This is a genomic window from Saccharospirillaceae bacterium, assembly GCA_022448365.1.
In the GTDB taxonomy this organism is placed as follows: domain Bacteria; phylum Pseudomonadota; class Gammaproteobacteria; order Pseudomonadales; family Oceanobacteraceae; genus Bacterioplanoides.
The window spans coordinates 57,672-115,342 of the sequence record JAKVCS010000006.1 but is presented as its reverse complement, the minus strand read 5'-3'; the positions used below and the strand labels follow the sequence as shown (position 1 = coordinate 115,342).

Here is a 57,671-nt window from a genome sequence, read left to right as displayed (position 1 = left end):
GCTGCGCGGCGAACTCAACGTAGAATAGGCGACCTTCCTTATCAATTGGAAGCTTCTCCAATAGAAGCAATTGATGTTAACTGGCCGGAAGATTTTGAATTGGCCAACTTAATGGCAGCAGGTATTCGGGAAAAAGATCGTAAGTTGTTGAGCAACATAAAGACCCATATTACCAGTTCAATTTTATCAGATATATTGGATGATTTGGGCGTTAACGGTGTTCTTAAGGGCTTTAAAGGTAATATTGATGGTGTCTCTGCTATTGGTCGGGCAAAGACTCTTAAGATTCGTAAACTAAATGCCGATGAAGATTATAGGGGTATTTATAAGGCACTTAAATCTTATGAAAGTATTGTACCAAACGATATTATTCTGGTTGAAAATGAAGTTAGTGACTGTGCTTACTTCGGCGAGCTGAATGCTAACCTGGCGATTCGCTCTGGAGCGACTGCGGCTATCATCGGTGGTATGACGAGAGATACCAGAGAAGTCTTTGACCTGGGATTTCCCGTATTCTCAAAGGGGCAGACTTGCCAAGATGTCCGTAGGAGAGCGACACTGGAGAGTATTAATAAGACCATTGATATGGATGGCGTCAAAGTATCACCAAATGACCTTGTGTATGCGGATCAGGATGGCGTAGTTGTGGTACCCAGAAAGTATGAAAAGGAAGTAATAAAGCGGGTATTTGAAATAGCATCCAACGAAAAGTCAATTTTAGTTGATATAGCTAAAGGTGTAGATGTTGAGTCTTTAACGGAACAACATGGATTCTTTTAGAGTAATTCTCCATATGGACAGCTCAGATTGAGCTGTCCATATTAGCGGAGATTTCTAATATATCTGCTAGTGCGGAATCTGAGTTGAATACTTCCAGAATTAAACCATCTGGTTTGCACCACTTCTTATTCATTCTTTCGATTACGTTGATCATTGTCACTGGATGAACGCTCGGATCAACCGTCATATGTATCTTATCTTGCTTCTTCTTACCCTCCCGGCTGTTATAAATGTAATTTTGTAATACAGGAGGTTTACACCCTTTGGGGAAATCTTCATCTTGGTAGCTATCAAAAAAGTACTCTGGACCATTTAAATCAGCACCAAAAAAAATAACCTTTTTGTAATGCATGGCAATGGCAAAGTGAACTATTCTTGCTAATGACCCTCTTCTATAGAGACCTACTTCAGGTTTCTTTGTAAGTCCATTTTTATGAGCTATTATCAAGGAATTATCCAGCTCATCTTTACTTTCCCCTGGAAGGCTATAACTCCCTTGAAAAAAGCTATTGTGAATTAGATTATTATCAATCAGGAGCTGCAAATCGAAATAACGTTTTTCCTGATAATGCCAAATAATAGCTGATTTCTGAAGTTCTTCAGACCTTAATTTTAGATTCTCGAACTTTAGTTTATTAAGTTCTAGGTGTGACTTTTGATTTGAATCCGTTTCATAGAATAAGTATGTCGGTATATGTTTGTGAAGGATGGTGTTGTTTAACGAAGCGCTATCATTTTTCTTAATAAATCGCCATTCTTCTTCAGATATTCTATTTATGCTATTACCACTTGCTAGGACGCAGAGGGTATCTGAATTTTTATAGTTACAGATATTATTTACACTAACAGTATTTAAGCTATTGGAATTGCAGAAGCTCTTTAACTTAGCCAGGTTTTTTCTAACTTTTCTTTGTATTTTAAACTTAGTTAAAATTTCTTTCGATAGAATCACTTTTATACTCCGATAAGTCAAAGAAGATACTTTCTATCTCCTTCGGCCAGCTAATTGCTTTAATATTGGTTTCCGGCGATAGAGCTTTTACTGTTAATGCTGTGCTAGACACTCCTGAAATAAGTTGCTTCGGAGTATATAAAGATATCAAAAGCTCTAATGGAACCTCTTGGGGAATAACGATATATTCCGTTTCTGGAGGGATCAAGGTCCCAAGTATTTCGCTATTGTTACTTGGATGGTTTTTTATTGCGATTAAACCTGAGCTATCAGTAATTTCTTTTATCAACGACTGTTTGAATGCATCTGTTAGTGCTTTTTGATGCGGTATTGCGATCAATCTGTAACCTTCTTTTAAGCTCTGAAGCTTATAGTGCTTTAATTGATGTTTCGCAAAACTCTTTAAAGTCTTGATTTGTTCTGTATCCGATATGATTAATTCACAGCTTTTCTTTTGAAGTGTTGGTTTTCTCTTTTCAGGATAGAAGAGATAGCACTTGCTGGTCAGTGGAGATGAACCTAGTGTGTGTGGGAAAGGTTTCTTGTATCCTTTCGTTGCTTCTCTGAAAAAGTTCTTTAGCAGATAAAGTGCTTTGTTCGGAACTTCCTTCTCGTATTCAATATACGAGTAAAGCCCATCATCCATGTAAGATACTGTTGTTGCTTTGTTCAAGGAAGTACAGCTCAGTAAGGCATGGAACTCAGGTGTAAGGTCATTTCCTGTTATAATTTCATCGATCTTTTCATGTTTTAGATACTGATTGAAGTGGGCTGGATTTCTTCCATTGACAAGATGGATTACCGATGAAAACGGAGAAGTATCCCAAGACTCAAGGTGTTTTTTAAATAGCACACAGCGCTCTTCATTCTTACCAGTCAAGATAGTCAAGTTTCTATCATTACGCGATTTACTGGCAATAAGTATTGCAACAAGTAGATGCAAGGGTGATGTCACAAGGAATAGGCGTGTCATCTTTTCTTCAATCCTATTCCAGTTAAAATTCCAAGCAATACAATATGACGATCTGCAACTGATACTTTAAATAACAAGTCAACCGTAATACCATAGCTCATCATTGCGATAATCGCAGCAGTGGTCATTATCCCTGTTTTGCTGTGTTGTCTTAACGAGACAAATATCATTGTTAAAAAAAATGTAACTATTGCTACAAGGCCAACTATCCCTTTGGTAGCCAAAGTCTGCAAGTAAACACTGTGAGCCTGATTAACATAGCCGCTACTTGATTTAAAAGTACAGGATGATTCCTGATCTTGCATGCTTTCCTTGTATGTTAGGGGACCACTGCCAAAAACGGGATGCTTTGTCGTCATGCAGATTGCTTTTTCCCAATACAGTAGCCGCTGTCCAGTAGAAGAATTTTCATCATCGCTTTGTACGAAGCGAGAGAATGAAGCTGTTGTTCTGTCGATTTGTTTTTCTACATAGCCAATGTTGGAGGCTGCAAGCAATAATATAATAGATACTACAATCCCAAATACTCGTTGCCATCCACGTAATAAATACAATAATAATAAAAGCAGTGGCGGTAAGGCTAAAAAACTCCCTCGAGTGCCCGAAAGATAAGCAGCATATAGGGCAAGGGGAGCAGATACAACAATTCCAATAAGAACGAGTTTAGGTGGTTTCGAAAATATGGAGAACAGTAAACATGCAAAAATCAAAAATGCGCCATTACCGTATGTAACCGGATTTTCATCGCCATGAACCCTGAATATTCCGAGTTCATATCGTTGGTAGATCGAAGAAAAACCATAAGAAATACCCGCAAAAACCAATGCTAGAATTAATTGCTTACTCGTTATTCGTGCCTGAATAACCGCAATCATAACCAGGGGAAGGAATAAAAATCTCAGATCTGGTTCAAGATTTATTACTTCTACATCATAGCTTGCTAGCAACCATGATGATAGTGATGATAAGAATACGACGCATGAAGATAAGATGATTTTTAGTTGTGGCGTACTGAGTTCCACTTTACCTTTTCGGCAGATAATTGTGCTCAGCCCAATCAACCATAGTCCTATTGCTGCATCCGTAACGGGCGATTGATTCCAAGCGTGAATAGCGAGAAAACAACATATGAGGGAAAAAACTACAGTATTCAGTAGCTTTGCAGAGTTTATTGAAGAGTTTTCAAAGTACATCAACGCCCTTCCAATGGCTTATTGATTTGAGTAATACCCAGGCGATTTGTAACCTGAATATCACTGTCAGTTAAAATAAACTTCCGGAATTCCTGTTCCAGTCTTCCTTCATCCAGCAGCTTCACCCAGCGGCGGTAATGATCGCCCATACGTGCATTGGTGGATTCCAGCAAGCGTTTACGGTTCTGAATGTTCGCTGCAAATTGTTGGTAGCTGCGAATCGGATAGTGATAAACGTGAATATTGTTTTCGTCACGTTTATTGATCAGGCGCCATCCATGTTTGGCTCTGTGATTTCCGCCTTTCATTTTGATCAACCCATGCGGGTTTACAATGGTTTTAGGGCTGATTTTCACCAGTAGCATAGAGACGGCAGACTCATTAATCTGGGCGTTGGAGTCGTACATAATCGGGTTTTTAACAACCAGATTGCTATCCATATAATGATAGCCTGGCTCCAGAGCTTTCTCAGACAGGGCCATATTGTGGCGTTTTACAGTGATCACCGAGTCGTGAGTCGATAAATGCTGTTTTAAGGAACCACCATTGTCACTTACCCAGAATTCATCAGCATCATTGCTAATCACCAGGTCGGCGTTCATAGCTGAGCGTGCATACTCTGCCAGCTGAGTCATCCATGCTGCTTGTTGATAATTTTGCGCTGGCTGGTCAATAACGTGAAGCTCAAACTCAGATTTGAGTTTCTCCAGTATCTGACGAGTGCCATCATCGGAACCATTATCCATCACGGCAAAGCAGTCTACTCCCTGGCGAGCGTGAAAACGGATATTATCTTCGATAATGTCCATTTCGTTCTTAACCAGAATGGTCATGGCTAAGCGGAGTTCACCCTTACGAGTCAACCTGTGCCACCAATACTGCAGTGGTTTTAATAACATGAATTTGTCCTATCCGCTGTGTCAGGCCGTCTGGATTTCTAATCGGTGTAACAGGTCAATCCAGGCTCGAGCAGTGTCGTCGGCACAATAAGCGGTTACATCTAACTCTGGTCGCAGCCACTTAGCGGTAAGCAAAGCGGTCGATACATCTCCCGCTAACTGGCAGTCCTTTTTAACTAATGGCAACAGCACCTCCATTGGGATGCCGGCCGGTACCTGTATGGCTGCCTCCGGCAATCCCCAGGCTTTTTTATCCCCATCGTCCGATGTTAATGGCGTGCGGGGATGGTGTTTGAACGCGATTCTACCACCGCGCTCTGCTAACCAATAGGTTAATCTTTGGCGAATCGTGGGGTTGGTCACAGATTCATGCGGCAATAATAACAGAGCATCGAGTGCCAGAAGATCTTGCTCACCAATGGCTGCATTATTGATGGATATCCGCGCCAGTGATACAAACTCCGGTCGACTCAGATTTTGCGGTAAGACCCGGGATTGTTTGCTTTTCAACCCTGAAAACGCTGCATCAGGAAAGGCTAACACGGTTTGCTGAATCCAGTCTGAACCGCCAATAGTCGGTGGTTGTTTCCACCACAAGCCGTAGGCCAGCTTTTTCACCAGGTTGTCGAATAATCGGTCCTTCAGCCAGTGATTTTTGCCGCCCAGGTAGCTATAGGTTCCGTCATCCAGATACACGCCCACGCTGCTCTCGCTTTTGTGCATCGTGTACTGAAATTCAATCCGACGATCATTGCCGGTATAAACCTGATCGGGGCTAACACTCTGTAGCAGTTGGTCAATATTCGAGAAAGCCTGTTGACGGATGCGACGCTTCTGTTTGCCTTTGGCTTGGTTTGATAACAACCGGATACAAGTAAACGGAGATTCTTGCCATGCCATCAGAGCATCTACAAACGGACGTTGCTGTGACGGTTGATCGATCAAACCCAGAATGGCCTGATCCTGATCGGGAAGATCAAAAGCGACCATTGCAGCAGTGAGCATATTAAATGGCGTGGAGGCTAAGAACAGATGTGTTGCCATTACTTTGCCAGCTCCATTAAGCGTTTGCCGCATGCTTCGATATGATCGGGTTGCGCTTCTTGCCAACGTCCCGGCAATTGATAATGCCGGGACAGATAGTGAAACAATTGCTGGATATGCTGACGATTCGGCTGCCAAGCCGGCACTTCCAGCAGCGCTTGTTTTAATGCCTGTGGGCTATCTGCAATCAGGCTCAACGAGGGATAGCTGTAAAAGGCCTGACCCATTACGATCAGTTTTTTATCCAGCAGCAAAGATTCGATGCCAACGGTTGAATTAATAGTCGCTACAGCATCTGCATGTTGAATCAAAACCGGTGTTGCTGTTTGAGTATCAAAGTGCAATTTGCTGTGATCTTGATAGCTGGTGATCAGCTCGTCGTATTTCTGATCACAGGCGGGGTGGGGTTTAAATACGATGTTTGGCATTTTATTGCCCAGTTCCGCTGCTGCGATATCGAATTGCTTCACCAGATCAAACATGTCTTTGATCCAGTGCGAAAACAGCACAACCTGGCTATCAGTATTCACCTGAAACGGCACAAAGATGTAGTGTTCGGGTAAATCCGTTGGGTGTTCGGTAAATTGCTCTTTTAATGCCGTATTGAGTGGAGTCAGATCGATAGGTGCCAGCTGTTCAAACGCATCGAAATCTCGTGGAACGGAGTTACGGTAATTGATCCCCTGAGCATCCATGGTTGTCATGCCGGGCAATAGTCCATTTTCCATGTAGATAATCTGAATATCTAATGATTCGGCGGCACTGATGGCGATTAATTGGCGATATTTCAAACCATTCCAGATCACCAATGAGCTGGCGTTACTGCGCGCTAATGCCTGACGATAAATTGAAAACAGTATTCGAGACTCAATACGTTTTATGATGGAAAACAGGCGCCAATAGGCTGCAGAGCGCTCTCTGCCTTTGCGGCTGTTTTGCTTTTCACGAATATGATCAGCAACAATACTCGTGAGATCTTTGGCTGAAATAGGCGGCTTAAAGCCAACTAGGCTGAGGAACCCGCTCAGAGTTTTCCACAAATCTTTATGCCACAGAACCTCAGCATCAACAGAGTTGCTGTTCAGCTGCTGGCGGACTTTGTCAAAATACTCTTGGTGTAATTGCCGGGCGGCAAAAAATACAATTTTCATGGGTTCCCCTGTGTTGCCCGCATTTTAGCGAAAACACACAGGGGGATGAAGCGAGCAGGATCAAAGAAAGGGTCAGTCTTCTCAGACCAGGTTCTTCCAAACATCCAGACTGGCTTTCGCCTGGTTCATGGTATAGAAGTGCAGACCCGGTGCACCGCCATCAAGCAGCTGTTTGCACATGTTGGTGATGACTTCCTCGCCAAACTTCTTAATGCTGTCGCCGTCATCGCCGTAGGCTTCGAGCTGCTTGCGAATCCAGCGCGGAATCTCTGCGCCACATGAATCACTGAAGCGGGCCAGTTTGCTGTAATTGGTGATCGGCATGATACCGGGGATGATCGGGATATCGACACCCATCGCCCGAACGCGTTCAACAAAGTAGAAATAGCTGTCGGCATTGAAGAAATATTGGGTGATGGCACTGTCGGCACCCGCTTTCGCTTTGCGGACAAAGTTTTGCAAATCCGCTTCAAAGTTGTCTGCCTGAGGGTGCATCTCAGGGTAAGCAGCCACTTCGAGGGTGAAGTGATCCCCCGTTTCTTCGCGAACAAACTCCACCAGTTCATTTGCAAAACGCAGTTCACTGGCAGCCAGTCCGACACCGGACGGTAAATCCCCGCGCAGTGTTACAATCCGGTCAATACCAAGCTCTTTGTACTGGTGCAGAATTTCACGAATTTCTGTCTTGCTGCCACCAATACAGGCAAGGTGTGGTGCTGCGGCAATTCCACGCTCCTGAATGGCCGCAACAATGGCATAAGTACGATCACGGGTTGATCCCCCGGCACCATAAGTTACGGAGAAGAACTCCGGGCCAAAAGCAGCCAGTTCATCGCGAACCTTCAGCAGCTTTTCGGTCCCTTCTTCCGTTTTGGTTGGGAAGAATTCAAAACTCAGTGTCGTCATATTTTTCCTCAACTACTCTCTGCGAAGTAGGAAAAGTTCAAAGTCAGGCTCGGATACCCGATAAAGTGCCGGCGAGCGTTGTGGATTCCTTCCGGTGGGCTCAGGTGCAGCATCCACGCAGCACCTGTTTTTTAGCATTTTATCTGATATCGGCCTTGAGCGAATCAGCTCTTAGTACTTATAGGCTTCTGGCTTATACGGACCATCAACTTCTACTGCAATGTAATCAGCCTGTTCCTGCGTAAGCTTGGTGATCACGCCGCCGAATCCTTCAACCATATCTTTCGCTACTTCCTCGTCCAGCTTCTTCGGCAGAACTTTCACGTAGATGCCTTCCTTCTTCTCAGCTTCGCTTAAATCAGCGAACTTCGCTTCGTAGAGATAGATCTGAGCCAATACCTGGTTAGCGAAAGAGCCATCCATGATACGGCTTGGGTGGCCAGTTGCGTTCCCCAAATTGACCAAACGACCTTCAGATAGCAGGATCAGGTGGTCATTCGTGTCTTTATTACGGATGACTTTATGAACCTGCGGCTTAACTTCGTCCCATTCCCAGTTTTCGCGCATGAAAGCAGTATCGATTTCATTATCAAAGTGACCGATGTTACAAACAACGGCACCGCTCTTCAGCGCCTGCAGCATGTTCTTATCACACACATTGACGTTACCGGTGGTCGTTACGATCAGGTCGGTAGTGCCCAGCAGTGTCTTATCGATGCCATCCTGGTCGCCGGTGTTCACACCATTGATATACGGAGAAACCACTTCGAAGCCGTCCATGCACGCTTGCATCGCACAAATCGGGTCTACTTCGGTCACTTTCACGATCATGCCTTCCTGGCGCAGGGAGGCGGCAGAGCCCTTACCTACGTCACCATAACCAACAACCAGCGCTTTCTTACCAGACAGCAGGTGGTCGGTACCGCGCTTGATGGCGTCGTTCAGTGAATGGCGGCAACCGTATTTGTTGTCATTCTTCGACTTGGTGACTGCATCATTAACATTGATGGCCGGCACTTTCAGTTCATCTTTGCTGAGCATATCCAACAGGCGGTGCACGCCGGTGGTCGTCTCTTCGGAGATGCCATGAATGCTGTCGAGCATTTGCGGGAAGTCGTTGTGAACCATTTCGGTCAGGTCACCACCATCGTCGAGGATGATGTTGGCATCCCAAACGTTGTCTCCCTCTTTCTCAGACAGGATGGTTTGCTTGATGCACCACAAAAACTCTTCTTCGGTCTCACCTTTCCAGGCGAAAACCGGAATGCCAGCAGCAGCGATGGCGGCAGCAGCGTGATCCTGAGTAGAGAAAATGTTGCAAGACGACCAGCGAACTTCGGCGCCCAGATCAACCAGAGTTTCGATCAGAACCGCAGTCTGAATGGTCATGTGGATACAGCCCATGATCTTCGCGCCTTTCAGCGGTTGGCTGGCTTTGTACTTACGACGCAGCGCCATCAGTGCCGGCATTTCGCCTTCTGCGATATCAATTTCTTTACGGCCCCAGGCTGCGTCTTGGGCAAATTGCTCAGCATCCTGAGCGGCAACTTTATAATCGGTAAAAGACATATTCTTTCCCTTGCACTGTGTGCTTTTTAACGTTGTTTCGAATAATTAACGGTTAAACGCCAGCGGCCGCTTTTAGTGCATCCACTTTGTCAGTACGTTCCCAGGTAAAGGCAGTAAAGGTTTTACTTTTCTTCTCGCCCTGATCTTCATATTCGTAGGTGTATTCAAATGGCTCACGACCGAAGTGGCCATAAGCCGCTGTTAACTGATACATCGGGTTCAGCAGTTCCAGCTGATTCTGAATGGCGTACGGGCGAAGATCGAAAACCTCGCGGATGACGTTCGCCAGTTCGATGTCAGAAATCTTGCCGGTGCCAAAAGTGTTCACCGAAATCGACGTTGGTTCAGCAACACCAATGGCATAAGACACCTGAATTTCACACTTATCAGCCAGTTGGGCAGCCACAATGTTTTTCGCGACATAGCGACCAATGTAAGCAGCAGAACGGTCAACTTTTGATGGATCTTTGCCGGAGAAGGCACCACCACCGTGACGCGCCATACCGCCATAGGTATCGACAATGATCTTGCGGCCAGTCAGGCCAGCGTCACCCACCGGCCCGCCAATCACAAAGTTGCCGGTTGGATTAATGTGGTAGAGGGTGTCCTCGTGCAACCATTCAGCCGGCAATACCGCTTTAATGATGTGCTCTAATACCGCGCCCCGCAGGTCTTCGAGAGAGATTTCCGGGTCGTGCTGAGTGGATAAAACAACCGCATCAACCTTTGGTGTGTCGCCTTCCCAGTTAATGGTTACCTGCGATTTTGCATCTGGGCGCAACCACGGCAGAGTGCCGTTGGTACGCAGTTCCGACTGACGCTCGACCAGGCGGTGGGCGTAATAAACCGGAGCAGGCATTAACGTTTCAGTTTCGTTCGTTGCATAACCAAACATCAGGCCCTGGTCGCCGGCACCCTGATCTTCAGGTTTAACACGGTCAACCCCCTGGTTGATATCCACAGATTGCTTACCAATGCCGTTTAATACGGCACAGGTGGCGCCATCGAAACCGACCTCGGAGCTGTTATAGCCAATGCCGGTAATCACATCACGGACGATATCTTCCAGATCAACGTAACAGGAAGTGGTGACTTCACCAGCAACCACGGCCATGCCGGTTTTTACCAGTGTCTCTACAGCAACGCGGGCGTATGGGTCGCGGGCGATAATAGCATCCAGCACGGCATCAGAAATCTGGTCCGCGACTTTATCCGGATGACCTTCTGATACGGACTCAGAAGTAAAAATAGAATATTCACTCATGCTTTTTAGGCTCCGTTTTTTAAATCGTATTTGGGTTGTTCATGGATGTTGAACTGCATCACTACGGTTTGTGAAACAAGCGGAACTGGATTTGAAACCCGTTACGCAACCCGAGAAATTGACTAGGGCCTTCGGTTAAACCCGCTTCCCTGGCCCAAGCGGTTAAATCTGCCGGATCAAAGCCCAGCCATAAGTCACCACAGGATTCCCGTGCCCAGGTTTGTTCGTGAGGGCACAAGTCCGTGATTAACAAGCTGCCGTTATCGGCTAATAAACCGGCAACCTGCTCAAATATCGTTTTTGGCGCTGGTACGTGGTGCAGCACCATATTGGCGACAGCAAAATGGTAACGACCTTGTTGATCATGCAATACCGTCGCGTCACCCAGTTTGCAGTGCACGTTCACCAATGATCGTTGATCAACCACTTGTTGCGTCAGTGCCAGCATATCTGGTGATACATCCAACGCGGTCACGTGCTCAAATTCAGCTGCCAGTGCCGGGATAAAAGCCCCTTCGCCGGGACCAATTTCCAGGGCATAGCGGTGCGCACGTTGTTTCCCCGATACTGAGTTAAGCAACTCATTCAGTGCCGCACCATACTGATCATGAGAGGCGATTAAATCCTGTTGCTCTTTGAAGTCTTCTGCGTGTCGGGCAAAAAACTCAGCACATGCCTGGGCGCGCTCCTGAAGGACTTCGGTTACCGCTGCCTCAATCTGATCCTGCGCAGTATCTTCGCTGTTATCAATGGCTGCGAAGGTGGTGTTCAACCAGACGTCAAACGGCTCGTTCCCCTGAATCAACGGACGGCGGTAAAAAATACTGTTGCCTTCTCGCTGAGTGCTGGTCAAGCCGGCTTGTGCCAGGATCTTAAGGTGATGGCTCATGCTTGATTGCTTGATATCAAACACCCGGCACAACTCCAGCACGCCGAAAGCACCCTGACCGAGCAATTTCAGAATACTCATACGCAATGGGTCACCGGCCGCTTTGCAGGCTTTGGCCAAGTCTGGTTGTTGCAGTTGGCCTGGTGATTGAGTACTGAAAGATTGCTTCATGCTGCGCAGTGTAGAGGTGTTTTAAATCTATATCAAATTATTTCGATATAGGTTTGGTGGGGTTTTGACTATCGGCTAATTAGATTTAATTAATTTAATGTATCATTTCCTTGAGGCTAGATTAATAATTGCAATCAAACAGGAGATAGCATCATGAAATCAATTCAGGCTTATATTCGCGTTGAGGCAACTGCAGACAATTATCGGCCGGCTCAGCCGCGCAAAAAAGAGAAGGCTGTACGCGCACAATGTGGCGAGTGTAATTACGATAATGACTATTACGGTGATCAGGTGTGTATGGCTGAATAAAGCTCAGTAAAGACCATTGTTCTGAGCGACAGCCCGTGCAACAGTACGGGCTGTCTTTTTATGAGGATAAGTGTGTGTTCAGGATAGTCGCAGGGTGTTTGTTGTTGCTGGCTGCATCTGGGTGCAGTGCCAATCAGCAGACCGAAATACCGGATCAGCTTAAAGCGGAAAAACCCGCCCACCACGGTGATGGCACATTCCGCAACTTATATTTACCGGACAATCATCAGCCCAGCTCTCTGGCTTTTTTGCAGGCTCGTTTTCTGGACGATCAGACATGGCCGGATGAGCCTCAGAACCATAAAAAATATTGGCAAAAGACCGACCCTGACAGCATCAAACAACCCGACACAGAACCACGTGCCACTTTAATTGGCCATTCGACAGTGTTGCTGCAATATCAGGGTACGAACATTCTTACCGATCCGATTTTTTCAGATCGTGCCTCGCCGCTTTCCTTTGCCGGTCCTAAACGCTACACCCAGACCTCAATTGGTATTGAAGACCTGCCTCCGATTGATGTTGTGGTTATCTCACATAATCATTACGACCATCTGGATGCGGCCACTGTAAGAGCGCTGGGAGATGAAGTGCACTGGTTGGTGCCATTGGGGTTAAAAGATTGGTTTGCACAATTCGATGTTACCAATGTCACAGAGCTGGATTGGTGGCAGAGCCACGTGGTTGATGGTTTGGAAATTCAGGCGTTGCCGAGTCAGCACTGGTCCAGACGGGGTTTATTCGATACCAATAAGAGTTTGTGGGCCTCCTGGGCCTTTAAATGGGATAATTTTACTGCATGGTTCGGTGGCGATACCGGCTACAACGACGTGCAATTTAAAGAGATAGGTGAGGCGCTGGGTCGCGTTGATTTGGCTATGATCCCCATTGGTGCATATGAACCCCGCTGGTTTATGAAGTACCACCATGTTAACCCGGACGATGCAGTTAAAATTTTTAAAGACATTAATGCCCAGTCGGCGTTTGGTATTCATTGGAATACTTTTGTTTTAACAGCAGAAGCGGTTGACGCGCCCCCGAAGGCACTGGCAGCTGCTTTGCAATTGAATCAGATTAATCCACAGCGATTCCAGGCAATCAATATTGGCGCGACCTGGATTGCGAAAAAGTCACCAGAAAGCGTGGCACAGCAGCAATAAAGCAAGGGAATGTAAGATGAAAATTATTATCGCTTTGATGGTCGTGATGGTAGCGGCGTTATTAGCACCGTCACCAATTGACTCACAGGCCTATCAGCCGTCGCAGCCTTTGGCTTTGGATGGCGCTTTTACAGCCAATGATGCACTTCAGGTTACGCAACTGACACAACTGCCGAACGCCAGTCGCGGTGGCGAAGATGTTGCGGTTGACGCTTTAGGGTGCATGTATACCGGTGTTGAAAATGGTGATGTATTACGTAAATGCCCTCATGTCGATTGGGAAGTTCTGGCGAACACCGGCGGGCGACCATTAGGGCTTGCCTTTGATGCGCAGCAAAACCTGATTATTGCCGACGGTGTGAAAGGCCTATTACAGCTGACTCCGGCACAGAAACTGACGGTATTAGCTGACAGTTTTCAGGGAAAACCGTTGCTGGTGGTTGATGACGTGGATATTGCTGCGGACGGCACGATGTACTTCAGTGATGCGTCTGCGTTATTCCCATTAAAAGACTATATTCTCGATGGTTTAAATGCCCAGCCCAGCGGACGTTTATTTTCATACTCGCCGGATACCGGTGAATTAAAACTGTTAGCCGATCAACTGTTTTTTGCTAATGGTGTAGCCGTCGCAGCTGATCAGAGTTTCGTATTGGTGAATGAGACCTTTGCATACCGTACCACTCGTGTTTGGTTACGCGGAGAAAAAGCCGGACAAACCGATATTTTTACCAGCCACTTACCCGGTGTCCCTGACGGAATTGCCGCTGATGCAGATGGTACTTTCTGGATGGCGTTATTTGCACCCCGCAGTGCGTTGGTGGATAAAATACAGCCATTACCATTTGTGAAAAATCAGTTGGCTAAATTGCCTAAGAGTTTGACGCCAATTCCACCGGCTTATGGCTTTGTTATTCAATTGGATAAAGACGGCAAGGTTTTACAGAGTTTGCATGACCAGGCGGCTGTAGCAATTGGTGAAATTACCTCGGTTCAGCCAGAGAAAGATGGCCTTTATCTGGGGACGCTGCATGGACCTGCTATTGGTAAACTGGCATTCTGAAAATCAGCAAGCCTCTTTCATACATAAAAAAACAGGGCATTGCCCTGTTTTTTTATCGGATAAATACGAATATTCTATCGTTTTATCGGATCGCACGTTACGGCGCTACAATCTGCTTACCGATATCAGACTGATCTGTATTTTCTCTTTGACTTTCAATAAGCTGACCTTTTACGAAACTGTTCTTAAAGAAACTGCCCTCAATAAAACGGCTCTGCAGAGATGACTGCACTTTAATGGCCACCGGCATTTCAACTCCGCTGATATCATTATTGTTTACTTCAATCTGTGAGACGTCCGGTGTTGGATAAAAACCACAGGTTTCTGCGATATCACACAAGTTATTATCAACATCAATATCTGATCCGCCGACCAGGCGATAGCGTCCGTTTTCAACGTTGTTAAAAACAAAGTGACCATTACTATCGGTTGCTGCTGTTTTAATGGCTGAATCGCTGTTGTCGGATAACAGCAATACGTATTGCTGGGTCAGGGTTCCCTGTGCCGCCAGATTACCCACTTGGATATACACATCGATATCGCTTGCTGCCGGGTTTTCACCATCTGCGCTAACCGTAATGGTTGCCTTGTAATAGCCTGGGTTTAAGTCGGTACGATCGATCTCAGCACGATAACGAATAACCGTTGAACCCGATAAGGATGCTGCGCCATTTTCAATTGCAGTTACTGTAAGCCAATCGGCATCATCGCTGATACTGATGGTCGGGGAGTTACCGCCATTATTGCGCAGCGTGAATTCCTGCTGACTGTTGGTACCCATTAACAAGGTGTTGGGTTCGGCAACTAATTGGGTTGGTTGTGGTGGCAACACGCCGCCATTGGCTAACTTCTGTGCTTCATTAACCGCTTTTAATGCATCGATAAGTCCATAGCCAAACGCACTGTCTTTACCTTCTGGAGCAAGATCGTTTGTTAATAAACCATTTCCCAATAAATTAGTAACTTGTTGTGCCGTCAGTTGCGGGTAAACCGCTTTCATTAACGCAATTACCCCGGCCACATGAGGTGAGGCCATTGAGGTTCCCTGTTTGCCATTCAGGTTGTAGCTGTCAAATAAACCGTTGGTATAACTTGCGCCTAAGCTCAGCACAGGATTATCGCTGCCAAGAAAGATTGAACGAATACCACCCGGTGCCGCGACATCGATGTTGTTACCAAAGTTAGAATAGGGAGCCAACTTCTCGCCAATATCCGTAGCACTGACGGAGATAACGGTTGGATAGGACGCGGGATAAAACGGCGTCGAGCTGGCGCTGTTGCCTGCCGCTGCAACCACACTGATACCGGCTGAATAAATCTGATTAAATAATTCCTGCTCTGCTGGTGCACTTTGGGCGTCAAACGTACTGCCAAGACTGAGATTAATAACGTCCGCCGCTTGTGCTGGCAGCGTACCACTGTCATTACTTAATCGTGCCGCATAACGCAGACCCTGAATCATCGAATAACTGCTGCCGGTACCATTGATATCCAATACCCTGACCGGCATTATTTTCGCGTCCCAGGAAACACCCGTCATACCCAGCGCGTTATTGCTGGTGGCCGCGGCAATACCGGCTACATGAGTGCCATGGAATGCGTAGTTATTTGCAACGCCTGGGTCATTCGGATTACTGTCGAGTCCATTGCCATCACCACTGCTTTGTATATTGCGGACAAAGTCATAACCCGAAACCAACTTGTTATCTTGTAAATCGGGATGGTCCACCAGAACCCCGGTATCAAGAATAGCAATCACGATATCGCCGCCTCCGGCTTTCGTCCCGGTGGTAATGTCCCAGGCCAGTGGTGCATTAATCTGAGCTAGCGGCCATTGTTCATCAAAGGCGGTATCGTCGGCATTTCTCTGGCTGCGATAAACAAAGTTGGGCTGGGCGTATTCAACATCACTGCCGAGACCATATTGAGTAACCATCTCCAGCGTCTGAATTTTCTGATAAACCTCGGGTGACCATTTTTGTAACGGGGTGGTGGCGTGTTGACCTGCTGTGAAAGCTGCCAATGTATTCAGTTTTATCAGGCGCGGATATTGTTGGTCAATTTGCTGTACGCTTCGCTGATTACTGGATGGGATATTTTTCACCAGCAGTTCGCCGCTGATAAATTCACCAGCCAGGCCGAAGGCGCTGCTTCCTGGTAGTGCCGGATTCAGTTGCAATATATAACGGCTGGCGCTGGATGAAGCGTTGATAATAATTTGATACGCCGCAGATTGTTCGGCAATAAACTGAGCGCCTACACGAGTACTGTTACTGATACTTTTCTGGCCATTCTCTTTGGGTGAGCCATTGGCATCCAGTTCAATTAATGACGCAATAATACGTGAGCTGATATTTACCGGCCCGACAGTGACGGTAATTATCTGGCCTTTTTTCAGGTTAACCCGAAAGTAATCGACTGCATCAGTACTGTTGGCAAAACGTTCCTGGCTGGCATCACCATTGGTCGCGGTGCGTGTCACATAGCCCTGCAGAGTCAGTATGCTGTTGTTGAGTATCTGTGGGTTTTCCGGGTCGTTGTTGGTCGCGTAGCTTGCCTGTATATCATTGACATCAGAATCAACCGCCGTAGCAATGGCGATATTAAGTTTGCCGCTAATACTGGAGCCCGATTGCTCAGAGTCAGAGCTGGAACAGGCGCTTAGTAACAGTGCCAAAGAACAACCAAGGATTAACTTTAACGCGAGCACGATTCACTCCAATAAAAAGATACGCTGATAATGATGACCACAAAACCGAGAAAAAGTGGCAAACACGGCAGTAAAACATCAGTAAAGGGTAATAAAAAAGTCTTGTCTATTCAGGATTTGTAAGTGTAGTCATGGGCATCTCAGGTCTGTGGCTTTAGTCTCGGAGTGATCAGACGAAAATAAGCAAAGGAATGCCTATGTCACTCGCTCGCCTTTACACCCGTGCGCAATTAGGAATTGAAGCGCCGAGGGTCTGTGTGGAAGTTCACTTGTCCAGCGGTTTACCGTCTCTTTCGTTAGTAGGATTACCAGAAACGGCGGTAAAAGAAAGCAAAGACCGTGTACGCTCTGCCATTCTTAACAGCGGTTTTGAGTTTCCGGCGAAACGCATCACCATCAATCTGGCGCCAGCGGATCTGCCTAAAGATGGTGGTCGATACGATTTGGCGATTGCACTTGGCATTCTGGTGGCATCAGAACAAATTCCCGGCAATGTTCTCGAAGGCCATGAATTTATAGGTGAGTTAGCACTGAGCGGTGAGTTGCAGCCTATTCCTGGGGTACTGCCTGCGGCGTTACAAACTTCGCGCGCCGGACAAACACTGGTATTACCCGAACCCAATGCTGAAGAAGCGGCGTTATGCAGCAGCGGCCAATTCCGCGCGGCGGCATCACTACAACAAGTAAGCGCCTACTTACACGGACAGCAATCACTGAGTGAGGTGATTCCCATTGATGCCGGAGATATCCTCAGATCGCCATTCATGCGTGATTTGCGCGATGTGCGTGGCCAGCCACAGGCGAAGCGTGCGCTGGAGATCTCGGCAGCAGGTCAGCACAATCTGTTGTTTATAGGCCCACCGGGAACCGGTAAAACCATGCTGGCGAGCCGCTTGCCTGGCATATTACCGCCGATGTCGGAGGAGGAGGCACTGACGTCTGCCTCGATCTATTCCATTTCCAATCAAAATCATGACTGGCAACAGCAATGGCGTGTCCGACCGTTTCGTTCTCCGCATCATACGGCTTCAGGTGTGGCGCTGGTGGGAGGGGGCAGCAAACCTAAACCCGGCGAAATATCGTTGGCACATGGTGGCGTGTTGTTCCTTGATGAATTACCGGAATACAGTCGCAAAGTATTGGATGTATTGCGCGAACCGCTGGAGAGTGGTCGGATTGTTATCAGTCGCGCCAATCGTTCGATTACGTATCCAGCCAATTTTCAATTGATCGCTGCAATGAACCCATGTCCCTGTGGCTATTTCGGCGATCCATCCGGGCGCTGTCAGTGTACTGCTGATCAGGTGCGGCGGTATCAGGGCCAAACCTCTGGGCCGCTGCTCGACCGCATTGATTTGCATGTCGAGGTTCCCCCCATACCGACGGCAATGTTGCAACAAGCGCCAGAGGGAGAAAGCTCAGAGCAGGTGCAGCAACGGATTGTAGACGCTCGTGAGCGACAACTTGACCGTCAGGGGTGTATCAATGCCGAACTCACCGGTGAGTTGCGAGATCAGATGTGTGCCCTGGCAGAAGATGATCGTGAGTGGTTACTTACAGCAATTGAGCGGTTGCAGCTGTCGGCACGGGCTTATCATCGGGTGTTAAAAATTGCCCGTACCATTGCCGATCTGCAATACAAAGAAGGGATTGAACGCTCACATTTGCTGGAAGCGCTGAGTTATCGCACTATTGATCGGTACTTACAAAAGTAGTAATTGCAGAAGTAGCAATTGCAGAAGTAGCAATTGCAGAAGTAGCAATTGCAGAAGTAGCAATTGCAGAAGTAGCAATTGCAGAAGTGGTTGTTGGCAGAATTAGCTGTTAAGCGATCAAAAGCTCGTTGAGCGCCGGGTGGTAAAACGAAAACAGTCGAAGTACTGCGCGATGGCGACGTGGTTCGGGTCGCAACAAGACCGGCAGGCAAGGTTATGGAGGTTCAGAATGGATCAACAACAGAAGACGCTGGTGAAATTACTGGTGCTATTGGCAATGGTTGTTTACCTGCTGAGTGTCTGGCACCAACAGCGCGACAACCCTTACGATGCCGAAGCATTTTTTGGTGCCGAGGTTACGCCAGTGCCTGAGCCAGTGACCATCGGGCTGATTGCAGCGCGTGATGCCGAATCAGAATAGACTGCGTTGATTAAAATCGTTGCTGATAAAGCCAGATTCCGCCTGCTGGATCAAAGCTTCCAGATGCAGCGGGCGGGAATAGATATAGCCCTGAATACGATCACATCCCAGTTTCTGCACCAGCTCTAAACACTGCTTGTCTTCCACGCCTTCAGCGGTAGTTTCCAGTCGTAGCCGTTTCGCCAGGTCCAGCATCGTGGACACGATATGGGCCTGCGGACCTTTGTCTGCCATGGGCGCAACAAAGGCACGATCCAGTTTAATACCGGTAATTGGCAGGTCACTCAGGTGTGACAGAGACGAAAAGCCGGTGCCGAAGTCATCCAACGCGATATGCACACCAAACTGTTGAAGATTTTTCAGATTCATCAGAGAAACGCTGGCGTCGCGCATCATAGCTGTCTCCGTTAATTCAAGCTCCAGGAAATGTGGTGGTATCTGTTGCTGTTGTAATAACTCGATCACCTGCTGGGAATAAAACGGGTCAGCCACTTCCGGGAAGGAGACATTCACTGCCATACGGATTGGGTTGCCGGTGCGCTGATGAATTTCAGACCAGGCAACAAGCGTCTCCCGTAAGGCCCACTGACCCAAAGCCTGAATCAGTCCGGCATTTTCTGCTTCGCGAATAAAAACCGTCGGAGGGATGACGCCTAGATGCGGATGGCGCCAGCGCAACAAAGCTTCTGCGCCCACCCAGGCACCGCTGCGGCTGTCAAATTGTGGCTGGAATTCGAGGAAAAACTCATCACGCTGCAACGCCAGGTGTAAACCTTCATAAAGGCTCAGGCTGAATTGTGGCTGGTTCCAGTCAAACTGGGCTTCCTGTACCAGGCGTTCGCGGGCAATTTGCTGCACACCTTCCTGCAGCACGGTGCTCAGCGCTTTAAATTCGGTCAGCTGCAATACGGCGCTGTTGTATATTGTCCAGGCACTGCCCTGACTTTCATTATTGACCGGGAACCAGTCGGCTTGCAGCGCGTAATAATCGGTACTGACGACAACCAGCTGGTCATCCAGAATACGGCCGGTGATGGCATTAGCCGGTGCGTGGCTTTGGATGGTGTGTTCAAACTCCTGTTGAATCCGGTCGCGTATCGCCCAATGCTTATGGTCGTCATTAACCGGTGTGAGCCAACGGCATTGCAGTACCTTCAGGTAAATGGCGCCCTGTTGTTGGCTGATCAGTTGGCGCAGAGTAGCGAAAAATACATCACGCTCCAGCGGTGATGGCCGACTCAACTCGACATCGTGTCGCAGTGCTTTGCAAGCCTCGATCAGATTGTCCGGGTGGAACTGTTCTGCGGGTAATTGATGGCTGTGCTGGGGAATCAGTTTGGTCAGTGCGTCCGGGGTAATGACCAGGCTGGGTTTTTGCTCCAGCACATCGCGCATCTGATATAGAAAATCAGCGTCGTTACTGAATAAATGCAGGATCACGATATCGCAATCAGGGCTGGTGTGACTGGCGGAGTGTGCCACAACTTGCCATTGCTCGCTGCTGGCTGCAAACCATTGCCTGATAGTGGCCAGCTCAGCGGTATGGCGGCCCAGCAGTAATAATCTGAGTTGTTTCTTGCTTTCAGTAGAAGGCATAAGTCTCCATCGTTGCAGATTTCACCATCAGTAACGACCCCTCCATCATTCTGAATGACCGTTTATTGTGTAGTTATTGTCACAGGGTGCTCCTATATATAGGTTAAAAAATCCCTGCTGTCTTCATTAAATGCAGAAAATATCGAGTGCAGACAAGGACTTGCCATCGATAGCTGAACAAAGGTACGAAATAGGTGTGAGGGGTGGTCAGTGACCCTCTGATAATTAAGGATTTATTCGTGCGGCGCTGCTGTTAAAATGGCCCACCATTCCGAACATCCCCAGAGGAAAACCGTGGTCGATTTAAGCCAGCTCAACCCGCGCCAACGTGAAGCCGCGAAATACATCGATGGCCCACTGCTGGTACTTGCCGGAGCTGGTTCGGGGAAAACTTCCGTAATTACCCGAAAAATCGCTTACCTGATCGGTAGTTGTGGCATCAAACCTCACCATATCGCAGCGGTAACCTTCACCAACAAAGCCGCGCGCGAAATGAAAGAGCGGGTTAGCTCGCTGGTGGGTAAAGGGGGGGCCAAAGGTTTAACGGTGTCTACCTTCCATAACCTTGGCCTTAATATTATCCGGTTCGAGCATAAAACCGCCGGTTACAAACCGGGTTTTTCGATTCTTGACCAGGATGACTGCAAAAGCATTATTCGCGACGTAATGCATCGTGAGCACGGTGATGACGGCGATATGATTGATCTGGTGCAGAACGCCATTTCTAATCTGAAGAACGACCTGTACGAGCCGCAACAAGCGCTCGAAATGGCCACCAGTCCACAGGAGATGATGATCGCCCAGACCTACGAGGTCTATCAGCGTATGTTGAAGGCTTATAACGCTGTCGACTTCGATGACCTGATTATGGCGCCCACTCTGCTGTTTATGAAGCATGAAGAGGTGTTAGCCCGGTGGCAAAAGAAAATCCGCTATCTGCTGGTGGATGAATATCAGGATACCAACACCAGCCAGTATGAGCTGGTTAAACTGTTGGTAGGTAATCGTACTGGTCTGACGGTCGTTGGTGACGACGACCAATCTATTTATGCCTGGCGGGGCGCCAAACCGGAAAATCTGTCGTTACTCAAAAAAGATTTCCCAACGTTAAAACTGGTGAAGCTGGAACAGAATTATCGGTCCACGGGCCTGATTCTGAATGCCGCCAACAAGGTCATTGATAACAACCCCCACGAATTCGAGAAAAAACTCTGGTCGGATCAGGGTTATGGCGATCAGATCCGTATTCTCAAATGTCGCAACGATGAAGTGGAATCGGAACGCATTGCTACCGAAATAGTCGAGCGGCGTTTGCGTTATGGCGGTGGCTATAAAGACTTTGCTGTGTTGTATCGTGGTAATCACCAGTCACGTGCGATTGAAATGAAATTGCAAGCCTATCAGGTGCCATACAAATTGAATGGTGGGCAGTCGTTTTTTGGTCGCAATGAAATTAAAGACATCATGGGTTATCTGCGTTTGTTAATTAATCCAAGTGATGATGCGGCATTTCTGCGGATTATTAATACGCCACGGCGTGAAATCGGTCCAACCACCATTGAAAAGCTCAGTGAATATTCAGCCATGCGCGGTATCTCCATGATGTCTGCGACAACTGAAATGGGGCTGGAGCAGGTATTAATGCCAAAAGCGATGGATCGCTTACGTCGTTTTGGCCACTGGCTGGAAAACATTACTAAAAATGCTTACACCGATGATCCGGTATCGGCGATTAAGGAAATGATTTCTGATATCGATTACGAAGGGTATTTATTACAGAATTCCGGTACCCCGAATCAGGCCGAACGACGTATGAAAAATGTCTGGTTCCTGATCGATTCAATCTCAAAAATGATCGAAAAAGCCGAAGAAGAAGGGGATGAAGTCACCATTGAAGATGCCGTCGGTAAGTTAATTCTGCGCGACATGATGGAGCAACAGGAGCAAGAGGACGAAACCGACCAGGTACAGCTTATGACGTTGCACGCATCCAAAGGTCTGGAGTTTCCACATGTTTATATCATGGGGATGGAAGAGGAGTTGATGCCCCATCGCAACAGCATTGAAGCCGATACCATCGAGGAGGAAAGGCGCCTGATGTACGTGGGTATTACCCGGGCAAAGCGCACTCTGGCATTAACTTATGCTGGTAAACGTCGCCAATACGGCGAAGCGGTATCAACCACTCATTCGCGATTTCTCGATGAATTACCCGCAGATGATATTACCTGGGAAGGTCGTACAGAAACGTCGGAGGAAGAACAGAAACAACGTGGTCAGGAAACTTTGTCGAGTCTGCGTAATATGCTGGCTGATTTCTAGTTCCGCCGCATTTGAAAATACCGATAGCCACCTGAGCGGGTTGCTATCGGCCTTCCTGTCGTCTGAAAGTGACAAACCAATGTCCGGGTCTTTTAGTCCGCAACTACCTGATCAATCCAGCGTTTCATCGCCTGAATCGAATCGATGCGGATAAAGCTGGCGTGAGCCAGAATCTGGTCAAGTAATCCACCGGTTGGAAGCAATGCACGGTTTTGCACCAGTCCATAACCGTCTTCATAGTCATCGGCCGTACGTAAATGTTCAACGTCTGTGGTTCTGGAATTTAACAGTGGAAGATCGACAATCTCTGCCAGCACCTCGGTTGAACGATTAAAAACTACTTTATCACCCAACCCGTATTGCACAACAAGTGGACGCGCTTCGCGTCCCTGAATCGGATGACGGATATAATGAGCAAAATTAATGGCATCCGATTTATCCACATATTGCTGCAGAGTATGCATAAATAATGCGGCTTCACCGGCTGTGGCTTTTGATGGAATCAAGTTTTCAAAGCCAAACGTATTGAATAAAATTGAGTGCGTCAGAATATTACTTAGACCGACACCGGTAACCTGTAAAAATGCACTGTTTAATTGAGGAGCCAGGGCCACAAAACTGGTGCCTAATACACCGCCCATGGATGTTCCCTGATAATGAATACGCTCAGGGTCGATATCCGGAGCCTGGAGTCCTGCAGAATAAAAGGTGCGGTTCCACCAGTTATTTTTACCCGGCACCACATTCAGATCAGACAACGATGTCTGAATGGCCCTTGCAACCGACACCATATCCAGCGTTGATTGAGTCATCATCCCTGAGACCCGATTCAGCTGTTCCGGATTCAGAATACTGCGAATATCACCGCCATCATCTCTTGCCCGTGATCCATGGTTTGGCTGATCGATAACCAGACTGGCCATTCCTTTCTGAGCGTTGGCGTGTGCCACAGTCAGCAACATGGATTCTTTGCTTGCTCCTAAACCATGACCATAAATACTGACCGGTGCAGAACCATGGCGGCTGGCCAGCGGCAACATCAAGATAAAATCAGCCCAGTAGTCACCGACTTTCTCCTGACTGTTGAAATCAACCTTGCCATTCCTTTGGCGGAAATCGCTCAAGCGAATCTGGCCTGTTACCGAAGCTGCATAAGGCCATACATTAATGGGGATTGTTTTCAGGTGACGCACGGGATGGTCATCGGCCATAACAATATCCACCAGATCGAATAAGTTCTGGTTATTATTTAACTCATCGCGAGTGCTAAATTCGGTAAAGGTCACTACCTGATTTGGGTCGATACCCAGCTGTTGGATTTTATCCAGTGAGCCAGCTAGCTGTGGATAATTTTCAGGTTGCTGCAGCAGCGAGGCCATACCGGCAACCGGCGCAATAGCATTGCCATTATTGTCGGTTAAATTGCGGGTCACTATGGCAATGTAATTCTGCGAAAATTCGAAACGGCTGCGTGGGAAAATCTCAATAATATGCGCTTTTTCAGCAAAGCGGTTATCAAGTGCGTATTGATATCGTGCGGGACGAATCGGCACCTCAGCACCTGTGTTCAGATTAAATACTTTAACGCTATCACCACCATCCGTTGGAATACTGCGGTTATCAAAGTTCTGGCCGACTTCCAGCATAATGGGCGCGGCGACCGAGAAGCCGTGATTGGCCGCAAAGATATCCGGTGACTGCAGATCTTTTACCTGGGCCTCAGCCTCAGCAGAAAATAACGTGCCTTTTAAATCGATCACCAATCCGGTGGGAGAGTGAGCATCGGCACGGGTATAGAAGTTACTCGGGAAAGGCATCGCACAGGTTGTCACAGCCAGAGGGTGACAGGTCTGGCTGGCGTATGTGGTCGCGCTGAATAGCAAGAGCAGTGCAACCAGTATTGTGAATGCCTGGCCGGTGGCATTGGGTATACGAATCGGGTTCATATTGTGATCCTTTTTATTATAAACAGTATTGGAGACTGCACACTTCCAGGCAGTTAAGACTTGATCACAACGGCGCTTTCGCCAGGTGTTGTCGAGCCAAAATACGACGTATCTTCAAATAGCTCGGGCGGATTTGTTACTATCATTCTGAGATGACGCATTTGAGCCAGCCTGGAACTATGAACCCTGACAACCCGGATATTCAGTTTTTTCTGTCGGCCCTGGAAAACAACTACCAGTGTAAAACCGGTGACGCACGTTTTTTGGCAAAGCAGTTTGCTTGTCAGAACCTTGTCGAAAAAGAACACCTGATCGAAGCAGGAGAGATTGCCAAAGATGTGTATTTCTTTGTGGATGGTATTTTTCGGGTGTACTACATCGACCAGAACGGTAATGAAGTGAATCAGCAGTTTTATCAGGCAGGAGAAGTCATTGCGCCGGTATTTTCGCTAACCAACAAAGAAGTCAGTCCGTTTTATTTACAGGCATTGACGCCAAGCCGGGTATTGGTAGCGGAATACCAACAGCTAATTGAAACCGGCAAAAACAGCATCGCCTGGTTAACCGCAGAAAATGCCATATTGAAATCGGTATTTTTAAAAACAGCTCGGCGTGAAGCACAGATGTTATTGGGTGGGGCAGAGCAGCGATATCGCTGGTTCTTAAAAGAAAACCCGGAACTGGCGGAGCAATTACCCCTGTATCAGATTGCCTCGTATTTAAACGTAACGCCGGTTTCTTTATCCCGATTACGAAAAAAGCTCAGCCAGTCATAAACCGGCTGAGCTTTTTATTGAGCACTCCGAGTCGATTACAGCGATAGAGCTAACCGTGTGCCCTGATCGATGGCACGTTTGGCATCCAGTTCCGCTGCGACGTCGGCACCACCAATTAAGTGATACGACTTCTCCAGACCTTCGGTTAATGCACGGGCAGGGTCCTGACCGGCACAGACAACCACGTTATCCACTTCCAGCACTTTGATGTCTTCACCAACGCGAATATGCAGCCCCTGGTCGTCAACCTTCAGGTATTCACAACCCGGAATCATATTCACGCCTTTGTTTTTCAGGCCGGTACGGTGAATCCAGCCAGTGGTTTTACCCAGCTTGCCACCTACTTTGGAAGTTTTACGTTGCAGCAGGAAGATATTGCGCTCGCCGGTACCAGGTTGAGCTTCGATACCTTCAATGCCTCCACGGGCTTCCAATGTCATATCCACCCCCCATTCCCTCATAAAGGCCGGGATGTTCTGGCTGGTGGCTTCACCTTTGTGGGCCAGGTATTCAGAAACATCGAAACCGATACCGCCAGCACCAATCACAGCAACGTTTTTACCCACAGGTTTTTTATCGCGCAATACGTCCAGGTAGCTCAGAACTTTATTGTGGTTGATGCCTTCGATCTCTGGCGTACGTGGGTTAATACCGGTGGCCAGAATTACTTCATCAAAGTCGCTGGCATTTAACTGTTCAACCGAAATCGGGCTGTTTAATTCCAGTGTTACACCGGTTAATTCAATTTGTTTTTTGAAGTAACGCAGGGTTTCGTAAAACTCTTCTTTTCCCGGAACCTGTTTCGCTACATTAAACTGACCGCCAATTTCGCTTGAGGCATCAAACAGAGTAACGTCGTGACCACGTTCTGCGGCGGTGGTGGAGAAACCCAAACCCGCAGGGCCTGCGCCAATTACCGCGATCTTTTTCTTCACCGGGGCATCGGTCATGATCATTTCGGTTTCATGGCAAGCACGTGGGTTCACCAGACAAGAGGTCAACTTGCCGCTGAATACGTGGTCAAGACAGGCCTGGTTACAGCCAATACAGGTATTAATTTCATCACCACGACCTTCCTGCGCTTTTTGCACAAAGAACGGATCGGCCAGGAATGGGCGCGCCATCGATACCATATCGGCATCGCCACGTTCGAGCACTTCTTCTGCCACTTCCGGGGTGTTAATACGGTTAGAGGTGATTACCGGAATATTCAGATGGTCGCGGAATTTCGCCGTTACCCAGGTAAATGCCGCACGTGGCACCTTGGTGGCGATGGTTGGAATACGCGCTTCGTGCCAGCCGATACCGGTATTAATAATGGTGGCACCGGCCTGTTCGATGGCTTTACCCAACGCCAGCGCTTCCTCATAGGTGCTGCCGCCTTCGACCAGATCGAGCATGGATAAGCGGTAAATAATAATAAAGTTCTCGCCCACCGCTTCACGGGTACGACGCACCACTTCAACCGCCAGACGCATACGGTTTTCGTATTCACCGCCCCATTCGTCGTCACGCTGGTTGGTACGCTGAGCCAGGAATTGGTTAATAAAGTACCCTTCGGAACCCATGATCTCGACACCGTCGTAACCGCCGACCTGAGCAAATTTGGCCAGTTGTACAATGTCGTTAATTTCATTGTCGATTTCGTTGTCTGCCAGCTCACGTGGCTTAAACGGGTTGATGGGTGCCTGTACGGCCGACGGTGCAACCGACTGAGGGTTAAAGGCATAACGGCCGGTGTGCAGAATCTGCATACAGATTTTGCCGTCTTCGGCGTGAACTGCATCGGTAATCACACGATGCTCTTTGGCTTGTTCGTCGCTTTGGATGATATTGGTTTGTGGGTGGGTCGCCGCGTGAGCGCTGGGACCAAAGCCACCCGTAACGATTAGGCTGACACCACCACGGGCACGTTCTGCAAAGAAGGCAGCCATGCGTTCCAGACCGTTCTTCTCTTCTTCCAGGCCGGTGTGCATGGAGCCCATTAACACGCGGTTCTTCAGCGTGGTGAAACCCAAATCCAGTGGTTCTAACAGCTTAGGGTAATGCGGATTAGCAGCTTGTGTGGTCATCGTTTTTTATCTCTTCTCATCATAAGGCTCTGCGGCCAGTTAGCAGCAGTATTGCAGCTTTGATTCCGGCGCGCCTTATCATTTGTTAAGGAAGCCAAAATTGAGCCTGCTCATACTGAATAGCAAAGCAGCCAGCATAGCTGCCATAACAACAAATGATGGAGATCGACACGATGAGTTATCAGGTTCCGCTGCAGGATATGGCCTTTCTGGCGCGCAGTCAGCAGCAGAGTAGTGGCAGCAACGCCAGCCCTGAAGGCAGCGACAGCCGCGAGCAAGCCAGTATGATTCTTGAGGCAGCTGCCAAGCTGGCACAACAACAATGGCTGCCCTGTAACCGCAGCGGCGATCAGCAAGGCTGTCTGCTCGAAAACGGTAAAGTGCAGCTGGCTGCGGTCAATAGTCTTGATCCGGTTTGGTAACAGGGCAAGGCTGGCAAGTGTGAAGAAGCTGTAGCAAAATTACCTGCTGAATGATCGGTACTCATACCCGATACGCCTGCCCGATAGAGGTGGCAAAATGGACGTAACACGCTTTTCTGAGCGATTGATGGCGATGGACGAAGTCAGCTGGCAACGGCACTCCAATCCCTGGAGTGTCTACAGTCGTTTTACCATTTTACCGCTGAAGTCTCTGGTATTCTGGTTCTGATGAATGTCTTGATTATGGCTTTAAAGCCTGTTTGTTAATCGTATTGCGTGGTTATATCGGTGTTTTAGGCAAAAAATACATTGGCCGACAGGTTAAAGAGAAATTCATGGATGATTATGGACATATTATTTGAAACGATTTTTCCTGCTATCGGCAGGATATTGATTTGTCTGTTGGTCGAAATCATTTACAACACTATCTGTTATTTAACAGGGTATGTTGTTATCAAATCACTGACAGCGGGTAAATATCCGGAAGAATTCAGGTTGTCAGAAGGTATGAATCAGCCGAGTAATGTTTCCCTGGCAGGGCTGGTGGCTTGGATCGTTTTTATCATGTATGTATGCCTCTGACTTTCAGGCAGCCAGACTGAAACCGCTATAATTTTTTGATCTATGCCTTAATTAACAGGGCTATATCCCCCCTACAACCCATATCGCTTAATTTTATTAATCAGCCCCTGGCGCGTAATTCCCAGCGCCTGGGCGCTGTGAGTTCTATTCCCCTGATGAGTATCCAGCGCCTGCTGGATCAGTTTAATTTCCAGTGCCGAAACCTGTTCTTCCAGCGAAGCATCCGACGCTACTTCGATGTGTTGCCCGGAGCTTGTCGTAACCGCGCCACTGGAATCACCACGAATTAACTGAATCTCCTGCATGCTGATGCTGTTATTCAGCGAAATGGCCGCAGCACTTTCCAGTGTGTTTTTTAGTTCGCGCACATTGCCCGGCCAGGGTGTGGATAAAAACCAGCGACAGGCATCGTTATCAACACTGAGGGAGGTGTTGTGTTGCTGGTTATACAAAGCAATAAAGTGATTCACCAGTGGCGTAATATCTTCTTTGCGTTGTTCCAGCCCGGTGGTGGTAATGGTTAAGCCCTTGATGCGGTAATACAGATCTTCGCGGAAATTCCCCTGTTGTACTTCGCTGGGTACATCACGGTTGGTGGCGCTGACTAAGCGAATATCAATCTGTTCCAGCTCGCGGCTGCCGACCGGATAATAACTGCCTTCCTGCAATACCCGCAGTAATTTCACCTGCATCGCCAGTGGCATTTCACCAATCTCATCGAGGAATAAGGTGCCGCCGTCGGCAGTTGCTAACAGGCCTTTACGATCTTTATCAGCACCGGTAAAAGCGCCTTTTTTATAACCGAATAATTCGCTTTCCAGCAGTTCAGCTGGAATCGCACCACAATGAACCGAAATAAACGCTTTGTCTTTGCGGCTGCTGCCCTGGTGAATCGCATTGGCAATAATTTCTTTACCGGTACCACTGGGGCCCTGAATAAAGACCGGCACCTGGGTGGCAGAAATGCGCTGAATTAATTCCCGGGTGGCCTGTACCGAAGCACTGTTGCCGATTAAGCCAAAATCCGGTGTCTCCGGCTGACGCTGTTGTAACTGCTGTTCCAGGTTAGAAACCTGTTTTAATAAACTGTGTTTATCCAGCGCCCGGGCAATAATGATTTTCAGCATATCCGGATCAACCGGTTTGGCGATAAAATCCCAGGCGCCGAGTTCAATCGCTTGCACCGCCAGCGAGCGATCATCATGGCCAGTTAACACCAGTAACGGCACATCCTGATAATGCTGAATCGATTGCAGGCCATCCTGTGGATGAAAGCTCGGCGGTAATGCCAGATCGTGAATTATCAGATCAAACGGCTGATCCTCTTTGGCTTGATTAAACGCCGCTAAGCCACTCTCAGCATCGCCACAGCTAACCACTTCATAACCGCTCTGGTTCAGCCATAAACTGCACAATTCACAAAAAGCACGTTCGTCATCAATCAATAAAATACGTGCGCTCATTACGATTCTCCGTGGGGCGGGCAGCTGCTGGGAACAGGCAGGGTGATAATAAAAGATACCGGCCAGCCCAGATCGTCGCGGTGCTCGATCCAGCCGTTATGGGCATCCACAATACGGCGGACGATGGATAAACCCAGACCGGTGCCACCGCTGCGTTTGGTGATAAAAGGTTCGAACAGATGCGGCAGCATATCGTCGGGTATGGCGGGGCCTTTATTGTGTACCGCCAGCATCAGTTTTTTGTCATCTTTTTGGTATTTCACCACTAATAAAATTGCGGCGTTTGTGTTTTCTTTTTGGCTTGATTGTTGATTTTTACTTGTGTCTTTATCGACAAACGCAGCGGCGTTTTCCAGCAGGTTAATCAGAATCTGCTGAATTTTATCGGCGTCGAAACAGGCACTTAATTGTTGTGGTAATTGGTAATCGATCGGCACCTTATACAGGCCGGAGATTTGCTCACATACCTGACGAACCAGCGGCAACAAATCCATCTCGCGCAGCTGTAATTCCATCTTCCCGGCATAGGCCAGAGTATCGCGAATCAGCAGCTCCGCCCGGGCCACCTGATTCTGAATATGGCCTTTGATCGCCGGATCGGTTTGTGCCGAAGCCATGTTAATAATGTTCAGTGGATTGCGTAATTCGTGGGCGATGGCGGCGGTTAAACCACCCAGTTCCACCAGATGTTGCTGTTTGATCCGTTCCCGCTCGGCTTGGGCTTCGACTTTAGCCAGCTGCAACGAACGCTCCAGCGAGGCGCAGACATTGGGAATTAAGGTCGCTAATAATTCCGCCATGTGTTGTTTGCTGGGCGGGTGATCCTGCCAGCCGTGCAGATGACACTCCCAACTGCCGCGTTTTACACAGGTAAACAGGGTTGGTTGATCGCTATCGACCAACACATCACCGTTGGATGCAAAAATCTTGACTCCGGTATGGTTGTCCTGAAGTGCAGATGACTTCGGTTGGTTCCATACCGTTTCAATGGCTCTGGCCAGTGACGGCCAGGAGGTGGCACTGTTTAATTGCTGCAACCATTGATTCAGAGTGCTCTCGTCAATGGTGGCACCGGGATACACCAGTCGATCAGAAAACTGTCGGGCCGGGCCGTACAGTAACCAGGCGAGAATCAACAACAGGCTGGAATAAGAGAACAGTTGCAGCGTTGGGACGTCTGCTAACTCGGTCATGGCCACTGGCGCCAACAACGACAATAACAGCGTCATCAGTAACATTGACACCACCAGAACCGCGAGCCATTGCAATGCCTGACTGACCCAGCGGTTAACCTCGACTAAGCGATAACGAGCGACTGAATAAACCAATAGTATTGCGTAGGTTGGTAATGCCAACATGGGGTAGGGAAAGAAATCGATCTGTAGCGACGGCAGAATAAAACTGGTAGCCAGCGAGAATCCCCAGCCGCCGGCAATAAACATAGCGATGATAGAACGACGCTTATTCAACTGGCTGGCGCGCAGTCGGCTGTTACGATAACCAAACAACAGCAAGATATGGGCAACCACCCCCACCACCACGGTGTACACCACGTTTAACCAGCCCACCCGGTCGATATGAAAAAACTGCGGGAAGATATTCCAGGCCGCCAGGTGACCACCGCCGCCAACAATACTCAGCGCCGTCACCGCCAGCGCCATCAGATACAGCAGTGGAATAAAGCGATAGATAGCTTCAGGCAGTGACAAATTGTCGCGTAGCCACAACACCACAAAATGCAGAAAGCTGGTCGGTAATAGCGGATTCGCTAACAGCAAGGCGATGGCCAGTTGTGGTTGGTTGTACATTGCAGCGAGATGGCCGCAACACCACAGCGCCATCGCCATACAGAATGCTGCCAGCGCCACCAGAGCGGGTTCTTCATCACGGCGTGACCATAACCACCAGGCGGTGCCGGAGGCCGAAAGCAGGGTAAGCCACATACTGGCCGTGAACAATGTGATGAGCATGAACTGTAAACTCTCTTTACGGCTTGTCGGGTGTTATGTATACCCAGTTTACACCTAATGAGTAATTTTCACTGCCTGTAACGCCGTGGTGCGTTCAACAATTGATCGCTTGTGTGGACCAGCGCGCCCGTTGCTATCGGGATTACAGACCAGTAAGTGAGTATTAACCATACCTTTCTCGCTGCGAGCGCGGGGTCTGGCACAGTTCGAGCAAGAACCAGGCCTAAGAGCTGAATGCGGTGCAGAGATCGCACCGCATTGATCAGCAATAAAAAGCCGTCAGAGCTTTGCTCACGCAACACACTTTAGGTATCAATTATGTTGGATGTTATCGCTGCTATGCCCGATAGCGCCATGCTGTCGCGGATTCAATTCGCCTTCACGGTTAGCTACCACATTATGTTCCCCACCATCACCATTGGTCTGTCGTTGTACCTGGCCTTTATGGAAGGTATGTGGCTGAGAACGCAAAACCCCGCGTATCTGCAGCAGGTAAAGTTCTGGATGAAACCCTTTGCCATTACCTTTGGGATGGGTGTGGTGTCCGGTGTGGTGTTGTCTTATGAGTTTGGCACCAACTTCAGCAAATTCTCCGAAGTGGTGGGGCCGGTCTTAGCCCCGTTATTGGCTTATGAGGTGTTAACCGCATTTTTCCTTGAAGCCGGTTTCCTCGGCATTATGTTGTTCGGCTGGAACCGTGTATCACCCAAAGTCCATTTTATTGCCACCTGCACAGTCGCCATCGGCACAGTGGTGTCGTCGTTCTGGATTCTGGCAGCGAACTCCTGGATGCACACGCCGGCGGGTTACGAAATTATCGACGGTGTCTTCCACGTTACCAGCTGGCTGGAAGTGATTTTTAATCCGTCGTTCCCATATCGATTGGCGCACATGTTATTGGCGACCTTCCTGTCGGCATCGTTATTGTTTGCCGGAGTAAATGCTTATTATCTGCTGAAAAAGAAACACACCGAGTTTGCAAAAATTGGCTTTTCCACGGCCATGGCAGCCATTCTGGTGTTGGCACCACTGCAGGCCGTGGTTGGTGATTTTCATGGTTTAAATGTGGCGGAACATCAACCGGTAAAACTGGCGGCGATGGAAGGCATCTGGCAAACCGAAAAAGGCGCAGCCTTGCGTTTATTTGCCTGGCCGGACAAAGAAACCGAAAGCAATAAAATGGAAATTGCTATTCCGAAATTGGCGAGTTTGATCATTACACACGATCTTGATGGTGAAATTGCTGGCTTGGATCAGGTGGAAGCGAAAGACCGCCCACCCGTGGCTGTGGTGTTTTTCTCCTTCCGTATCATGATCGGATTGGGTGTTTTAATGTTATTACTGGGTCTGGCTGGCTGGTACGCCCGTCGTAAAGGCGTCTTATTTGAGAGCCGACCACTGCATTTATTTTCCGTCGCTATGATTCCTGCGGGTGTGATCGCAACCTTAGCGGGTTGGTATGTGGTGGAAGTGGGTCGTCAGCCCTGGTTAGTCAATGGACTGGTACGTACCGTTGATGTGATTTCGCCGATTCCGGCAGAAAATGTTGCCTTTACCCTGGCGCTGTTTGTGCTGGTGTACACCACGCTGTTTTTCACCTACCTGTATTTTATGCGCAAGCTGATTTTAAAAGGGCCAATGTCCATTGAAGAGGCGCTGGAATCGCTTGAGCGCAATGATCTGGGTGATGAAGATTTACCCGCAACCCTAAATCCGGCTCAGGTGGATATGGGTTACAGCCAGGAGCTGTCGCAATATTTATCCGCTCAAAACAATAAAGGAGAAAGATAATGGACATTGCACTCGTTTATTTATTGTTGATTGGCTTTGGTATTCTGGTCTATGTGTTACTGGATGGCTTTTCGCTGGGTGTGGGCATTCTTTCACCATTGTTAAAGAACGCCGATGAAAAAGGCATTGCGATGAAAAGCCTGTCACATATCTGGGACAGCAACCAGACCTGGCTGGTGTTCGGGGGTGTGGTGCTGTTTGTTGCCTTTCCGGTGGTGTATTCCTTTGTATTATCGAATTTATATCTGCCGATTATCATGATGCTGATTGCATTAATTTTCCGGGGGGTAGCGTTTGAATTCCGCTTTAAGTCCGATACCAGCCAGAAATGGTGGGACATCAGTTTTGCTGCCGGTTCGATAATCGCGACCTTCTGTCAGGGTATTATTCTTGGTGCTCTGGTGGGGGATATGTCGGCAGGAAAAACCATGGACGACCCCGTGCAATGGTTAACCCCTTTTTCGTTGTTAACCGGCTTTGCACTGGTGGCGGGTTATGCCTTGTTAGGTGCTTGTTGGTTAGTACGAAAAACTCAGGCGGGCTTGCATAAACGCGCCAAAGCTTATGCTCAGGTTTTGTTGTTTGCCATGTTAGGCTTTATGGCAGCAGTTAGCCTGTGGATGTTACTGGATCAACCGGTGATTGCGGAACGCTGGCTGGTATTTCCGCAAAACCTGATGCTGGCACCCTTACCGCTGTTAACTTTGTTTTTTGCCTGGCAACTATGGCAGCTGCTAAAAGCAGATCATGATCCGGGTTTAAAACCACTGGGTTGTGCCATGGGATTATTTATGACGGCGTTTGGTGGTTTAATTGCAGGAATTTTTCCGTACATTATTCCGGGTCGATTAACCATTTGGGAAGCGATTGCGCCGGATAAATCGGTGTACTTTACGCTGGCTGGTATCCTGGTATTTATTCCGGTCATCATCAGCTACAACATTTATAATTACCGCACTTTCAGTGGTAAAACATCACTAAAGGATGGTTACTGATGGCGACTACCAACTCGGAAAAAAGCAGCAAAAGTAATCAATTTCGCAACGCCGTTGTATTGTATCTGGCTGGTTTATTTACCTTGTCGTTGGTGGCATACAGCGCAAAAGCGCTGTTAGGTTTTCTTTGATTTCCAGCTGGATGACTCGCCCGATAACAGCAGAAATTGTTGTCGGGCTTGTGTCGGAGACAGGCCGCAATAGCGCTGATAACCGCGGCTGAAGCTGCTCAAATTGCTGTAACCTAATAACCCGGCGATGTCGGTAAGGCTGTAGCCGGATTGACGTAAATATTGATTAGCCAGTTCATGACGAACAGAATCCACCAACGTACGATAGCTGATCTTTTGTTCATGCAAACGTCGCTGTAGCGTTCGGTGGCCCATATTCAGCACCCGGGCAATATCTTCGATTGGGGCTCCATTATTGGCCAGCGATAAGCTGATGGTCTGGCGTATCTGGTGAATAAAACCGGAATGGTGTTTCGGAATACTGCGCTTAACCCGGTTAATAAACTGGCTGATAATTTCTGTGACGGACTGATCCATTAACGCGTTATTCGAAGTGATGGCTAATTCGCTGTTATTAAATACTACCGGACAACCAAAATATTGTGCGTATTGTTCAATTTTTGTCGGGTCAGACTCATGACGCGTAAAATAGCAGGCTCGCAGCGGATAGTTTTTTCCTAACAAGTGGTTAATGGTGTTGTACACCACTGCCAGCACATAATCTTCAATCTGGGTATAGCGTAACAGATGTGGGTGTACCGCACGCACACACGTGTGAATATGATTTTCGCCCACCGTTACGTCAATCTGGCCACCATAGACAATGTGGCTCATGTATTTCTCCAGCACTTTCGTCACATCCAGTAATGTCTGACAGTCAGCGAACATCGGTACTAACGGCGTAAGAATATAAGCACCCTGGCGCTTGGCCAGCTGTAGCGCAAGATCCGGACAATTGAGTTGGCGAGCACTGTATTCCAGTAATTCAACAAACTGCTCCTGGGTAATCAGCAGGCGAGGGTGGCTGGTGGCTGAGGTGGAAAACTTCTCATCGATATAACTATCCCGATCCAGCCCAACCGCTTCATAGAGTGCTGTTGGATTGCCGCCACGGCTGACTGCCAGATCACTGAATCCGGTAAGGAAGCTGGTATTGATATAACCGTGTGACATGTCTACACCACGCCGTGGCTGGGAGTTCGTGGTGATATCTTGCTCAGCGTGACGTAAAAAGGCAAATCAGTGACGCAAAATGATAAGCGGGCTTGTGAGTTTGGGTCAAACTCACCGTGTGTTCGATGCCCAGTCAAAACCTTCAACACCATGGGCGCACAATAACAAGAGGTGAACCTGATATGCCCGTAATGCTCTCTCCACAACAAAAAAGCGCTTTTGCTGCTGAAATCTCAGCGTTATACCGCGAAACCAAAGCTAAGGTTGGTCAAACGGATCTGGATCACATAGCGAAGGTCGATCAATTTTCCAAAGCGCTGGAACAAAAAGCCCGCACTTTGATTAATCATGGTAAGGGCTTCAGTAGCTGGAAAAGCGGCATTGTTATGCTGATCTCACATTACACCATCGAGTTTTCCGAGTTGGGCCATAATATTCTCCACGGTCAGTACGATCACCTGGAAAATGCGGGTCGTTTTCATTCCAGCCAATGGACCTGGAATAACACCATGGATGAAAAAGACTGGGCATTAATGCACAACACGGTTCATCACCCGTTCACCAACATCAAAGAAAGAGACCATGATTTAGGTTATCTGGCTTTCCGGGTAAATGGCGCACAAAAATGGCGTTGGTATACGATTTTCCAGCCATTAGCTCTGGGGTGGATTTTGTTAAACGATGCTCATTATTACGCTATGTATACCTCAATGTCGGCTGATGTGGCACGCAATGAGCGCCTTACCCGAAAAGGCATCACCAGCCCGTTACGTCGTATATGGCGCGAGGTTAAATACAGCTACATTACGATGCCGTTACAACATGGTTGGCGCGCCTTTCGGGTTGGAACGGCTAATCTCCTGGCCCGTTCGATTGCCAATGCCTACCTGGGTTTAATTCTGGCGTCATCGCATATGACAGAAGAAAGCGAAGTGTTTGAAGAAGTAGAGCATGAAACGGAAGCGGATTACTATTTGCGCCAGGCCGCGGCAACGGTGAATTTTTATAACGATACGCCTTTTCCAAAGCAATATCTGGATCAGATGAATGCGCTAAAAGACGAAACCCTGGATGCCAGTTTTGCAGATATATTTTATGGTGCCATTAATTACCATTTAGAACATCATTATTACCCGGATTTACCACCCAATCGTCTGCGTGAACTGGCTCCCCGGGTAGCCGCTATTTGTGAAAAATACGGCGTTCCTTATCGCATGGAAGGTCTTGGTCAGGCCAGTAAGAATGTGGTGACGACCATCTTCAAGCATACCTTGCCAACGAACGAATCGGATAAATCCGTTTGGGCATTGTTAAATCCAGTCACGCTGGCAAAACGAATTATCGAGCATGCCCGCCGCCCGAGCGATTTGGTTCATGGTGATGTGATGCCGAGCCGGGTGGCTTCCAGGGTTATCCAACGTCGATCGCACATTGATGGTAAAGCGACGTCATTTTCTTTGGACTTACCCACAAAATGGCAGCATTTAGAGTGGTTAGCCGGTTCTTTTATTAATGTTGCGGTAACCGTTAATGGCAAAGAGCAGATTCGACAATACAGTTTGACACGCAGCAGCGACCAGAGTCGTCACCTTGAATTTGCTGCGAAACGAGTGGCGGGTGGTCAGGTTTCTAATTACCTGGCAGATCATGTTCAGGTGGGAGATGAACTCACAATCGTAGGACGGCCGCGTTGTGAGTTTGGCTTATCGGGGAGCGACAACAAGAAACTATTAATTGCCGGCGGAGTGGGCATTACGCCAATCATCAGTATGTTGCGTGATTTAAAAACCTCAGCCTCACAAGATGTCATCGTGTTGTATTTTAATCGTTCGCCATCTGAAATCATTTTTCAGCAGGAAATTAATGAACTGGCTAATAATAGCCATATCAGCGTTCATCATATTGTCAGTGATAACCCGACGAATTTGAACGGTTTTGAACAAGGCTCGGTATCTGCGGAGCTGATACAGCGCCTGGTGACCGATCTGAATGATCGTGAAGTTTATATTTGTGGACCCCAAGGGCTGATGGATGCAGTAAGAGAGAGCCTGTTACAGCATCATTTCCCGATGCAGAACTTCTTCCTTGAGGCCTTCAGTGCCAGTGAGGCACCAGTGTCGGCTAGTGATGCCAAGCATGAAGTGTTGTTTGCGAAGTCTGATATTCGTGTCGAAGTGGATGAAAATACCAACCTGCTGGCACTGGCAGAAGAGCTGGGTATTGAGCATCAGAGCGGCTGCCGTAATGGTGTATGTAAGGCCTGCTCCTGTCGCAAGATGGAAGGCAAAGTATACGGAGAGGAGGACGAACAGTGGCCTGCGGTGACTCTGTGTACCGCTTATGCACGCAGTAATCTGGTGATTGATGCCTGATTGATCGTCCCTTTTTATTGATGATTTTATTCTTGAGGCCCATCGGGTTACATTCCGGTGGGCTTTTTGTCGTGGTCACTGCGGCTGTTCGGCCATTGTTTGACCTAAATTCAATGCTAATATAGCCGACTTGGCCAGTATCCCGCCGAAAACTCAAAAAACCGTACCCTGAAGTTTCCATGATTTATAGAATCCGACTGATAGTCGCCTACGTGTTGTTAGCACTGGTGGCGCTGGCACTGCTGCCTCTGGTGTTCATCCGACCGATGCACCGCAATAATATGGGTGATATTTGTATCGTCGCATTTGCTGTGTTTAAACGTTATTGGGGCATCACTCTCGATGTGACCCACCCAGAACGCCTGGAGCCAAAGCAGGCGACGGTAATTGTCGCAAATCATCAGGGCAACGAAGACTTATTTTATTGCACACGGTTGATCCGCAAAGGCACAGTGGCATTGGCAAAATGGGAACTCGTTTATATTCCCTTTATTGGTGCTGTTTTCTTATTGGCCGGAAACATCATGGTAAAACGAGAGCGTCGTGATAAAGCGAAGCAAGCTCTGGAAAAATCGGCTAAAAAGTTGACCAAGAATAATCTGAATCTGGTTATTTTTCCGGAAGGTACCCGCAACTACGGTAAACCACTGCCTTTTAAATTAGGTGCCTTTAAATTAGCGATTGAGGCTCAGGTACCGATTCAGCCGGTTGCGTTTGCCTGGCACTCGAAAACACTGAATTATAATCGCTTTAAATCGGGTGTACTGAAGATGCATTGTATGGAGCCGATCAGCACTCAAGGCTTAACTCAGGATGATGCGCCGGAACTGGCGCGTCACTGTCAGCAGTTGATCGAAGAAGAGACCAATCGACTGACTAAGCTGGCACCGGGTTATGATGGGTCGCTGGATTAATCGTACTGCTTTGAGTTATTCGTAATGGGAGCCCGCCTGATGAAAATCAGGCGGGCGTTTTTGTATCTGAGAGATCATCAGAAGATCTATCGCAACTGGCTATCTTTACTTCCCCGGCGGTTATAACCCGATACTGCCTTCTGCTGTTCGTCCAGCTCACTCTGACACAACACACATAAACGTACGCCAGGAATCGCCTGTTGGCGTGCCTCAGGAATATCGTTACCACACTCTTCGCAATGGCTCAGACTTTCGCCATGGCTGATACGACTGCGTGCCAGCGCGACGGCATCCGATACCGTCGCGTCGATCTGATCCTGTACCGCACCGTCTTTTGCCCATCCAACTGCCATAGTGAACTCCGGATGTTGTTGCTGGTTGTTTGGCTTCTGAATTCAGTATATGCCTTTGGATGGTGGTGATAATGGGGTTGGATTGAAAATCATTATTACGGTGGTGTAATAATGGCTCGGTTTGCTTGCCCGTATTTCTCTCTGATGATATTTTAAACACTAAAGAAATCAGCGGCTTACGGACGTGGTTTACAAGATAGTAGGCATACCGTAGGCGACATAGTGTGCGCGCCCGCTTTTCTGGAAAGGAATTGTCTTGCTAAGGAAGGTTTCACAATGAAATCAGTTAGTTACACGAGTAATCTCGAAAGACTCTCCTGGAATATCAGGCACGCACACGAATAAACTGTTAAGTTTACATGGAGAGTTTAGTGAACAATATTGAGACGTTATTGGGTTACGTGTTAATAATTCTGAGAGTACTCACTTTAATCGTCCTTATAAATGGAATAGCGTTCTGTTTTGCAACTTATGCAGTCGCACCAGGCAAGTATGAAGAAGATCAATATACTAAGGAACAAGTCCAGAAAATTGCTTATAAAGAGCGTAGAGAAGGAATTAGTTTCGCTTACTCTCTTAGTCAGCAAAACCTGTACTATGTTTACTTGCCCCTAATATCGCTATTGTTATTACAGTGGTTCGTAGGTTTTGCTCAAAAACGGGTTAAAAAATAAACTTAACAAGGCGCAGCAACGGACTGTCAAACCTGTCACTTTTTGTGCTATTCGCACAAAAACCGCCAGTTTTGCCAGCCGCTGTGCGCGGCGTTAGCACTCGAAACGATGATTGAAGAATTACTCATAGATATGTCAGGAATCATGGATGAGGAAACATTCCATGAGTATGTAACCAAGAAGCTTGATTTTCCTGGCTATTATGGCTTTAACCTAGATGCGTTCTGGGATTGCATCACTGATGATAAGCAATCATCTATGCCAAAAACATTGAAAGTAGAAGGGCTAGCGGCTCTAAAAGGTTTTCTTCCAGATTTACATGATGGCTTTGTACAGTGTTTGCAAGATTACGCAAAAGAGTTCCCAGAAAGGCGGGTTATATTTGAGCAAGATAGTCCCTCGGGTGATGGAATCGAGTTCGAGGATGAATAGCAATTTAGTAACTGACCCACGTGCTAACAAGGCCAAGCAGCATCGCGCACTTTGTGCGCTGGACCTCGCTACGCTCGGCCGCTGTTGGCGGCGTTACATGTACTAGGAAGTAAAATTGAAGTTACGCAAAGGAAAGACTAAATCCATTCTGGACGCTTCTATAGATTCAGCCCTTTTAGCGGTCGAAATATACAACAAGCCGAGAACAACCTTCCGTAGTGAAGGTTTCATCACAATGATGATCATGGCTTGGACAAGGCTATTTCATGCACATTTCAATTCTACAATAGGCGATCGTTTCTATTACAAAAAGAAGAACGGCCGCTACGATACCGTGGATGGAGAAAAGAAGGCATGGGAGCTTGCAACGTGTATTAAGAAGTACGGTGAATTACCAGCTGCTGTTGAGTCAAACCTTAACTTCTTTATCAAGCTTAGAAACAAAATTGAGCATCGTCACATCGAAAAAAGAGAGGTCGATACTCTTATTTTTGGTGAATGCCAATCCTTACTATTTAACTATGAAAGCCAGTTAATAGATTTTTTTGGGAGCACATATTCAATCAATGAGGCGCTAGTCTATAGTCTGCAGTTCTCTCAAATAAGGACTCAGCAACAAGAGCAAGCTAATCGGTCTGCATTATCAAAGGATCTGGCAGAAATCGTGGCATTTGTCGAAAAGTATAGAAATACTCTAGACGACAATACATATAATTCTCAAGAATATAGTATAAAGCTAATACAAATTCCCAAAATTTCTAATACCAATAGAGCTGATGCCGCTGTTGAGTTTGTAAAATGGGATTCGCTCAGTGATGAAGATAAAGAAGCTTACGAAAAGCTTAATGTAATTATTAAAGATAAAACCGTAAAAATAGAGGCAGCAAACGTCCGTAGGCTAAAACCCTCAGAGGTTGTTAAGAGAGTGAATGAAGGTCTAAACGGTAAGTCTATTACTCAGAATCTGCATACAACCTTATACAAGCTATTCGAAATTAGACCTGCTAACGGTTCAGATGAACCCTTTAATACTCAGGCAGAGTTTTGTCTCTATGATGAACCTCATAACGACTATGTTTATCAAGAGGCATGGGTAACATTCCTTATTCACTTTATGCAAACTACAGAGCTAGAGTTTGCTGAATTAAGGAAGAAAGAACGAAATGGAGAGAAACTGGATGTCGAACAGCATCGCATGTAACAAGCACGTGCACCAAGGACTAAATTTCCGCTGCACCTTTTGGCATGGCTGCGCCATTTTATGCCAGAAGTCACAACAAAAATTTAGCCTGTGACGCGGGCGTTATGTTTTCAAGGATGATAGGTGAAAAATAAGTATCTTTGTTTTCTAATTCTAGTGTTTTCATTTGGTGCTATTGCTAATGAAAATCCTAAATATACTCGTGGCGATTGTATTACACCAATTGATCAAAAGTTTTCGTGGTTTGGTAAAACAGCGAAAGTAGAAGCTTACTCTTCAATAGATGGATTCTCAGGTAAAAATTACACTTTACTCTTTAATAACTACCAATCTAATAGTGTTATATTCACAAAATTAATCGAATCTAGCACTAAAAAAGTAGATAAAAAGCTTTGTGAAATAAACACCTAGTATCAAGTTTGAACTGCGACAGTTATGACTAAATTCCATAGTACATTTCCTCCAGCTTTAAGCAGCTGCAGCTACCGTTCGAACGCTTCCTTCTTCAGGACAGTATTATTTCATAGATTCAAGCTAAGGTAGTGCAGTTTGCTCGCTGCGTGCTTGCCCGTATTTCTCTCTGATGATATTTTAAACACTAAATAAATCAGCGGCTTACGGACGTGGTTTACAAGATAGTAGGCATACCGTAGGCGAAATAGTGTGCGCGCCCGCTTTTCTGGAAAGGAGTTGTCTTGCTAAGGGAGGTTTCACAATGAAATCAATTAGTTATACGAGCAATCTCGAAGGACTCTCGCTGGAATATCAGGCACGCACACGAATAAACTGTTAACTTCTATGAGCACCGAATGAATACCGTATGTAAGCTTTGTCTTCTGAGTGATGATCTTCGTAACTCGCATGCCATTCCTGATGCTTTCTTTAGGCGTATATTGGCCGCTAACAATGGGCATGCCAAGATATTGGATAGCTCTTTACTTGGGTATAAAGAAAGCAGTGATAGCTGGGCTACATATCAGCTTTGCGGTGTATGTGAGCAGCACCTAAACAGCACGTATGAAAGGTATTCCATTGGTGTTTTGCGAGGGCATGGTGGCGTAGCAAAAAGGTCTGAAGCTGGAGTTACTTTTAGTGGCATTGACACTAACCGAATCTGTATTTTTCTTATCTCCATATTGTGGCGCGCTGCCTGCTCTAACCATGATTCATACAATGGCGCAGTTTTTCCGTATGAGTTTTACAAATCTAATACAGTTGAAAAGCTGAGATTATCCATATATCAAAACTTAATTGTTCCTACAAACTTAGTCAGCATTAAAATATCAAGGATTTTTGATTCAAAAGTTGGTTTCAGTGCCGACAAACTAAAGGATCTAATTGTTGCACCCTTTCATCGGCCATTTGGTGAAAAAGGGAAAGTATCAGTAAATTTTGTTATTGAAGGTTTCCTCATTACACTGATAATGCCAGGCATTTCCCATAAGGAAAGAAGAAGACACAACATTATAAATAGAACCAAAAACTTTATCTTTGCACCATATCTAGAAATAACAAACGATATAGACCTCGAAAAAATATTAGTACCAAAAGTTTTTGTTAGTTAAAGTTAACAAATCTATCAAAAATCGTTCCGGCCAAAAAGCGGCCTCCACTGGCCGCGCTAACGCGCGCCTTTTATAGCAGCATTATATTCACCTTGGAAGTACTGAGTAAATGGATGACTCTGAAATAAAATTAGAACGACCGTTGTTTTATAAGTCTCCTTTTGGATTGAGATTTGAGATCGGTCCACCTGATCTAGAAATTTGGAATGATGAGAGTAAGACCTTAAACAGTGAGTACTTTCGCGTTGCACTAGAAAGAGCAATGAGTATCTTCCACGCTGTATTTGAGCAAAGTGATGACATTGCTATTGCGTATCAGATTTTTTCTGATGGACGAAGAAAAATAAAGAAACGCAGTTTTATCTTTAAGCAGTTGGACTCAATTGACGATGCCAAAATCGAACTATCCGATCATCGTGAAATCTATTCTGAAGACTTAGATTACAAAAGTGAATGCTGGAAAAGAGCAACAATTTCGGGTATCAAAACTACTGAAGTAAACACTGAGGAACTTTTTAAAGCTGCAATTAACACTGACTTTTCAAGTTTAAAACCTAAGCTCAATGGGGAATTTTATCTAATAAACAGAACAAAACAACTTGTATTAAATCTCTATGATGACCGAGGCATTGATGTAGTTTCAAATCGTAGGGAGCCTTTGGATTCTCTGTATCAGAGTCATAATCATTTAATACTCGATTATGACAGGGACTACATTGATAAGGTTTTTTCGTAAATATAAAAAGTCAATTAAGTTCGGGACTGCTAAAGCTTGGCTCGGTTCCGATACGCAACACAGTTTAGCCAAGAATTTATCAGACCCTGTTGGTGCGTTGTACCACCACACACTAAAATCGAGATAGGTATGAAGTATTTTAGACTACTAGTCATATGGGCTTTATCAATCAATATACATGCTGCGGAGGAAGTGATAGGGGGAATTTATAGCTCTAATAATATCAATGGCTCAATTCTCATTGAATCTGGTGATGGAAAGATAAAGTATCAATACAACGTTGACAATGAAGAAAGCTATGTCCCAGCTTCAACGTTTAAAATTCCAAATACTCTAATCATATTAGAGGAGGGTTTGATTAAAGACTCTTCTGAACTTATCCCTTGGGATGGAGTGCAACGCGAATACGCTCCGTGGAACAAAGATCAAAATCTTAAAACAGCTTTTCAGTACTCATGTGTATGGTGTTATCAGCGTTATGCAAAAAAGGTAGGTGATATAAAATATCAAGAATACCTTAGAAATTTTAACTACGGGAATCAACTAACAGGTAGTGAGATTACACGATTTTGGCTCGATGGTGATCTTAGGGTCTCTATAAAAGATCAAATTAGTTTCTTGCGTAAATTGTATGCGGAGAGTTTGCCGATTGAGAAGCAACATATGAAAACGCTGAAAAGTATTATGTTGTCAGAGAGTAATAGTCAAATTAAGGTCTGGTCAAAAACAGGTTGGTCTGGAAAAGACGGTTGGTATGTTGGGTATCTTGTTGTTAACGAAAAAACATGGTTTTTTGCAAACCACATTGAGATCAATCAACGTTCAGATTTGGCACTGAGAAAGAAACTCACCATGGATACATTCAAGGTTCTCAAGATTCTTCGATGAGAATTGTAAGAAAAAATGTACTTCGTTTGCTTCGCTCTTTTATCATAATATGATCCGCTCTTTCATTGCGGGTACCATAGGGTTCTAGAGCGATGATGAAAAAGCTCAGCTTCTTAATCCTGTTGCTTCCTAATCTTTGTTCTCAGTTTACGTACAAAAGAAAGCTATGATAAGAATTGGCTGCTTATACTGGCTTTGTTATCAACTATAGGTAGTCTTAACAGCAACCGACCGTCAAAAGTGGCAATCAAAATGAAGCACGATTGCAGACCACTTTTTCCGGCGGCTATGGCGGGCATTAAGAATGCCTGAATAAGCAATTAAGAGAATCAGTCCTCAATTCCCAGAGACCGTTTCATAAATTCCGGAACAGCAATGCCGCCCGCATGAATATCGGCATTGTAATATTCCGTACGGAATTCTTTATTCACCGCATCATCAATGCGAAAGTCGGTCGCGTCACCACCTTTACAGGCCAGTGTGCAGCTCCACCAACCGGATGGGTAAATCACCTGCGGGAACTGGAAAGTGTGAGAAGACGTCGCACCGGCTGTCGCCATATCCACATGGATATCTTTAATAATGGTGTTGCTGTGATACAGCGGCGATTCACTTTGCTGAACCACAATGCCACCTTCACGCAGGGCTTTGAAACAATCGCGGTAAAAATCGACGGCAAATAACCCTTCCGCCGGGCCAACCGGGTCGGTGCTGTCGATAATAATGATATCCAGCGATTCCGGTGTGCAGTCTTTTACCCATTGAATGCCGTCATCAAAACGAATATCGGCGCGTGGATCGGCGTTGGATTCACACAGCTCCGGGAAATACTTCTCCGCCATGCGGGTGACCATTTCATCGATATCGATCTGGGTCACTTGTTCTACACCTGGATGCTTCAGTACTTCGCGCAGGGTGCCGCAGTCGCCGCCGCCAATAATGGCAACGTGTTTCGGGTCTTTATGAGCGAACAGTGCCACGTGTGACATCATCTCGTGATACACGAAGTTCTCACGGGTAGAGACCATGGTGCAGCCGTCAATCACCATCAGCTTGCCGTAGGTTTCGGTGTCGTACATGTCGATGGTCTGGAATTCACTGTGTACGCTTTCCAGTTTCTCTTTCACTTTCAGGGAGAAGGCAGACCCTTCGGAATCAAAAACTTCGGTAAACCACCCCTGTCCTTGTGGAAAAGCAGTGCTTTGATTGGATGTGCTCATAGCTGATACTCAAAGATGTCGATGTGTTTTAAAATTGGCGCAAAGATACCCTAACCGCCCGCCGTTCGGATACCCCTTATGACATTGGATTCTAGCAAAGCCAGCAGTGCTGCAGAGCATTACAACTTACCCTACTGGAGTGAGGGATATGCTCAGGTAAATGCTGCGGGTGAGTTATGCATTCATCCGCAGGCTGATGGTGGTAACGGCGTTAACTTAAACCAGTTAGGGCAGCAGTTAACGGACGCCGGTCTGCGTCTGCCGGTGCTGGTGCGCTTTCCGGGCATTCTGCATCACAGAGTGCAGTCACTGGTCAGCGCGTTTCAGCAGGCTCGTGACGAGCTGGACTACAACGGCAGTTTTACCCCGGTTTATCCGATAAAAGTGAATCAGCAGCAGCCGGTGGTGGAGCAGCTGCTGAAAGGTCAGCAGCAGGCTGGTGTCGAACGTCTGGGGCTTGAAGCTGGCAGCAAGCCAGAACTGATTGCTGTGCTTGCTCAGCTTGGAACCAATAACGGTGTGGTGGTTTGTAACGGTTATAAAGACGCGCATTTTATTCGTCTGGCTTTAATGGCGGAGAAGATGGGCCATCAGGTCTTTATTGTCATCGAGAAGTTATCCGAGCTGCCGTTGGTTCTGGCAGAAGCGCAACGCCTGAATGTAAAACCGCGTTTAGGTATTCGTGCACGGTTAGCCACCATCGGTAAAGGTAACTGGCAAAACACCGGCGGTGAAAAATCCAAGTTTGGTTTGTCGGCCTATCAGATTCTCCAGGTGGTTGAACAACTGCGTGCCGGAGGCCAGCTCGATTATCTGCAGTTGCTGCATTTTCACCTTGGCTCACAGTTGGCCAATATCCGTGATATTCAAACCGGCTTAGGTGAATGCAGCCGTATTTTTGCCGAGTTAGTGAAGCTCGGTGTGCCGGTACAATGGCTGGATGTCGGTGGCGGCTTGGGGGTCGATTACGAAGGCACGCGCTCGCGCAGTTATTGTTCTATGAACTACAGCATGGCGGAGTACGCCCGTAACGTAATATCGGCGTTTAAAGATATCTGCGATGAGCTGGGTTTAGCGCAACAGCCGAATATTATTACCGAATCTGGCCGGGCAATGACGGCCCATCATGCGCTGTTATTAACTGAGATTATAGATTCAGAAAGTCCACAAGAAGGTGTGGTTAATCCTCCTGAAGATGAGGCACCACAAGCATTAAAAGCGCTTTATCAAGTGTTTGATCAACTTTGCTGCTCTGGCGGTGACTCCATCAGCCCACGTTCACTGGTTGAGATTTATCACGATGTGCAGCACTGGGTTGGTGATGCGCAATCCGGTTTTGCTCTGGGGATGTTTTCGTTATCCCAGCGGGCACAAATGGAAGCGCTTTACAGTCGCATCAGTCGGGAATTAAAACAGCGATTAAATCCGGGAAATCGCAGCCATCGCGATTTATTGGATGAGTTACATGAGAAACAAGCGGAAAAAATATTCGTGAATTTTTCACTGTTTCAGTCGCTGCCAGATATCTGGGGCATTAACCAGATCTTTCCGATTTTACCAGTAAGAAGCCATCACGATCCGGTGCGTCATCGTGCGGTTGTGCAAGACATCACGTGTGACTCTGACGGCCGAATCGACAGCTACGTTGATGCCGACGGTATTGAAACCTGCCTGCCACTGCCAAGTATCGAAAAAGGTGAACAGTTGGCGTTCTTTTTGGTGGGGGCTTATCAGGAAATTCTCGGTGATTTGCACAACCTGTTCGGCGACACCGATTCGGTGGATGTGCTACTGGATGCAAACGGCGAAGTACAGCTGCAGAATCCGATTCATGGCGATGACATTGCCGACGTATTGGATTATGTGAACTTTTGCCCGGCGGATATTCAGCAACGCTTACAGCAGCAAGTCGCAGCATCCGCTTTAACCGACAACGACAAAGCGGAGTTCAGTCGCGAGTTAGGTGAGTCACTGCAGGCATACACATATTTAACGATCTGAATTCAGCCGATTTAATTCCCGTCTCAACCCTCATCTCTGTCACACAAAAGCGGGTGATTGGCAGAACCGTACGGTTTCCTGATGCCTCTTTCAGAAAATACCTGTTTATCAGGTTTCCGGCACATTTCCGGTTAATTTTGGGTCGATTTTCCGGCCGGGATATTTTTTCGTAACAATTGTTAGTCATTTCTGGCGATCTGCTCAGGCTGGACTATAAGTTATGGCAACAAAACCTGCGTGCCTGAACGCAACCACGAATAACCACAGCTGATAGAAGGAAAATGAGATGGCTGACGAAGAACTGGAAATGCAAGATTCTATGCACGGTGAGTCGGAAGATTCAAAAGAAGAAATGCAGGCGTCCGATAGTGATGATTCTGAAGCGACTGCTGAAAAAGATGCACATGAAGATCTGGTCGTAAGTACCAGCAGTGCCGCGCGTGATGAAATGCGTCAGTCGATGGAAGATGACGTAGCTGCATTTTTAGCACGGGGTGGCCAGATCACTCAGGTAGACGACAATGTGATGGCTGATCCACCGCGTAAGCCGCAAACTAATTACGGTAGTCGCCCGATCTGATCCGCGATTATTGTTGTGAGCGACGTCTGTGTCGCCTGTAAAAAAGGGCCGTTGATGGCCTTTTTTTATGATGTACGGTTAGTTATTACCCGACGCTAATTTTAATAATATCAAGTACGATCGTACGAATAACTCTGCTTTAAATTCCGGTCGAAGAAAAAATGCGCCAACAGAGTCGCTGTTGTTTTCCTTCGGTCTAGCGAAATTGGGCTAATACCTGTGATTTAAAGCCACGATTGCTAACACAGACCAACCTGAGCTGTTAAACTGGCCGGAAATCGCGGCAAGGAAGCTGACCTGTGTACACCTATTCAAAAAAGTCCCGAAGACGAATGCATGCTATTCCTGCTGCCATCGCATTATGCTCACTGCTGATGCTCTGGTATTTTTCAGATCACCGAACTGCCCATGCCGAAGAGGTACAGTCGTTGCCGTCGTCTGAAAAAGTCTTGTTGTCGGCTCGTCTGGCAGATGACTGGTCGGTGGATTGCGACGATTGTGTTGTTGAGCCGCAGTACGATGTGATGCTTGGCAATGTGGTGCGTTTGCAGAGTCGCAGTGAGATGGTGTTGTCACTCGACATCGACGACCAGGTTGAACGACCTCAGCTGAGCTGGCGCTGGACGGTGGACGAGTTTGTTGATCAGCATCCTCTGCTGCGTTTAAGCGTACACGTTGATGATACTGATGCCTGGCCAGAGCGAACGCTTCATTATATCTGGGATAGCGGTCGTACAGCCGGAACGACCGAAGCAATTTCAGATTTTGAACATCTGGTCGTGGTGAATGGCAAAAGCAGTAAAGCCGAAAGCTGGCAAACGGTTCACTGTAATCTTGATCAGGATTGGCAGCGTATTTATAACGAGCATTTTCCCGAAATTGAAAGCCTCGAGTTTGCTTTAGGTATGCCGGGTAAGTTGGGTGTCAGTGGTGCTTTTATTGAGCAACTCAGCATGGTTTCATTACCATCGGCAGAAGCCGTTGTTGCTCACTCAGATAAGTCTCAGCAGCCTTTAAGCGATTTATCTGCTGACATATCGCAAACCTCCGTCAGCATCGAATAAACCTTACCGAACCGCTTCATTATTATCCGATTGAATCCCCTGTTTTATTCCCCTGTTTTATTCCCCTGTTTTATTCCCCTGTTTTATTCCCCTGTTTTATTCCCCTGTTTATCGTGCATCGCCACACTCTTGTGTACTTATGCTGTAAGTCTTTCAGAAATCGATACGACTAACGTCGTTATTGAAACGAGGGCGAGTCTGGCTTGAGTTGCAGCCAGTGCTGCACAAATGGGTGGTGATTAATTCAGCGCTGCTACGGCGGCATTCAGTTGCGATAAATGCGTAATTTCCTGATCGGGAACACACTCGTCTTCGACCCATGCTGCATCGCTCAGGTTAACCCAAATGGTATGCATGCCCAGGCGCTTGGCAGCAACGATATCCTGTTCCTGATGGTCGCCAACGTGAATACAGTCTGCGGGGGACACAGCGGCTTTATTTAAAGCCGCTTCGAACATATCCGTGTGAGGTTTGGCAGCACCGACATTTTCAGCATTAAAGTGAGCGTCGAACAAATGGTCGATACCAATGAGTTTCAGGTCGGCATTACCGTTGGTAACGGCCATTATCTGATAGTCTTTTTTCAGTGTTTCCAGTGCTGCTAATGCACCTTCAAATAACGTCACTTCGCTGCGGGCTTTATAAAACACGGCGAATGCCTGCAGTGCCTTTTGACGACCTTCATCACCACGGATGCCAGCCTGCAAAAATACACGGCGTAAAACTTCGATACGCAATTCCGATACTTGATCGCGCAGATGTGGATAACACTCAGCAATATCGTTTTTATACTGGCGCAATGCTTCAAACGTGTAGAACTCGGCCGCTTGTGGAACATTTTCCACAACCCAGTTATGACAAGCTTTTTCCGCTTTAAGAATAACCGGATCGGTTTCCCAAAGGGTGTTGTCCAGATCCAGCGTAATCAGTTTAATCGCCATCGGTGAAGCTACCTGGTAACCATTGCTTGTTGCGTTATACCACGGGTATCTGCGGTAACCGCAGGGCCAGAATATCGGCAATGTAATCGAGGAATAAAGTATCCATCGAGCTGCGATAATAACCTGGGTCTTTACTGGCAACGGTTAATACGCCGTTATTTCCCTGACCACGGACCTGGGCCGCAGCAACTGACTGTGTGTTGGTGGTTTGTGTGCCAAGCAGAGAGGCAATGTCGTCCTGCGGCAGCTGACCGCAAATTGCACGATGGCCTTTAAACAAACGATGTACGCTGCGTTGGCGTTCGCTGGAGCGAATAGTAATTAACGGTGCGTCGAGGTTTCGTTCGGTGAAATGCAACAGCGCCCAGGCGTCGACACCAAAGTCTTTACGCAGGGAATCGTCCAGCGCGGCCTGCACGTTCAGCCAACTCTCTGCTTCGATAAGCGCCAACACCAAGCGGCGGCTTTTTTCGAACAGCTGGTCGTTACGACGGGCATTTTCCAGCAAATCAGCAAGACGCTGACGCAGTTCCACATTACGTTCACGGTGAACCGATAGCTGACGTTCGACCAGGCTGGTTGCCGGGCCGGCATTGTGGGGGATTCGCATTTCCGCCAACAGGTCATCTTTCCCGGTGAAAAAATCGGGATGATCCTGTAAATACTGGGCAACATCAGCATCGGTTAAACGCGGTTGCTGGCTCATAACAATTCCTTAAAGGTTCTGACCTTATACGTTCATCCGGCCTTCAAATACGGTAACCGCAGGGCCGGTCATTTTGATATGGGAATCCGGATTGCCATCCCATTCAATGAATAAATCACCGCCTGGCAGCGATACGGTGACGCCGGGCTTCAGCCAGCCACGCAGCTGACCAGAGACTACCGCAGCACACGCGCCGGTGCCACAGGCCAGGGTTTCGCCAGTTCCCCGTTCGAATACCCGCAGTCGAATATGGTGTTCGTCCACGACCTGCATAAAGCCGATGTTAGCGCGGGCCGGGAAGCTCGAATGTGACTCCAGAATCGGACCCCAGTGCTCCACGGGTGCGGTATCGACGTCATCAACCCGTACCACACCATGAGGGTTACCCATGGACACAGCACCTAATGAAACCTGGCCAATTTCTCCGCCGTCGATGGTGTATTCTGGCGCGTATTCTGTGGCACGAAACGGTATTAAATTCGGAATCAGGGTCGGCTCGCCCATATCCACCACTACCTGATTGTCATCGGTGAGGTGTAATTCCATTAAGCCGTTGGCGGTTTCCACACGAATGTCGCGTTTACCGGTTAAACGCTGATCGTAAACAAAACGAGCGAAACAACGGGCGCCGTTACCACAGTTTTCTACTTCACTGCCATCGGCGTTAAAAATCCGGTATTTAAAATCGACATCCGGACGGCTTGGTTGCTCAACAATCAACAGCTGATCAAAACCAACGCCGAAATTTCGGTCGGATAATTCGCGCACCCGCTCTGAACGGATATGACCGGTTTGGGTGACCAGATCGATCACCACAAAGTCATTGCCCAGGCCGTGCATTTTGCTGAATTTAAGCCACATATCTATTTATTGCCCTTAAAAACTGCGCCTTATTCTGCGATCAGTTGTTCGCCGGCGAATAACTCTTCGATGGTTTCGCGCTTGCGCACCAGGTGCAGCTGATCACCATCAACCATCACTTCCGCCGGGCGACCGCGGCTGTTGTAGTTCGACGCCATCACAAAACCGTAGGCACCGGCCGACATGACTGCAACCAGATCGCCAGCAGCTAAGGGTAATTCGCGATCTTTACCCAGGAAATCACCGGTTTCACACACCGGACCTACCAGGTCATAGCGGCGTATCGGTGCTTCGGAGGTTTCCGTCAGCGGTTTAATATCCTGCCATGCACTGTACAGCGATGGGCGGATCAAATCGTTCATCGCACCATCAATAATGGCGAAGTTTTTGTGATCGTTTAACTTCAGGTATTCCACCTGAGTTAAAAAGACACCGGCGTTTGCCGCAACCGACCGACCCGGCTCAAAAATCAGTTTGAACTGTTTGCCGCCATCTGCACGTTCGGCCAAACGGTTTTTTATCGCAGTGATGTAATCACCGGCACTGGCTGGTGTTTCATCGCGGTAGGTAACCCCTAAACCGCCACCCAGGTCCAAGTGTTCAATATTGATGCCTTGTTCTGCCAGGTTATCGACCAAAGTCAGAACGCGATCCAAGGCATCCATAAATGGAGAAATTTCTGTCAGCTGGCTACCGATGTGACAATCTACGCCTTTGATATCCAAGCCCGGTAAATCTTTGGCTTTGGCGTAAACCCGTGGCGCTTCGTTAATATCGATGCCGAACTTGTTATCTTTTAAACCGGTCGAAATATATGGGTGTGTCTGGGCATCAACGTCCGGGTTCACACGCAGAGAAACGTGAGCGGTTTGGCCGATACGACTGGCAACGTCACTCAGACGTTCCAGTTCAGCTTCGGACTCGACGTTAAAGCAATAAACACCCACCTCCAGTGCACGCTGCATCTCTGCTGCTTGCTTGCCGACACCGGAAAATACGACTTTGCTGGCGTCGCCACCGGCGGCTAATACACGTTCCAGTTCACCCAGGCTGACAATATCGAAACCGGCGCCCTGTTTAGCCAGTACGTTTAAGACTGCCAGATTGGAATTGGCTTTTACCGCGTAACATACCAGGTGTGGCCAATCGCCGAGCGCCTCGGTGTAGGCGTTAAAGTGTTGCTCAAAGGCAGCACGGGAATAAACATACAGCGGCGTACCGAAGTGTTCGGCAGCGGCGCGTAAGGAAACCTGTTCGGCGTGGAGTTCACCATTCTGGTAGCTGAAGACTGACATCAGGAGTTCGATTCCGTTGCTGAGCTTGTGGTTTCTTGAGGCCGGTCTTCGGGCAGATACAGCGGGCCTTTCTGGCCACAGGCCGATAAGCCGCCAATCAGAATCAGGCTGGCGAGCAGGGCGCGCAGTGCTGTCTGCATTAAATTCCGGGACATAAACAATTCCACACAAGCAGAAGATAAAAGATGGCGGGCATTATACGGGGTTCGCAGACACATGTCTGCCGCTGTGGGCTGGCCTCAGGCCAGCGACACAGCCTGATTGATGCGCTTTTCGATGGTCTGTCGCGCCAGCAGATGTTCGATGACCTGTTGATTATTATCAGGTAAGGATAAATCACTAAGGTGGCAAGGGTAGTGATCGCCCTGCCGGCGGATGGCGACCACTTCTTCAGCCACTGCTTTGTACAGGTCATCACCAAACTGCCAGATACTGAACTCCTGACTGTTGCAGTATAGCGTGGTTTGTTGATGATCATCGATAACGGCACTGAGATCGATGCTGTTGCTCTGCTGGCTGAGTTGCGGCAACTTACGCCGCACCAGTTCCAGATCGAACGATTGCTCTTTCTGTCGTATTTCGAACAATAAAATATTCCGTTGTTGCTGGCGCACTTTGCTGCCCGGCAGCTGAGCCAGCCAACGCTGATCGAGTTGGCGTAAGAACCGAATCGCAGCAATCAACCGGTGTTTCCCATCCGCCTCAGACCATTGCTGGTGCAGTAACGCGCCTCTGTCATCCAGTAAATAGAAAAAGAACTGTTCATCTTTTTTCCAGTAAAATAACTGCCACACCCCGGCTCGGGCACGCTGATAAATCAAGCGCAGCGGACTTTGTAATAAGGCCGCAGAATCCAGGGTGCAGGGAGCAAAAAAATCACGCGGTTGCTGCAGCAGATGCAGCAGTTGGCTGACGTTTGCTGCGCTTTGAAGCTTTATGCCCTCGCGCTGGCTGTGTAATAAGTAATATTGTTCCGATGCTTCGATTAAATACGGCTGCCGTGGATGGTCGCTGAAATGTTTGAAGGTATTACCAATCAGTTGTTCGGCACGCATGCGAATGGCGCTGGCGCGACTGGCACAATGACAATGGCAGGATATTTCCGGCCATTGTGATTGCGGTTGAGATAAGGGCAGGTAACGCAATAAATGCTGCAAACATTGCAGCATAGCTGCGTGGCCATCAAAGCGTTCGATATGCCACTCCCCCCAGCTGTTGCGGGTAAACAGGTCGAGCGTCAGGATTAGATTTTCACGAATTGCACTGTAACCAAGTGCATCGTCGCGATTACTGATTTTTTGCATGCCACGACGGCTGAGTTTGTGCTGCGGATCGATACCAACATTGATGAACAGCTTCCACTGCAGAGGTTTGGGCGGATGAACTAATGCCGCATTATCTGCGTTACGGACGGTTTGAGAGCGTACTACCTGCAACAGCTCTTTCAGTTCGTACTGGCTGACCGGGTTATGGCTTGGGAACAATGCAATCTGGGTGTGGTTGGCCAACAACCCATTGTACTGAGCAAAAAACAGCAGCTCGATCAGGCTTGGAGACTGCTTCAGTACCTGATGGGTGTCTTGGGTATTTTTATTCCAGCTACCGGGTATCAGCTGCCAGACTTTATTCGGAGTGAGTCGCAGGGTGATTTTATCCTGCTCCAGCCCATGGCAGATGCCCGGATTAATATCCATCACTTTACCGGGTTTGGCATCGAAGGCGGCGTACAGCCGATTACCTAACAATCTCAGATCGGCGGGTTTGATGTGCAGTTTGGGCGCATACTTCTGACTGAATCCGGCCAGAAAGCGGTAGCTCGACAGCATTTCACTGATCAGGGCATTACGTTCTTTGTTGACCCGTACCACTGGCCACTGTTGACGTTGATCCAATTCAAGAAAATCGTCGGGCTGCCACTGCCAATGATTGCATAGTTTACTGAAAGATTTTGCCCGCCAGCTTTTGCGTTGGTTATTACTGAGATTCGACAGCGGTAACTGAGCTTTGTAATAAAACGCCCGTCGCGCCAGTTGAATGCGTTGCGGGTTACCTTCCTGATCCAGCTGCTCACTGACCCGTTGCAGCATCAGTAAGTAGGCATCACAGTGTTCAACTTCGGTGTCACCGGCGTGTACCCGCTGCTTCAGGTCCCAGCATAGTGGGCGAATGTTGGGATACTGACTGGCGTAATGACGTGTGAGTAATAACTTCAGCAGTGCTTTATACGGATTACTCAAGCCTTTATTTAATTGCCATAAACCGGCGCCAACAAATTCAGCGGCAGGGATAGTACCGATCTGACCGAAGTGCAACCAATGTCCGGCGTGGACTTTGTGCTCGTCGAGCAGGGCTTGCCAATATGGTTCACTGCGGGATTCCTGATTCAGAGGAATCAGCCACCAGGAAGGCTGACTGCCTGCCAGCCACAATGCACTGCGATAAAACTCGTCGAGTAACAGCAGATGCTGACTACTGCCGCAGTCCTCACCGCCGGTGGAGCGACTCTGGCCTTGCCGGAAATCGCTGAGATTCATCAGAAAAAAATGCAGCTCAACATTCTGCGATTCAGCCCAGCGTTCAATGTGTTCGCATTTCTGCTGCAGGGATGCCAGTTGTGATTGAGACATTGTTTCATCGTGGCACAACCAGACATCCAGATCACTGGAGCGCGATTGCGCCAGCGACCCGAGACTCCCCATCAGATACAGGCCCTGAATGTGTTTTTCGGAAAACCCTCTGGGGGGATTAACACCGCGGGCGATACTCTGAAGAGTCTGAACTTGTTGCTGGCTGGGCTGAAAATGTTCGATACCACAAGGCGTATCCCGTGACACAAATCCAGGGAGTTGCTGGTGGTTGAGGTGAAGCAGCAACGGCAATACATCAAGCACCACTCGCTGGCGGTGAGACATTAAACTGCGGGCGCTCTCCAGCCTGGCGTCATTGAGCGCAAGAAAGTGGGCTTGCCATTGGTGAATTTGTTGTGCCGAAGGCGTTTGTATACTCATGCTTTGAGTGTAGATGCTTTCGCTGAAAAGTTTGGTCGCGGGGTCGTTCGTTCGGGTGAAAATCGGCCATCTGTATCGTGTACGCCGTTGACATAACTGATTGCCGTATTAATAATAATGATTATCAATTACTGCTGTTTTTTTGTTTGAATCGCAACGATTAAATAAAAAACGCTAGCGTCAACATCACACCATAAGGCTACAAGGAGTATAAGAATGAGGTTGTTTCAATGATTTTTTTTGTAATGAGGGCTGATCAATGAGAGTGGTTCAGCTGGATTTGATCCGGGGTGTCGCTCTGCTCGGAATCTTTGTCATTAATGTCACCTTATTTGCCTACTCTGAGACCGGACAAATCGAATTTTATCGTCAGATAGGCACATTTTTTCCGACGATGGAAAATGGTTTAGGCAGTTTTATTTATGGCCACGTGATGTTGACCAGTTATTCGTTGGTCTACGCCTTGTTTTCACAAAAGATGATGACACTGTTTTCGTTTTTATTCGGTGCCAGCATTATTTTAATTACTGAAAAACTTGATCAGAAAAACAGCAATGTTCTGGCTGTGTTTT

General features: G+C 47.5%; 49 protein-coding genes (2 of these 49 cut by a window edge). 24 read left to right on the top strand and 25 right to left on the bottom strand.

Going from position 1 to position 57,671, the window contains the following annotated elements:
* Positions 1–780 carry the 3' portion of an NTP transferase domain-containing protein gene (locus tag MK185_16250; GenBank protein MCH2042184.1) on the top strand. 645 nt of this gene lie to the left of the window's left edge, so only the last 780 of its 1,425 coding nucleotides appear in the window; its start codon lies beyond the left edge, outside the window; it ends in the stop codon at positions 778–780.
* 22 nt (positions 781–802) lie between these two features.
* Here MK185_16250 and MK185_16245 read toward each other — a convergent pair whose 3' ends face one another.
* The 10 genes from MK185_16245 to MK185_16200 form a co-directional block, all read right to left on the bottom strand.
* A complete protein-coding gene (locus MK185_16245; GenBank protein ID MCH2042183.1) occupies positions 803–1,732 on the bottom strand; it encodes a hypothetical protein in 930 nt (309 codons plus the stop codon).
* Positions 1,704–2,705: a hypothetical protein gene (locus MK185_16240; GenBank protein ID MCH2042182.1), complete on the bottom strand. Its 1,002-nt coding sequence runs from the start codon at positions 2,703–2,705 to the stop codon at positions 1,704–1,706. The genes MK185_16245 and MK185_16240 overlap by 29 nt, the downstream gene beginning before the upstream one ends.
* The gene (locus MK185_16235) at positions 2,702–3,898 is read right to left on the bottom strand and encodes an O-antigen ligase family protein (GenBank protein ID MCH2042181.1); all 1,197 of its coding nucleotides are present in this window, start codon (positions 3,896–3,898) and stop codon (positions 2,702–2,704) included. The genes MK185_16240 and MK185_16235 overlap by 4 nt, the downstream gene beginning before the upstream one ends.
* Positions 3,898–4,797 (bottom strand): glycosyltransferase family 2 protein, encoded by a 900-nt coding sequence (locus tag MK185_16230; GenBank protein MCH2042180.1) that lies wholly within the window; start codon positions 4,795–4,797, stop codon positions 3,898–3,900. Before MK185_16230 ends, MK185_16235 begins: the two co-directional genes overlap by 1 nt.
* Positions 4,798–4,818: 21 nt before the next feature.
* The gene (locus MK185_16225; protein ID MCH2042179.1) at positions 4,819–5,841 is read right to left on the bottom strand and encodes an alpha-2,8-polysialyltransferase family protein; all 1,023 of its coding nucleotides are present in this window, start codon (positions 5,839–5,841) and stop codon (positions 4,819–4,821) included.
* Positions 5,841–6,992, bottom strand: a complete 1,152-nt coding sequence (locus MK185_16220) for a hypothetical protein (GenBank protein MCH2042178.1) — start codon at positions 6,990–6,992, stop codon at positions 5,841–5,843. The genes MK185_16225 and MK185_16220 overlap by 1 nt, the downstream gene beginning before the upstream one ends.
* An 81-nt stretch (positions 6,993–7,073) precedes the next feature.
* On the bottom strand, positions 7,074–7,898 hold the full coding sequence (gene metF, locus MK185_16215; protein MCH2042177.1) for a methylenetetrahydrofolate reductase [NAD(P)H]: 825 nt from the start codon (positions 7,896–7,898) through the stop codon (positions 7,074–7,076).
* A gap of 171 nt (positions 7,899–8,069) precedes the next feature.
* On the bottom strand, positions 8,070–9,467 hold the full coding sequence (gene ahcY / locus MK185_16210) for an adenosylhomocysteinase (protein MCH2042176.1): 1,398 nt from the start codon (positions 9,465–9,467) through the stop codon (positions 8,070–8,072).
* A 52-nt stretch (positions 9,468–9,519) separates the two neighbouring features.
* Positions 9,520–10,731 (bottom strand): methionine adenosyltransferase, encoded by a 1,212-nt coding sequence (gene metK / locus MK185_16205; protein MCH2042175.1) that lies wholly within the window; start codon positions 10,729–10,731, stop codon positions 9,520–9,522.
* A 61-nt stretch (positions 10,732–10,792) separates the two neighbouring features.
* Positions 10,793–11,791: a metalloregulator ArsR/SmtB family transcription factor gene (locus MK185_16200; protein ID MCH2042174.1), complete on the bottom strand. Its 999-nt coding sequence runs from the start codon at positions 11,789–11,791 to the stop codon at positions 10,793–10,795.
* A 153-nt stretch (positions 11,792–11,944) separates the two neighbouring features.
* Here MK185_16200 and MK185_16195 point away from each other — a divergent pair, with 153 nt between their 5' ends.
* The 3 genes from MK185_16195 (at position 11,945) to MK185_16185 (ending at position 14,323) form a co-directional block, all read left to right on the top strand.
* The gene (locus MK185_16195) at positions 11,945–12,100 is read left to right on the top strand and encodes a hypothetical protein (protein ID MCH2042173.1); all 156 of its coding nucleotides are present in this window, start codon (positions 11,945–11,947) and stop codon (positions 12,098–12,100) included.
* A 74-nt stretch (positions 12,101–12,174) separates the two neighbouring features.
* Positions 12,175–13,260 carry an MBL fold metallo-hydrolase gene (locus MK185_16190; GenBank protein ID MCH2042172.1) on the top strand — a complete coding sequence of 362 codons (1,086 nt, stop codon included), beginning with the start codon at positions 12,175–12,177 and terminating at the stop codon, positions 13,258–13,260.
* A 16-nt stretch (positions 13,261–13,276) separates the two neighbouring features.
* Positions 13,277–14,323 carry an SMP-30/gluconolactonase/LRE family protein gene (locus tag MK185_16185; protein MCH2042171.1) on the top strand — a complete coding sequence of 349 codons (1,047 nt, stop codon included), beginning with the start codon at positions 13,277–13,279 and terminating at the stop codon, positions 14,321–14,323.
* Positions 14,324–14,420: 97 nt separating this feature from the next.
* On the opposite strand, the gene MK185_16180 is transcribed toward MK185_16185, so the two are convergent.
* The gene (locus tag MK185_16180) at positions 14,421–17,033 is read right to left on the bottom strand and encodes a S8 family serine peptidase (GenBank protein ID MCH2042170.1); all 2,613 of its coding nucleotides are present in this window, start codon (positions 17,031–17,033) and stop codon (positions 14,421–14,423) included.
* A 197-nt stretch (positions 17,034–17,230) separates the two neighbouring features.
* Here MK185_16180 and MK185_16175 point away from each other — a divergent pair, with 197 nt between their 5' ends.
* Positions 17,231–18,748 carry a YifB family Mg chelatase-like AAA ATPase gene (locus MK185_16175; protein ID MCH2042169.1) on the top strand — a complete coding sequence of 506 codons (1,518 nt, stop codon included), beginning with the start codon at positions 17,231–17,233 and terminating at the stop codon, positions 18,746–18,748.
* A 229-nt stretch (positions 18,749–18,977) separates the two neighbouring features.
* On the top strand, positions 18,978–19,169 hold the full coding sequence (locus MK185_16170) for a hypothetical protein (protein MCH2042168.1): 192 nt from the start codon (positions 18,978–18,980) through the stop codon (positions 19,167–19,169).
* Here the strand turns inward: MK185_16170 and MK185_16165 are convergent.
* Positions 19,161–20,765, bottom strand: coding sequence for an EAL domain-containing protein (locus tag MK185_16165; GenBank protein ID MCH2042167.1), 1,605 nt, complete (start codon positions 20,763–20,765; stop codon positions 19,161–19,163). The two genes, MK185_16170 and MK185_16165, sit on opposite strands and share 9 nt — an antisense overlap.
* A gap of 294 nt (positions 20,766–21,059) precedes the next feature.
* Here MK185_16165 and rep point away from each other — a divergent pair, with 294 nt between their 5' ends.
* Complete coding sequence (gene rep / locus MK185_16160) at positions 21,060–23,087, top strand: DNA helicase Rep (protein MCH2042166.1); 2,028 nt, start codon at positions 21,060–21,062, stop codon at positions 23,085–23,087.
* Positions 23,088–23,179: 92 nt separating this feature from the next.
* Here the strand turns inward: rep and MK185_16155 are convergent, their stop codons facing one another.
* Entirely contained in the window at positions 23,180–25,033 is a 1,854-nt protein-coding gene (locus MK185_16155) for a hypothetical protein (GenBank protein MCH2042165.1), read from the bottom strand.
* 179 nt (positions 25,034–25,212) lie between these two features.
* Here MK185_16155 and MK185_16150 point away from each other — a divergent pair, with 179 nt between their 5' ends.
* On the top strand, positions 25,213–25,809 hold the full coding sequence (locus tag MK185_16150; GenBank protein ID MCH2042164.1) for a Crp/Fnr family transcriptional regulator: 597 nt from the start codon (positions 25,213–25,215) through the stop codon (positions 25,807–25,809).
* A 35-nt stretch (positions 25,810–25,844) separates the two neighbouring features.
* Here the strand turns inward: MK185_16150 and MK185_16145 are convergent, their stop codons facing one another.
* Entirely contained in the window at positions 25,845–27,881 is a 2,037-nt protein-coding gene (locus MK185_16145) for an NADPH-dependent 2,4-dienoyl-CoA reductase (GenBank protein ID MCH2042163.1), read from the bottom strand.
* Between the two features lie 173 nt (positions 27,882–28,054).
* Between MK185_16145 and MK185_16140 the strand changes: the two genes are divergently transcribed.
* Positions 28,055–28,303, top strand: coding sequence for a hypothetical protein (locus MK185_16140; GenBank protein MCH2042162.1), 249 nt, complete (start codon positions 28,055–28,057; stop codon positions 28,301–28,303).
* A 345-nt stretch (positions 28,304–28,648) separates the two neighbouring features.
* Positions 28,649–28,885 carry a hypothetical protein gene (locus tag MK185_16135; protein ID MCH2042161.1) on the top strand — a complete coding sequence of 79 codons (237 nt, stop codon included), beginning with the start codon at positions 28,649–28,651 and terminating at the stop codon, positions 28,883–28,885.
* Positions 28,886–28,956: 71 nt separating this feature from the next.
* Here the strand turns inward: MK185_16135 and MK185_16130 are convergent, their stop codons facing one another.
* Together MK185_16130 and MK185_16125 are read right to left on the bottom strand one after the other, a co-directional pair.
* On the bottom strand, positions 28,957–30,348 hold the full coding sequence (locus MK185_16130) for a sigma-54 dependent transcriptional regulator (protein ID MCH2042160.1): 1,392 nt from the start codon (positions 30,346–30,348) through the stop codon (positions 28,957–28,959).
* Positions 30,348–32,318, bottom strand: a complete 1,971-nt coding sequence (locus MK185_16125) for a HAMP domain-containing histidine kinase (GenBank protein ID MCH2042159.1) — start codon at positions 32,316–32,318, stop codon at positions 30,348–30,350. The genes MK185_16130 and MK185_16125 overlap by 1 nt, the downstream gene beginning before the upstream one ends.
* A 318-nt stretch (positions 32,319–32,636) precedes the next feature.
* Here MK185_16125 and MK185_16120 point away from each other — a divergent pair, with 318 nt between their 5' ends.
* A complete protein-coding gene (locus MK185_16120) occupies positions 32,637–34,109 on the top strand; it encodes a cytochrome ubiquinol oxidase subunit I (protein MCH2042158.1) in 1,473 nt (490 codons plus the stop codon).
* Positions 34,109–35,104 (top strand): cytochrome d ubiquinol oxidase subunit II, encoded by a 996-nt coding sequence (gene cydB / locus MK185_16115; GenBank protein ID MCH2042157.1) that lies wholly within the window; start codon positions 34,109–34,111, stop codon positions 35,102–35,104. The genes MK185_16120 and cydB overlap by 1 nt, the downstream gene beginning before the upstream one ends.
* Positions 35,105–35,220: 116 nt before the next feature.
* Here cydB and MK185_16110 read toward each other — a convergent pair whose 3' ends face one another.
* The gene (locus tag MK185_16110) at positions 35,221–36,288 is read right to left on the bottom strand and encodes an AraC family transcriptional regulator (GenBank protein ID MCH2042156.1); all 1,068 of its coding nucleotides are present in this window, start codon (positions 36,286–36,288) and stop codon (positions 35,221–35,223) included.
* 182 nt (positions 36,289–36,470) lie between these two features.
* Here MK185_16110 and MK185_16105 point away from each other — a divergent pair, with 182 nt between their 5' ends.
* Positions 36,471–38,660, top strand: a complete 2,190-nt coding sequence (locus MK185_16105; GenBank protein ID MCH2042155.1) for a fatty acid desaturase — start codon at positions 36,471–36,473, stop codon at positions 38,658–38,660.
* 179 nt (positions 38,661–38,839) lie between these two features.
* A complete protein-coding gene (locus tag MK185_16100; protein ID MCH2042154.1) occupies positions 38,840–39,574 on the top strand; it encodes a 1-acyl-sn-glycerol-3-phosphate acyltransferase in 735 nt (244 codons plus the stop codon).
* Between the two features lie 86 nt (positions 39,575–39,660).
* Here MK185_16100 and MK185_16095 read toward each other — a convergent pair whose 3' ends face one another.
* Complete coding sequence (locus tag MK185_16095) at positions 39,661–39,927, bottom strand: DksA/TraR family C4-type zinc finger protein (protein ID MCH2042153.1); 267 nt, start codon at positions 39,925–39,927, stop codon at positions 39,661–39,663.
* A 782-nt stretch (positions 39,928–40,709) separates the two neighbouring features.
* Here MK185_16095 and MK185_16090 point away from each other — a divergent pair.
* The 6 genes from MK185_16090 (at position 40,710) to MK185_16065 (ending at position 45,423) form a co-directional block, all read left to right on the top strand.
* A complete protein-coding gene (locus tag MK185_16090) occupies positions 40,710–41,033 on the top strand; it encodes a barstar family protein (protein ID MCH2042152.1) in 324 nt (107 codons plus the stop codon).
* A gap of 115 nt (positions 41,034–41,148) precedes the next feature.
* A complete protein-coding gene (locus MK185_16085) occupies positions 41,149–42,234 on the top strand; it encodes a DUF3644 domain-containing protein (protein ID MCH2042151.1) in 1,086 nt (361 codons plus the stop codon).
* Between the two features lie 123 nt (positions 42,235–42,357).
* Entirely contained in the window at positions 42,358–42,645 is a 288-nt protein-coding gene (locus MK185_16080; GenBank protein MCH2042150.1) for a hypothetical protein, read from the top strand.
* Positions 42,646–43,043: 398 nt separating this feature from the next.
* Positions 43,044–43,799 (top strand): hypothetical protein, encoded by a 756-nt coding sequence (locus tag MK185_16075; GenBank protein ID MCH2042149.1) that lies wholly within the window; start codon positions 43,044–43,046, stop codon positions 43,797–43,799.
* A gap of 109 nt (positions 43,800–43,908) precedes the next feature.
* Positions 43,909–44,535 carry a DUF3885 domain-containing protein gene (locus tag MK185_16070; protein MCH2042148.1) on the top strand — a complete coding sequence of 209 codons (627 nt, stop codon included), beginning with the start codon at positions 43,909–43,911 and terminating at the stop codon, positions 44,533–44,535.
* A gap of 129 nt (positions 44,536–44,664) precedes the next feature.
* Positions 44,665–45,423: a class D beta-lactamase gene (locus MK185_16065; GenBank protein MCH2042147.1), complete on the top strand. Its 759-nt coding sequence runs from the start codon at positions 44,665–44,667 to the stop codon at positions 45,421–45,423.
* Between the two features lie 329 nt (positions 45,424–45,752).
* Here MK185_16065 and speE read toward each other — a convergent pair whose 3' ends face one another.
* On the bottom strand, positions 45,753–46,643 hold the full coding sequence (gene speE / locus MK185_16060) for a polyamine aminopropyltransferase (protein ID MCH2042146.1): 891 nt from the start codon (positions 46,641–46,643) through the stop codon (positions 45,753–45,755).
* Positions 46,644–46,721: 78 nt separating this feature from the next.
* Between speE and speA the strand changes: the two genes are divergently transcribed.
* The 3 genes from speA (at position 46,722) to MK185_16045 (ending at position 50,288) form a co-directional block, all read left to right on the top strand.
* Positions 46,722–48,644 (top strand): biosynthetic arginine decarboxylase, encoded by a 1,923-nt coding sequence (gene speA / locus MK185_16055; GenBank protein ID MCH2042145.1) that lies wholly within the window; start codon positions 46,722–46,724, stop codon positions 48,642–48,644.
* 286 nt (positions 48,645–48,930) lie between these two features.
* Entirely contained in the window at positions 48,931–49,224 is a 294-nt protein-coding gene (locus tag MK185_16050) for a hypothetical protein (GenBank protein ID MCH2042144.1), read from the top strand.
* A gap of 332 nt (positions 49,225–49,556) precedes the next feature.
* The gene (locus tag MK185_16045; GenBank protein MCH2042143.1) at positions 49,557–50,288 is read left to right on the top strand and encodes a DUF3047 domain-containing protein; all 732 of its coding nucleotides are present in this window, start codon (positions 49,557–49,559) and stop codon (positions 50,286–50,288) included.
* Positions 50,289–50,527: 239 nt separating this feature from the next.
* Here MK185_16045 and MK185_16040 read toward each other — a convergent pair whose 3' ends face one another.
* The 6 genes from MK185_16040 to MK185_16015 all read right to left on the bottom strand — a co-directional run bounded on the left by MK185_16040 (position 50,528) and on the right by MK185_16015 (position 57,099).
* Positions 50,528–51,229 (bottom strand): HAD family hydrolase, encoded by a 702-nt coding sequence (locus MK185_16040; GenBank protein MCH2042142.1) that lies wholly within the window; start codon positions 51,227–51,229, stop codon positions 50,528–50,530.
* Positions 51,230–51,263: 34 nt separating this feature from the next.
* Positions 51,264–51,935, bottom strand: a complete 672-nt coding sequence (locus MK185_16035; GenBank protein MCH2042141.1) for a DUF484 family protein — start codon at positions 51,933–51,935, stop codon at positions 51,264–51,266.
* 24 nt (positions 51,936–51,959) lie between these two features.
* Positions 51,960–52,796 carry a diaminopimelate epimerase gene (gene dapF / locus MK185_16030; protein ID MCH2042140.1) on the bottom strand — a complete coding sequence of 279 codons (837 nt, stop codon included), beginning with the start codon at positions 52,794–52,796 and terminating at the stop codon, positions 51,960–51,962.
* A 29-nt stretch (positions 52,797–52,825) separates the two neighbouring features.
* Positions 52,826–54,091, bottom strand: a complete 1,266-nt coding sequence (gene lysA / locus MK185_16025) for a diaminopimelate decarboxylase (GenBank protein ID MCH2042139.1) — start codon at positions 54,089–54,091, stop codon at positions 52,826–52,828.
* A complete protein-coding gene (locus tag MK185_16020) occupies positions 54,091–54,231 on the bottom strand; it encodes a lipoprotein (GenBank protein MCH2042138.1) in 141 nt (46 codons plus the stop codon). The genes lysA and MK185_16020 overlap by 1 nt, the downstream gene beginning before the upstream one ends.
* Before the next feature lie 99 nt (positions 54,232–54,330).
* Complete coding sequence (locus tag MK185_16015; GenBank protein ID MCH2042137.1) at positions 54,331–57,099, bottom strand: class I adenylate cyclase; 2,769 nt, start codon at positions 57,097–57,099, stop codon at positions 54,331–54,333.
* Between the two features lie 259 nt (positions 57,100–57,358).
* Here MK185_16015 and MK185_16010 point away from each other — a divergent pair, with 259 nt between their 5' ends.
* Positions 57,359–57,671 carry the 5' portion of a DUF418 domain-containing protein gene (locus MK185_16010; GenBank protein MCH2042136.1) on the top strand. It continues 845 nt past the right edge of the window, so 313 of the gene's 1,158 nt are visible here — the first part of the coding sequence; it begins with the start codon at positions 57,359–57,361; the stop codon falls past the right edge of the window.

Coding starts and splice junctions, on each gene's coding strand:
- MK185_16240 (MCH2042182.1), bottom strand. CDS start 2,705: ATGACACGCCTATTCCTTGTGACATCACCCTTGCATCTACTTGTTGCA.
- lysA (MCH2042139.1), bottom strand. CDS start 54,091: ATGTCAGTCTTCAGCTACCAGAATGGTGAACTCCACGCCGAACAGGTT.
- MK185_16120 (MCH2042158.1), top strand. CDS start 32,637: ATGTTGGATGTTATCGCTGCTATGCCCGATAGCGCCATGCTGTCGCGG.
- MK185_16135 (MCH2042161.1), top strand. CDS start 28,649: ATGGACATATTATTTGAAACGATTTTTCCTGCTATCGGCAGGATATTG.
- MK185_16125 (MCH2042159.1), bottom strand. CDS start 32,318: ATGCTCATCACATTGTTCACGGCCAGTATGTGGCTTACCCTGCTTTCG.
- MK185_16045 (MCH2042143.1), top strand. CDS start 49,557: ATGCATGCTATTCCTGCTGCCATCGCATTATGCTCACTGCTGATGCTC.
- MK185_16140 (MCH2042162.1), top strand. CDS start 28,055: ATGAGTTATCAGGTTCCGCTGCAGGATATGGCCTTTCTGGCGCGCAGT.
- MK185_16095 (MCH2042153.1), bottom strand. CDS start 39,927: ATGGCAGTTGGATGGGCAAAAGACGGTGCGGTACAGGATCAGATCGAC.
- speE (MCH2042146.1), bottom strand. CDS start 46,643: ATGAGCACATCCAATCAAAGCACTGCTTTTCCACAAGGACAGGGGTGG.
- MK185_16105 (MCH2042155.1), top strand. CDS start 36,471: ATGCCCGTAATGCTCTCTCCACAACAAAAAAGCGCTTTTGCTGCTGAA.
- cydB (MCH2042157.1), top strand. CDS start 34,109: ATGGACATTGCACTCGTTTATTTATTGTTGATTGGCTTTGGTATTCTG.
- ahcY (MCH2042176.1), bottom strand. CDS start 9,467: ATGTCTTTTACCGATTATAAAGTTGCCGCTCAGGATGCTGAGCAATTT.
- MK185_16065 (MCH2042147.1), top strand. CDS start 44,665: ATGAAGTATTTTAGACTACTAGTCATATGGGCTTTATCAATCAATATA.
- MK185_16165 (MCH2042167.1), bottom strand. CDS start 20,765: ATGCCTTCTACTGAAAGCAAGAAACAACTCAGATTATTACTGCTGGGC.
- metK (MCH2042175.1), bottom strand. CDS start 10,731: ATGAGTGAATATTCTATTTTTACTTCTGAGTCCGTATCAGAAGGTCAT.
- MK185_16020 (MCH2042138.1), bottom strand. CDS start 54,231: ATGCAGACAGCACTGCGCGCCCTGCTCGCCAGCCTGATTCTGATTGGC.
- MK185_16145 (MCH2042163.1), bottom strand. CDS start 27,881: ATGACCACACAAGCTGCTAATCCGCATTACCCTAAGCTGTTAGAACCA.
- MK185_16040 (MCH2042142.1), bottom strand. CDS start 51,229: ATGGCGATTAAACTGATTACGCTGGATCTGGACAACACCCTTTGGGAA.
- MK185_16225 (MCH2042179.1), bottom strand. CDS start 5,841: ATGGCAACACATCTGTTCTTAGCCTCCACGCCATTTAATATGCTCACT.
- MK185_16110 (MCH2042156.1), bottom strand. CDS start 36,288: ATGTCACACGGTTATATCAATACCAGCTTCCTTACCGGATTCAGTGAT.
- MK185_16220 (MCH2042178.1), bottom strand. CDS start 6,992: ATGAAAATTGTATTTTTTGCCGCCCGGCAATTACACCAAGAGTATTTT.
- MK185_16035 (MCH2042141.1), bottom strand. CDS start 51,935: ATGAGCCAGCAACCGCGTTTAACCGATGCTGATGTTGCCCAGTATTTA.
- dapF (MCH2042140.1), bottom strand. CDS start 52,796: ATGTGGCTTAAATTCAGCAAAATGCACGGCCTGGGCAATGACTTTGTG.
- MK185_16200 (MCH2042174.1), bottom strand. CDS start 11,791: ATGAAGCAATCTTTCAGTACTCAATCACCAGGCCAACTGCAACAACCA.
- MK185_16150 (MCH2042164.1), top strand. CDS start 25,213: ATGAACCCTGACAACCCGGATATTCAGTTTTTTCTGTCGGCCCTGGAA.
- speA (MCH2042145.1), top strand. CDS start 46,722: ATGACATTGGATTCTAGCAAAGCCAGCAGTGCTGCAGAGCATTACAAC.
- MK185_16175 (MCH2042169.1), top strand. CDS start 17,231: ATGTCACTCGCTCGCCTTTACACCCGTGCGCAATTAGGAATTGAAGCG.
- MK185_16195 (MCH2042173.1), top strand. CDS start 11,945: ATGAAATCAATTCAGGCTTATATTCGCGTTGAGGCAACTGCAGACAAT.
- MK185_16235 (MCH2042181.1), bottom strand. CDS start 3,898: ATGTACTTTGAAAACTCTTCAATAAACTCTGCAAAGCTACTGAATACT.
- metF (MCH2042177.1), bottom strand. CDS start 7,898: ATGACGACACTGAGTTTTGAATTCTTCCCAACCAAAACGGAAGAAGGG.
- MK185_16130 (MCH2042160.1), bottom strand. CDS start 30,348: ATGAGCGCACGTATTTTATTGATTGATGACGAACGTGCTTTTTGTGAA.
- MK185_16050 (MCH2042144.1), top strand. CDS start 48,931: ATGGCTGACGAAGAACTGGAAATGCAAGATTCTATGCACGGTGAGTCG.
- MK185_16090 (MCH2042152.1), top strand. CDS start 40,710: ATGATTGAAGAATTACTCATAGATATGTCAGGAATCATGGATGAGGAA.
- MK185_16170 (MCH2042168.1), top strand. CDS start 18,978: ATGGATCAACAACAGAAGACGCTGGTGAAATTACTGGTGCTATTGGCA.
- MK185_16230 (MCH2042180.1), bottom strand. CDS start 4,797: ATGTTATTAAAACCACTGCAGTATTGGTGGCACAGGTTGACTCGTAAG.
- MK185_16015 (MCH2042137.1), bottom strand. CDS start 57,099: ATGAGTATACAAACGCCTTCGGCACAACAAATTCACCAATGGCAAGCC.
- MK185_16100 (MCH2042154.1), top strand. CDS start 38,840: ATGATTTATAGAATCCGACTGATAGTCGCCTACGTGTTGTTAGCACTG.
- MK185_16075 (MCH2042149.1), top strand. CDS start 43,044: ATGAATACCGTATGTAAGCTTTGTCTTCTGAGTGATGATCTTCGTAAC.
- MK185_16185 (MCH2042171.1), top strand. CDS start 13,277: ATGAAAATTATTATCGCTTTGATGGTCGTGATGGTAGCGGCGTTATTA.
- MK185_16070 (MCH2042148.1), top strand. CDS start 43,909: ATGGATGACTCTGAAATAAAATTAGAACGACCGTTGTTTTATAAGTCT.
- MK185_16155 (MCH2042165.1), bottom strand. CDS start 25,033: ATGAACCCGATTCGTATACCCAATGCCACCGGCCAGGCATTCACAATA.